Here is a 57,671-nt window from a genome sequence, read left to right as displayed (position 1 = left end):
ATGAATAACTTTTAAAAGTCCTTCCACATATGTTGACTGAATTTTCATAATTTGACGATAATCTAAAATTTCATCAATAATTGGAGATTCTGTTTTCAGTTGCTCTAAAACATCCACGGCTGTTGAATAACCTGTTTTTGTTTTCTTTATCACGGGTAATTTCATTTTTTCAAATAGAATAACTCCTAATTGTTTCGGTGAGTTTAAATTGAACTCTTCCCCCGCTATTTCAAATACACGTTGTTCAATCTCTTTTAGTCGTTCCGCAAATTCCACTTGCATAGTTTCTAAACGACTAGCATCTACTTTAATCCCCGCCATTTCCATTTTAGCTAAGACTAACGACAATGGTAACTCCATTTCATAGAATAACTCCGTCTGTTGATATTCTTCTAAGCGCTCTAACATGAGCGGATGAATCGCAGTCATTGCTGCCACTTTTCGTGCTAAATGCTCTGCGAATCTTTCTGTTTCTGGAACGGCGCGTTTCGCCCCTTTACCATATACTTGTTCGTCAGTTTCAATCTGATGATAATCATAATGACTCGCTATTTCTGCTAGATCTTCATTCTTATCATTAGTGTCTAATAAATAAGCAGCAATTAGTGTATCAAAGGAAACGCCTTGTAAATCGATGTCTCGTCGATTGAGTGCGACTTTATAGCTTTTAGCATTAAATACTTGCTTTTTATAATCATCACTTGCTAACCATTTTCTTAGTTTTGCGTTTTCAAAGACTTCTTCTCCTATCATGACGTAGGTCTTTTTCCCATTACTAAAGGCGATACCTTCAATAGGTGCGACATGATAGTTTTCCTCCAACATTTCCATATACATGACCATATCATCTGTTAGCATTTCATCTGTCACTTCCGTTACTAACTCGTATGTCACATCTGGTAATGGTTCTTCTAACGCTCCATATTCAGAGGTATCTAGTTTAGCTAAGAAACTATTAAAATCCATTTCTTTATAGAACTGAACTAGATGTTCCACATTTTTACCATTAAAGGCAAGGTCTTCTACTTTTAAAGGAAGTGGGACATCTGTATGGATAGTGGCGAGTTGTTTACTCATAAATGCTTGTTCCCGGTCGTTTATCAAGTTCTCTTTTCGTTTACTTTTTTTCATCTCATCAATGTGGTCGTATACGCCTTCAACAGTGCCATATTCTTTTAATAGCTTAATCGCTGTTTTCTCGCCTATCCCCGTAACGCCCGGTAGATTATCAGAATTATCTCCTGCTAATCCTTTCATGTCGATAATCTGAGCAGGTGTTAACTCATATTTTTCACGGATATGTTCTGGCGTGTAAGACTCTAATTCACTAACGCCTTTAACCGTCACATCTACTCGAATATGCTCATCAGCTAGTTGGGTTAAATCTTTATCGCCAGAGATAATCACGACATCAAATTGTTCGGCGGGTACTTGCTTCGCTAACGTTCCAATTATATCATCGGCTTCATAGTTCATTAATTCAAAATGTTTTACACCAAACGCTTCGACTAATTCACGAATATAGGGCATCTGTTCTTTAAACTCACTAGGTGTTTTAGAACGTCCCGCTTTATAATCAGTATATGTATCATGACGAAACGTCGTTTTTCCTGCATCAAATGCCACTAAAACATGCGTAGGCTTTTCTTTTTCTAACACATTATCAAACATATTATGAAACGCATAAATCGCATTGGTATGTAAACCGTTTCGATTTTTAAAATTATTTAACGCTTGATACAGAGCATAGAATGCGCGAAACGCGACACTATTTCCATCTATTAATAACAGCTTATTTTTTTTACTCATTGACTTATCTCCCATCTTTTCTCTCTTCTATATTTTAACAAACTTATCATCAGAATGCGAAATTAAAAAATGAAGCACAAAAAAACACTCTGTCTAAAAACAGAGTGTTTTGTGCTGATTAGTCGCGTCCAAATATGCGAATAAACGCTAGTAGTAAGTTGATAAAATCTAAGTATAATTGTAAGGCACAGAAGACGGCTAAACCTTTTAGTGTGGCTTCATCTCCTTGCACTTGGTCGTAGTAACGACGAATCATTTGATGATCGTAAGCTGTTAGACCAGCAAAAACTGCAACCATGACTATCGAAATAAACAAATCGGCCGCACTACTTTGAAGAATAAAACCATTAACTAAAATAACGACAATCAAACCAATCAACATACTGCGAAGGGCTTGGCCCATGGCACTTAAATCTTTCTTCGTAGTAGCACCGACAATTGCCATGCTACCGAAAGTTAACGCCGCAGCGATAAAGCCTTTCGTCACACTAGCTTGACTATATAAAGCTAAGGTAACGCTAATCGTAACCCCGTTTAATAGTGAGTAGGCAATAAAACCTGCTAAGGCCATAGTAGGATTGGTTGTCGCTTTACGACCTAAATAAATGACCAATGCTATTTCTGCTACCCATAACATTAAGAATGAGAAACGACTTTGTGTTAACATGCCAATAAACTGCTCATAGAAAACATTCATCATCAAGAACGAGGATAAGGCACTTAAAGCAATTCCGATTCCCAAATATCCATAGATTCTTGCATAGAATTGTGACAAACCATGCTCATTCGTTGAAGCTGTATTATTAAAAGATGGTTGATTCATACTATCACTCCTTATTATCTTACATCTATTATAACGTGTTCCACAATAAAGACCTAATTTTTACTACATAATATTAGGACGTGTTTGTGTTAAAAGACGCTCATACGCACGTTCAAATTTTTGAACATCGCCTGCTCCCATGAAAATCATAACAGCATCGTGATAGTCTAACAATGGCGACACATTATCTTCTGTAATCACGGCGCCACCTTTCTCAATCTTATCTCCTAAGTTTTCAATCTTGACACTTCCTTGTTCTTCACGTGCAGAACCGAAGATGTCACATAAATATACGTGATCTGCTAAGTCTAGTGCTTCAGCAAATTCGTCTAAAAGAGCCACAGTACGCGTAAAGGTATGAGGTTGAAAAACAGCAATCACTTCTTTTTCGGGATACTTTTGACGGGCTCCGTCAATAGTTGCTTTAATTTCTGCAGGGTGATGAGCGTAATCATCCACGATAATCATATCGGTCACTTTTTTCTCTGAAAAACGACGTTTTACCCCACCAAATGTTAATAGCTCTTCTGCCACTTCACGGTCGTCTAACCCTTCCAAGTGGGCAATCGCAATCACTGATAACGCATTATAGACATTATGCAACCCATATGCCGGTACTTGGTAGTGCCCAATCATCTCATTGTTGAAATAGACATCAAAAGCTGAACCTGATGTCGTACGGTTTATATTTTTAACGACAAAATCATTTTCATCACTCATGCCATAATAATAGACGGGAACTTCCACATTTAAACGACGTAATTGTTCATCTTCTCCAAATGCGACAATCCCTTTTTTAACTTGTGTTGAAAAACTTTGAAAAGCATCAAAAACATCCTCAATGCTTTGATAATAATCTGGATGGTCAAAATCAATATTGGTGATAATCGCATAGTCTGGAGCATACGCTAAAAAATGACGACGATATTCACACGCTTCAAACGCAAAAAAGTCTGCTTCAGAAATACCGTGACCCGTCCCATCTCCAATCAGATAACTAGTTGGTTTAATCCCACTGAGCACATGCGCTAACAAGCCCGTAGTACTGGTTTTACCATGGGATCCTGTCACCGCTATACTTGTAAAACTCTTAATCAATTCGCCTATAAAACGATGATATCGTACAACATTTAAACCTTTTTTTAATGCTTCTTGAATTTCAACATGACTATCTTTAAACGCATTTCCCGCCACAACTATCATATTAGACTTTATATTATGCTTATCAAACGGCAAAATCGTAATGCCCGCTTTTTCTAACTCTCTTTGTGTAAAAACATATTCGGTAATATCAGAACCTTGAACATTAAAGCCTTTTTCATGCAATATTAATGCTAATGCGCTCATCCCAGCGCCTTTAATTCCTACAAAATGATAGATTTTATTTTTATCCATTTTCATGAAGATCCTCTTTTCCATGCACATACATAAATGACTAAGTTAATTTACTATGTTTCTTAACCTATCTATTATCGTATATTTTTGTTCTTTTTTCAACCAAAAAACTTACCTATCACTTCTGATAGGTAAGTTTTAGGAATTAAAATATTTATTTGCTCGTAACTGTGACTGTTCTTCATCCATTATACCTGATAAAGATTTTTCTAAACGCATTTTCTTTTTAGGCATTGGCTGGTTAGTCACATCAGATTCTGAAGCCTTTCGATGATTTAAATCATTGTCAGTATTTGTTATTTTATCTTCTTCAAAATCAGGGTTAACCGTGTCAAATAGCAAGTAATCTTTCTTCTCTTCTTTAATTTGATTCGCTAATTCTGCGCTTTTCCACACATTCGTTTTAGACTCACTCATTAATGATTCAGGCAATTGCTTAGGACGAAAAGGGGCTTGATGCGACATTTTACGCACGGATGTCGTCTTTTCAAACGTTTGATTCTTTTTTTCATTATTCAGCGTCGTTTGATATATAGGTCGATGTGACCGACGATTTATCCTTGATTCTGTTTGCTTTATTTCAGGTCGCTTAGCACTAGACATTTCCCTACTACGACGCTCAGGTAATTGCTGAGCATGTTGCGATTTATTTTTTAATGCCTCTTTTTCTTGTGTATAATTTTCTTTTTTTAAACGTGTCTGAGTCGTCTCTTCTTTGACTGATTCAGTAGTTTTTGACACGTTTGCTTTTTTATTGACGTAAGTATCTACATTTCCAGACAATAACGTATCTGGTTCTCCTTCAAATAAAATACGCTTGGTTTCATTAGCAAGCCTAACAGGCTCATCGTCTGATACTAATGGAAAACGAAAATGCTTGCGTTCTGACATACTCTCCATTTTTTCCCCGCCTCATCTTTCTCACTATCTTCTCTATTGTAGCACACCTATCTCAAATAAAAAATATCCAAAAAAACAGTTCATTCAACAAAATCACTTGTTGAACGAACTGTTCTACATTAAAAATTTTTGATTAAAATAAATCACGATTATAACGTGTTTCCTTATGGCGTAAGAAAAATGCCTGTAAGCCAGAGGTTTTTTCTGTTAGCCAAGCATTTGTTGGCATAATCGTAATAACGAACAAGAAGATAACTAAAACAAAAGATATAATATTTAATAAACTATTTTCCTGAGCGACATTCACACGACCAAGGATAAAATTAGCAATCAGTAAGACCGCACTTCCTTTACCCGTAATCCCTGTGTCACGATTACGTCGAACAGTAAGCGACAGAAAGGGTAAAATAGTCGCTAATACGAACACTAAATAAAGAATCATGACGCCACCCATCGACATCAAAAGTGCCAAGACATCTGCCTCATTGTCAATGGCTACTAAAGCTGATGTTCCGATGATTTTCATAATAAAATAGGCGATAAACACTGTATGAACAATCCCATAAACTAATACTGGCCACCAGTAACCTGCACGTGTCGTTCTTCCTTTAAAATCAACATATCCTTTAAAAAAATCTTTCATTGCCTGTCCAAAGCTCACTTTACCTGGACGTTGTTCGATTCTAGCCATTTTCTCTCTCTCCTTCTATTCCCTTATTAAACTGACGCGACTTCACTAATCCATGCTGGCACTGCCGCAATGGCTTCTGACATACCTTCAGGCTTTTTACCACCTGCTTGAGCCATATCGGGACGGCCACCACCGCCACCATTAATCATTGGTGCAATAGCTTTAATAAGGTCTCCTGCTTTATAGCCTTTTTTAACCATGTCATCGCTCATTGCGACTAAGAGATTCGCTTTTCCTTCATTCACTAACCCTAATACTAAAATATCAGATACCGCTTTTTGTTTCCACTGATCAGCCAGTTGGCGTAATTGATTCATATCTTTTACCGCCACTTCTTTTGCTACATAAGTAATGCCTGATTCTGATGCCACGTCATTAAAAATAGCACCAGCTTCTTGATTTGCCATTTTAGCTAAAAGCTGTTCATTTTCTTTTTGAGCTTGTTTTAATTGTTCTTGAAGAGCTATCACTTTTTGTGGCACTTCTAAAATGCGTTTACTTTTCACTAATTCAGCCGTCGCCTTCAACGTATTCTCACGCTCTACTAAATATTGATACGCTTTTTCTCCTGTCACAGCCTCAATCCGGCGAACTCCTGCACCAATACCTGATTCAGAAATCAATTTGAAAACACCAATTTCTGATGTGTTTCCAACATGGACACCTCCGCATAATTCTAGAGAATAATCTGAAACATTTACGACGCGGACATTTTGACCATACTTTTCACCAAAGAGAGCCATGGCACCCATTTCCTTAGCCGTTTCAATATCTGTTTCGACTGTCATAACAGGTAGCTGTTGCCAGATTTTTTGATTCACGATACTTTCCATTTTTTCTAGTTCTTCTTTCGTCACTTGACCAAAATGCGTAAAATCAAAACGTAAATAATCTGGTGTAACGAGTGAACCAGCTTGATTAGCATGTTCACCTAAGACGTCTTTAAGTGCTTGATGAAGTAAGTGAGTCGCTGTATGATTTTTAATCACAGCACGACGTCGTGCGTGATCGACAACAAGACGATACGTTTGTCCTTCCATTAAAGACGTTTCTAAGCGTATATGATGAAGAGGTTGCCCATTTGGTGACTTTTGAACATCATCTACTGTACCGACTAAGCGACCTTCATTATCATAAATCCAACCCGTATCAAAAATCTGTCCACCCATTTCAGCATAGAAAGGTGTTTGGTTGAATATCGCTTCTACTTCTTCTACATCACTAACGACCGCTTCTGAGATACGTTCATCATTTGCGACTAACGCTACTAAAGTAGCTTCATTCTCTAAACAATCGTATCCTGTAAACGTACTTGCCTCTTTTATCGCAAGAAGTGTTTCAGATTGTAAAGACATAGACCCTACTTCTTGACGTGCTTGACGTGCTCGTTCTCTTTGTTGTTCCATTTCTTTTTCAAACCTTGCGTGGTCAACCGATAGGCCTGCATCTTCAGCAATTTCTTCTGTTAATTCAACAGGGAACCCATACGTATCATAAAGTTTAAAGATAACTTCACCACTCAACTCATTTACTGCTTTTTCCTTTAAGTCACGAATCACTTCTTCTAAAATAGAAAGCCCATCATTAATCGTTTCATGGAAACGTTCTTCTTCAGTTTTGATGACTTTTGAAATAAATTCCTTTTGCTCCAACACTTCAGGATAGTGCGCAGACATAATACTACCCACAACCGGAACGAGTTGATGCATAAACGGTTTATGAATGCCTAGTTTTTTACCATGCATAACAGCACGTCTTAGTAGACGACGTAAAACATAGCCACGACCTTCGTTTGAAGGTAACGCCCCATCGCCAATCGCGAAAGCAACAGCACGAGTATGGTCGGCAATTACCTTAAAGGAAACATCTACTTGCTCATCTTCTCCATAGATTTTATCCACCGCTAGTGCTTCTGTGGCTTTAATAATCGGCATAAATAAATCTGTTTCAAAGTTCGTTGGAGTATCTTGTAAAACGGAGACTAACCGTTCTAGTCCCATACCTGTATCAATGTTTTTATGAGGCAGTGGCTCGTAGGTATCCTCTTCAGTATGATTGAATTCAGAAAATACTAAATTCCAGATTTCAAGATAACGCTCGTTTTCCCCACCTGGATAGTTTTCTGGGTCGTCTTCTGCTACATCATTGTAGCTCTCACCACGATCATAAAAAATTTCTGAGTTAGGGCCACTAGGTCCCACTCCAATTTCCCAAAAGTTATCAGCTATATCAATCACACGATCCTCAGATAAGCCGATTTTTTCTTGCCATAATCGGCGAGCTTCACTATCTTCTGGATGAACAGTCACATACAACTTATCTGGGTCAAGCGCTAACCATTTTTCATCCGTTAAAAATTCCCATGCCCAAGTAATCGCTTCTTCTTTAAAATAATCACCAATTGAAAAATTCCCTAACATCTCAAACATGGTATGGTGACGAGCTGTTTTCCCGACATTTTCAATATCATTTGTTCTGATACTCTTTTGAGCATTGGTTAAACGAGGGCTCTCTGGTACGGCCGTGCCATCAAAATATTTTTTTAAAGTTGCCACACCTGAGTTAATCCAAAGTAACGTTGGATCTTCTACAGGAATCAATGACGCACTCGGCTCGACATGATGCCCTTTCTCTTTAAAAAAATCTAAAAATAGTTGACGTGTTTCACTACTACTTAATGCTTTCATCTCTATAATCTCCTTTTTCTTTCATAAAAAAACATCATTGCAAAACAAGGACGACGAGCGCGGTACCACCTTGTTTGCAATGATGTCGATCATTACCTCTCAAACATCGTAACGTGATGTAGCGTAATATTTTTCAATATTAACTCAAGCAAGGGAGCTTTTTAATCCTAACTTATTTTTCTCGCACCAAATGAAAAATTCTCTGAACAGTCTCACATTAAAAAATATCCTTGTAGTTAAATTATAATCAAGCCAGATTTAATTGTCAATTGCTTTATCGTTCTACTCGATACCGATTTCAGCACGCACTACATCGGCAATCTTATCAACATAATAGTTAACTTGTTCAACCGTTGGCGCTTCAGCCATGACCCGTAATAATGGTTCTGTTCCAGACGGACGTACTAATATACGACCATTTCCATCCATTTCACGCTCAGCTTCTTCGATGACAGTTTTAATCGCAGGATACGTCATCGCACCGGCTTTATCACTCACTCGAATGTTAACAAGTTTTTGCGGATACTCTTCTACTTCAGCTGCTAGCTCAGAAAGTTTTTTACCCGTTTGTTTCATGACATTCATTAACTGAATACCTGAAAGCATACCGTCTCCTGTCGTATTATAATCTAAGAAAACAATATGCCCTGACTGTTCACCGCCAAAGTTGTACCCATTTTTACGCATTTCTTCCACGACATAACGGTCACCAACTTGTGTTTGTAAGGCCACCATTCCTTGTGCCTCAACCGCTTTATGAAAACCTAAATTACTCATAACAGTTGAAACAATCGTATTGTGATTTAACAAATGATGCTCGTTTAAATATTTCCCACAAATATACATAATTTTATCGCCGTCGACAATATTTCCTTTTTCATCCACTGCGATGACGCGGTCGCCATCTCCATCAAAAGCTAAACCTAAATCTGCTTCTTTTTCAACCACAAATGCCGCCAACGCTTCTGGATGAGTCGAGCCAACTTGGTCATTAATATTTAAGCCGTTATATTGCGTTCCCATTGTATGAAAATCTGCTTCTAAATCTGCAAAAACACGATTTACCAATGGCGCTGTTGCACCATATGCGGCATCTAAACACACAACCATACCTTCAAAATCAGTATCGACTGTTTCTGTTAAAAATTGAGAATACTTCAGTAAGCCTTCTGGGTAGTCCTCTAAAATACCTAACCCTTTTGCAGACGGACGAGGTAGTGTGTCTTCTTCTGCATCAAGCAACGCCTCGATTTCTAATTCTTCATCATCAGCTAACTTAAATCCGTCCGGTCCAAAGAATTTTATTCCATTATCTTCTGCTGGATTATGTGAAGCAGAAATCATAACACCCGCATCTGCTTTTTGTACTCGTGTTAAATAAGCCACAGCAGGTGTAGAGATTACTCCTAATTGTAACACTTCGATACCAACTGACATTAAACCCGCTACTAACGCTTGTTCTAACATTTGTCCTGAGATACGTGTATCTCTACCAACTAAAACTTGAGGACGTGTTTCTTCATCTTGGTGATGTTGAACTAATACATGACCACCACATCTTCCTAGTTTAAATGCTAGTTCTGGTGTTAATTCTTGATTGGCAATGCCTCGTACACCATCAGTTCCAAAATATTTACCCATTCTCTATTCACCTATTTCATTAAAATTTACCAATTATTTGGTTTCATCTGTTTCTTTAACTTTTGATTCTTCTTTTTCTTTAGATGATGACTGATTTTTTTCAGATGTTTCTTTTGTCGGCTTCATTTCCGGAATGACGGTGACATCTGTCACAGTCGGTTCTAACGTCACGTTAGGAATAGCCTCAAAACGATACGATTGTGTTGTTTTACGATTAATAGACGAGGTGTCCACGATAATAACGGCTTCTTCAACCTGATCTAACGCTTCACGAGGTCCAGTAACTTTTACATGATCAATCGTAGGTTCAAATCGATAAGACGCAACGCCCTCAGGTATCGATCCTGACTGATTCACTTTAATTGGAACAGACTTCGTTGGTGCGGTAATAGTCAATCTTACCGTTACAACAGAAGGGACTGCAATCACCCCTAAAACGTTACCTTTATCATCGATTGGTAAAACTGTCACTTGCTTAGTAAAATCAGAGGATACTTCCTTGTCATCAATAGATACAATCACATCCGAAATTTTTTGTAGCGTTTGTTCTCCTGCTGTTATCGATACCGTTTCAGGTTCTACTGTAATATCAGTTAAATCGTATCCTTGTTTCAATAAACTATCATTTAAGCGCGGAGAAACTTTAAATGAACTCGTTTTCCGACGTTCGAGCGTCACAAAAATACTTTCTTTCTCTAACGTTGCACTGACAGCCCGATTTAATCCGTCTATTTTAAGTGGAACTTCATAGGTTCCTTCTTTAAAATCGGTTAAATCTGCAACCACAGAAAAATTACGCGTTTCTTCCGCCTTTTCTGTATCTAGCAATACTTTGTTCGCACTTTGTAAATAAACATTGGTTTCTTCTTCATAGCCAGATACAAAATATTTTTGGTCATCATAGATAAGTTTTATTTTAACATTTTCAGCAACATCTGATAACTCTTTCATCGTATTTCCAGCTTCATTTCGACTAACCAAACGACTTTCCGGATTGGCATTAAAGAACAATAACATCGCAAACATAAACGATAAAACAATCGTAAAGGCTTTCGTTGTCGTTAGTTTATTTATCATGATTAGCCCCCTTTGAGAACCCTTCAAAGAAAGAAGCGAGTAATTTGTCTTCTTTTGGCTCATGTTTTTCGACTAACTCATGTGTTAATATGTCTAAATATTCTTCTTTTGTTAGATGTGGTAATAGTTTGCCATCTTTCGTAATACTCACATCACCCGTTTCTTCTGAAACAATTATAGTTAATGCATCACTCACTTCGCTGATACCCAAAGCTGCCCGATGACGGGTACCAAATTCTTTAGGAATACTGTCATTTTCAGATAGCGGTAAATAAGCCGATGCAGCAGCAAGTTTCCCGTCTTTCACAATCACAGCACCGTCATGTAACGGTGTATTGGGAATGAATATATTGATTAACAATTCACCCGATATCGCTGCATTTAACGGAATTCCTGTTTCGATAAAATCTTCCAAACCTGTTTTTCTCCCGATTGTGATGAGCGCACCAATTTTTCGTTTTGACATATATTGAATAGCCTTGTCAAAACTTTGAACCATATACTCTTCTTTTCTCAAGTCGGTGTTACTCTTACGAGAAAAGAAGGAGCCACGACCTAAATGTTCAAGTCCCCGTCTCACTTCCGGTTGGAAAATAATGATAGTGGCAATGACGCCGTATGTGATGACTTGATTCATTAACCACGATACAGTGTTTAAACCGACCACACCACTGACAACACGAATAATTAAAATGACCGCGATTCCTTTCAACACTTGAATAGCTTTAGTCCCACGTAATAAGTCCATTAACTTATAAATGAGATACCAAACAACTAAAATATCCAAGATATTAACTAAGAAACCTCGCGTCATAATATTCTGCTGTAAAATATCATTCCAAGCTTGGAGATTAAATATTTCGCTAAGTTTTATCACATTCGCTTCTCCCCTTTGGTATGACTTGGTTATTTTTTTATTATAACATATAGAGTTAAATTGGTTTAGTAATTATTTCAATCTATTATCTATTAAAGATAATTGACCATGACAACGACAGCGATACTTTTTCGTGTCTATTTTCTTAAAACGATGTATTTTCTGTTCACACGATAAACATTGGTATAGATAGGGATACTCTTCATCGCGTCTGAGATTGGGCACATAACGTAAACCACCCGTTTGTTTTAATAAACGTTTAAAATCCTGATCACGATGTCGATATCCTTTTCCCATTAAATGAAGATGATAGTGACACAGTTCATGTAAAATCACTTGTACAAAGATCGTCGCCGATAAACGCTCTAAAACTAACCAATTGAATTCTAAGTGATGATTATCAAGACGATAACGACCACCCGTTGTTTTCAACCTATTATTATAGCTTGCACGATGCCGAAAAGGTTTATTAAAAAATGCCACTGAAATCTCACAAACTAAGTTGGTAAGCCAATGATTAGTGGCTTGAATTTTAACTGGTGTTTCTTCTATTAACTTTTGGTACCGTGCTATTTTTTCTTTATTGTGCACTGTCTTTTGGCTGTTTCATCGTCAATGATATACGCTGTTTATCTAACTCAACTTTTTCTACCCATACGGTCACAACATCTCCGACTGAAACAATATCTCGAGGATGTTTAACAAACTTGGTACTCATTTTTGATAAATGGACTAAACCGTCTTGCTTTACACCAATATCGACAAACGCACCAAAGTCTACAACATTACGAACAGTCCCCTCAAGTTCCATTCCAACCAGCAAATCTTTCATTTCTAAAACATCTTGTCGTAATAAAGGTGCTGGCATATCTTCGCGCAAATCGCGACCCGGCTGTTTTAACGCTTCGACAATATCTTCAAGGGTTTGCTCACCAACTTCAAGTTCTTTTGCCAATTTTTTAACAGAAATCGCCTCTAGTTTATCCGTCGCCTCTTTACTACCTAGTTCTTCAAGGTCAATCTCTAGACGTTGCAACAACGCTTTAGTCGTATCATATGACTCTGGATGAATACTTGTATTATCTAATGGTGACTTTCCGTCTAAAATTCGTAAGAAACCAACCGACTGCTCAAATGCTTTAGGCCCTAAGCGCGGTACTTTTTTAAACTCATTTCGACTATTGAACGCCCCATTTTCCTCACGATAAGCTACTAGATTTTTAGCTGTCGCTTTTGTTAAACCTGATACATGCTCTAACAGTTGAGGACTAGCTGTATTAACATTTACCCCGACTTGGTTGACGGCAGTTTCGACCACAAAGGACAGCTGCTCGTTCAGTTGTTTTTGTGAAACGTCATGTTGATACTGCCCGACTCCCACTGCTTTCGGGTCGATTTTCACTAATTCCGCTAAAGGATCTTGTAAACGGCGAGCAATACTAACCGCACTACGTTCTTCTACTTGAAGGTCTGGAAACTCCTCTCTCGCCACTTCGCTCGCAGAATAAACCGATGCTCCTGCTTCATTTACAATCACATAGTAAACCGTTTCTTCTAGCGCTTTTAAGTTTTCTGCTACAAATTTTTCAGATTCACGGCTCGCGGTACCATTACCAATTGCTACCATTTCGACGTGATATTTTTTAATCAATTCTTGGAATTTTGTTGCAGCTTCAGCACGTTTGGCATGACTAGCTGGTTTATGTGGATAAATCACATCGATTGCTTCCACTTTTCCAGTTTCATCGACAATTGCTAATTTACAACCGGTACGATACGCTGGGTCAAATCCCATCACTACTTTTTTCTTTAAAGGTGATTGTAATAATAGGTGACGCAAGTTTTCGCCAAAGATATCAATCGCTTGCTGATCCGCTTGTTCTGTTAAATTACTACGTATTTCTCGTTCAATCGCTGGTCCAATAAAACGTTTATAACTATCCTCGTAGGCATTTCTGACATAACTGACAGCTGGACTTGATGTTTTATTTCCAATAAGTTGTTCGTCAAAATAAGCCATAACTTTCTCTTCCTCAACACTCACTGAAACTTTTAATATGTCCTCTTTCTCACCACGATTCATAGCTAACACGCGGTGCGAAGCCACTTTAGCTACCGGTTCTTGATGATCATAGTACATTTCATATACTTTCTTCTCATCTTTTTCGACTTGTTTCCCCTCTGTTACCAAGACACCTGTCCGCTCAGCAAAGTTTCGTAGCCATTGACGATATTTAGGCTCATCGCTAATCGTTTCAGCCATGATTTCATGTGCACCGCTTAAAACGTCTTCTATGGTCGTCAATTCTTTTTCTTCGTTAAAATACTTCTGTGCTTCTGCTTCTACTTCTGCTTGATTTGGCAATGATAATAACCATTCTGCCAATGGCAATAGTCCTTTTTCTCTGGCAATCGTTGCTTTCGTACGACGTTTTTGTTTGTATGGACGATACAAATCTTCTAATTGTTGAAGTTTCGTCGCTTTTACTATCTCACGCTCTAACTCTTCGGTTAATTTACCTTGTTCATCGATTAAACGGAGAACTTCACTTCTTCTTGTTTCCAAGTTTTCAAGGAAACGATGACGTTCTAATATTTCTTGAATCGCTACTTCATCTAGACTACCTGTCATTTCTTTACGGTATCGTGCAATAAACGGAATTGTATTGCCTTCTTCAATTAGCGACAAGACCGTCTTCATTTGTTTCATTGCATAACGGTTATCTAACTCTTGCATCAGCAAGTTCATAATTTGTTGATTTTTATCTTTTGACATACTTTGTTTCTCCTTCTCAACCATGACATTTTCTGCTATTTTATGGTAACATACTTTCTCTTTAGACACACATCATTCCATTTAACCCTACAAAAAAACGTGACAACCGATGATTGTCACGTTGACTGTGCTCATAACTATTGGTTTTCATTTTGGAAATTTAATTGAATACCTGGTTGATCTAATGCAATCTCTGTTACTTCATATGTTAGACGCTCAATCATCGAGAATAACGGCTTCATTAATTCATCTAACTCTGCAGGTTCTAATTCATCTGCAGTTTTAATTGTACGATGTAAAACCGTTACTAATTGGTTAACTGCACCAGTTAAAGCAAATTGTTCAAAGACCACTTTGAAAACAACGCGAAGACCTAGTACGCTATCACGATCATGTTTAAAGTTTGGCTCTTCAGACATATCTATCGGTTTAATCTCTACACGAATTTCTGTTTCGCTATCTGTTTCTTGATGATAATCATAGTGAAAAGCTTCCACCATCTCTTTTTGTCTAATAATTTCCATGACTAATCTCCCTATCCATCACAAATTACTCTTAATTCTTAAGAGTTTTCACTTCTCTATTATATCATGAATTATTTAAAAATGCGTTTAAAATTCCTAGGATAACAAAAAAGACAGAAAGTTAAACTTTCTGTCTTACGTCCGAATAGATGTTGCGATATTTAAAATGGTTTTAAGCGTGAATAGGTAATCCTAACGCCATTTCAGCTGTATCCATAACAGATTCTGCTAATGATGGGTGAGAATGAATTGTTAAAGCAATATCTTCTGCATTCATACCAGCTTCAATTGCTAAACCTAATTCCGCAATAATGTCACTTGCGTTAATTCCTGCTACTTGTGCACCGATAATAACATTATCTTCTTTCGTTGTCACAAGACGTACAAATCCTTCAGTTTGGTTCAATGAAAGCGCACGACCGTTACCACCAAGTGGGAATTTCGTAGCTTTTACATCTAAGCCTTCTTCTTTAGCTTGTTTTTCAGTGTAACCCACTGTTGCTAATTCAGGATCTGTAAATGCCACTGCTGGCATACCAATATAGTCAACGGCTACAGGTTTTCCAGCAATTGCTTCTGCAGCAATTTTTGCTTCATAACTAGCTTTATGTGCTAAAGCAGCGCCTGGTACGATGTCTCCAATAGCAAAGATAGATTCAACGTTTGTACGTCCTTGTTCGTCTACCATTACTAGACCACGGTCGTTCATTTCAACGCCCGCTACTTCTAAACCAAGCTCGTCAGTGTTAGGACGACGACCAACTGTTACCATCACGTAATCAGCTTCGATTGATTGCTCTTTACCGTCTGCTTCATAAGTTACTGTGACGCTGTCGCCATTGTCTACAGCACCTTTAGCCATAGCATTTGTTACGACTGTCATACCTTTTTCTTTGAATGATTTTTCGACTAAACGAACCATATCTTTTTCAAAGTTAGGAATAATTTGTGGTGAACCTTCTAAAATAGTCACTTCTGAACCTAAGTTAGCATAAGCGCCACCTAATTCAGCACCGATGACACCGCCACCGACAATCACTAATTTTTTAGGTACTTCTGTTAAGTTTAATCCGCCTGTTGAGTCGATAATGCGACCACCGAATTTAAATCCTTTAATTTCGATTGGACGACTACCAGTTGCAACAATCGCATTGTTAAATGAGTAAGTTTGTGCTTCGTCACCGTGAATCACACGTAAGTTATGTCCATCGATGAAGAATGCTTCCCCATTTAAAATTTCAACTTTATTTTTCTTTAATAGGAATTCAACACCTGATGTTAATTTGTTAACAACAGTATTGTTTTTCCAGTTTTGTGTTTGTTCAAAGTCTAGAGAGACTTTTTCAGTTTTTACACCAAAAATTTCTGAATCTAAGGCTTCTTGATATTTGTGTCCGGCACTAATAAGTGCTTTTGAAGGAATACATCCTACGTTTAAACAAACGCCTCCGATATATTCACGTTCAATGATCGCAACTTTCTGTCCCATTTGTGCTGCACGAATTGCTGCAACGTATCCTCCTGGGCCAGCTCCAATTACGACTGTATCTAGTTCAATTGCGAAATCTCCAACTACCATTCAAGAATCATCCTTCCATTAATAATAATTCTGGATCTGCCAACAATCTCTTAATATTGTTCATTGCACTTTGAGCTGTGGCACCATCAACGATTCGATGATCGAAGCTTAGAGATAATTTCATAACGCGGCCTACTGCTAATTCTCCATCTTCGTTTACGATTGGCTGTTGTTTGATAGTTCCGACACCTAAAATAGCAACTTCAGGGTAGTTGATAACTGGAGTAAACCAAGCACCGCCTACAGACCCTATGTTACTAATTGTAACCGTTCCATTGCGCATGTCAATAGCTGAAAGTTTTCCTTCATGAGCTAAAGCTGCTTTTTCGTTAATTTCATCAGCAATATCAAACATACTCTTCATGTCGGCATGTTTTACGTTTGGTACGTATAAGCCGTGATCTGTATCAGTTGCGATACCGATATTGTAGTAATGTTTGTAAACCACTTCATCTGTTGCATCGTCAATTGAAGCATTTAAGATTGGGTATTTTTTCATTGTTGCAACAAGTGCTTTAACAACATATGGTAAGAAAGTTAATTTTGTATCGCGACTTGCAGCGACATCTTTAAATTTCTTACGGTGATCCCATAATTGTGACACTTCAACTTCATCATGCAATGTGACATGTGGGGCTGTGTGTTTGCTATTTACCATTGCTTTAGAAATAGCCTTACGAGTCATTGTCATTTTCTCGCGTGTTTCTTGTTCAGCAATGCCAACAAATGGTGTTGCTGGTTGTGCTGCTTCTTTAGTTGCTGCTGGTTTTTCTTCAGTTGCTGCTGTTGCTTCTGGAGCTGCTACTGATGATCCGCCTGCTGCAAATGTATCGATATCTTCACGTGTCACACGACCTTTTTTACCAGTCGGTGTCACTAAAGTAATATCCACACCTTTTTCACGTGCATATTGACGCACTGAAGGCATCGCTAAAACGCGTGTTGAAGGTTTACCTGTAGGCTCAGATGAAGCTGCTGCTTTTGGTTGAGCTTCTGCTGCAACTGGCGCTTCAGGTGTTGCTCCGCCTGCACTTGGAACGCTGTCGTTGTGACCAGGTGCATCAATTTCGATTAGCACGTCACCAACATTCGCGACTGTCCCTTCTGGTACAACAACATTTACAACCGTCCCTGTTACAGGTGATGGGATTTCTTCTACTGATTTATCGTTTTGAACTTCAAGCATTGTGTCGTCTTCGTTAATAGTATCGCCAGCTTTGACAAACCATTTAACGATTTCGCCTTCTGCAATCCCTTCACCGATATCTGGAAGTTTGAATTGGAAAACAGCTTTCGCTGCACCTGTTTCTGCAGGAGCAGCTGCTTCTACAGCAGGAGCTTCTTCTTCATCAGATTCATGTCCCGGTGCATCGATTTCGATTAACACGTCACCCACGTTAGCAACTGTTCCTTCTGGTACAACGACCTTCAAGACTTTACCAGTCACAGGTGATGGGATTTCTTCTACTGATTTATCATTTTGGACTTCTAACATTGTGTCGTCTTCGTTGATAGTGTCGCCTTCTTTAACGAACCATTTAACGATTTCGCCTTCTGCGATTCCTTCACCAATGTCAGGTAGTTTAAATTTAAACGCCATTATTTAACTCTCCTCTTCTATTCAAATTAGAATTCGTAAATTTCACGGACTTTTTCTTCGATGTCGTTAGCATTTGGTAACCATGAGTTTTCTGCTTGACCAAATGGATAAACTGTATCAGGCGCTGAAACACGTCCGATAGGCGCTTCAAGAGATAAGATAGCACGTTCAGAAATTTCTGATGCAACTTGTGCTCCTACACCTGCTTGTTTTTGAGCTTCTTGTACAACTACTACACGACCTGTTTTTTCAACAGAGGCAATAATTGTTTCAACATCTAAAGGAGCGACTGTACGTAAATCAACAATTTCTACTGAGATGTTTTCTTTTTCTAATTTATCAGCGACTTTAATCGCTTCACGAACCATAGCACCGTATGTAATAACAGTGATGTCTGATCCTTCGCGTGTAATAGCTGCTTTATCTAAAGGAACTGTGTACTCTCCTTCAGGAACTTCTTCACGGAATGAACGATATAGTTTCATATGTTCTAAGAATACAACAGGGTCATTGTCGCGAATAGCTGAAATTAAAAGACCTTTTGCATCATATGGGTTACTTGGAATCACTACGCGGATACCAGGTGATTGTGCAATTAAACCTTCTAAGTTGTCTGCGTGCATTTCTGGTGTATGTACACCACCACCAAAAGGCGCGCGGATAGTAATAGGTAAGTTACGAGTACCACCCATACGGTAACGTGTACGTGCCATTTGACCAACAATTTCGTCAAATACTTCAAACACGAAGCCAAAGAATTGAATTTCTGGAACTGGACGGAAGCCTTCTAAAGCTAAACCAAACGCCAATCCACCAATACCTGATTCTGCTAACGGTGTATCAAACACACGCTCTTTACCATGTTTTTCTTGTAAGCCTTCAGTTGCACGGAAAACCCCACCGTTTTTACCAACGTCTTCACCGAAGATTAGGACGTTTTCGTCTTTACCAAGTTCTAAATCGAGTGCATCTGTAATGGCTTGGATCATTGTTTTTTGTGCCATGCTTATTTCGACTCCTTCGCTTTGTAGATTTCAATTTGTTCTGCAACGTTTTGAGGTGAATTTTCAAACATATGCTCTAAGAATTCAGACACTGTTTGTTTTGGTGCAGCGTCAGCTTCTTTAATAGCTGCTGCGATTTCCTCTTTTGTTTTTTCGATAATTTCTTCTTCTTTTTCTTCAGACCATAAACCTTTTTCAGTTAAGAAAATACGGAAACGGTTTAATGGATCACGTTTTTCCCAATAGTCTTCGATATCTTGTGTACGGTAACGTGTTGGATCATCACCTGAAAGTGTATGTGGTCCGTAACGATATGTTAATGTTTCAATTAAAACAGGACCATTACCTGCAACTGACCATTCTCTTGCATGTTTTGTTACAGCATAAACTGCTAACGGGTCCATACCGTCTACTTGAACACCTGGGATACCAGCTGCTACTGCTTTTTGTGCTAATGTTTCAGCGGCTGTTTGAACTTCACGTGGTGTTGAAATAGCGTAACCGTTGTTTTGAATGAAGAATACAGCGTTAGCTTTATAAGCACCTGCAAAGTTAATTCCTTCGTAGAAATCCCCTTGTGAAGAACCACCGTCACCAGTGTAAGTGAACGCGACAGCGTCTTTTCCACGTTTTTTAAGTCCTAGCGCTACTCCAGCTGCTTGAACGATTTGTGCTCCGATAATAATTTGTGGAGGTAATGCTTTTAAGTCCTCAGCGAATTTACTTCCATCTATATGTCCACGTGACCATAAGAAAGCTTCTTTTAGTGGTAAGCCGTGTTGTACAAGTTGTGGAACATCACGGTAACCTGGTAATAAGTAATCTTCTTTTGTCATTGCAAAATGACTTGCTAATTGACTTGCTTCTTGACCAGCTGTTGGTGCATAGAAACCTAAACGACCTTGACGGTTTAAAGCTGTTGAACGTTGGTCTAATACACGTGACCATACCATTCTTGACATTAACTCTACTAATTCGTCGTCAGATAAATCTGGCATCAAATCAGGATTTGTCACTTTCCCGTTTTCGTCTAATACTTGTAGTGTCGAAAATTCTTTGTTGATGTTTTTCAACTGTGCTTCGAAATCAAGCTGTTTAATCTTTTTCTTCGCCATTACTACACATTCCTCTCTTATTTCACATATTAGTTGTCTTAAACAGAAAAGTTATCTGTATTACTTTTCCGCTTTCACATTCTCAATTTAACACGAGTAATTGGTAATTGCAAGTAATAAGTTTACATCTTGTGTAAATCATGTATATCTCAACAAAGTCCATCAAATCAAAGTTTGTGAAGAATTAGATAAACTGTGTAAGTGTTTTAAAAAATACAAGATTGTGTTTCTAAGCTGTTACACCACGACTATAACAAGATTAGTTTTCTGTTACACTTTCTGTTCTATTTATTATTTAATAATCGTTTTAAAAGAAAAAACTCTCAGAAAATTTCTGAGAGTTTCAATCTTATAACCATTCTTTATTCACTTTGATATAAATACGTTTTGCTATTTCAGTAGTCACGATATACGCTGCAACAATTCCAATCAACCATGGCCAATAATTGCTTGGTAGCGGCATAAAATCAAACCCGGTACGCAGTGGGGTAATAACAATTACTAAGCCCACGACAATAGCGAATAAACTAGAGATGAGCAGTGACGGACTTGCAATACTTTCGATAAATGGTAGTTTCTTCGTACGTAAGACATGAACGACTACAGTCTGTGTAATAAGCCCTACTAAGAACCAACCAGCTTGGAACAATCCTTGTTCAGCAACAGTATTAGCACCAAATATATGCCACATGATAAAGAAAGTTAAGATATCAAAAATACTACTTACAGGTCCTAAAATAACCGTAAATCTCAAAAGACTTCCCGTTTTCCAATGAACGGGTTTAATAATATCTTCTTCATCGACGTTGTCCCACGGTGTCGTTAACTGTGCAAAGTCATAAACAAGGTTTTGAACTAACAATTGAATGGACAACATAGGCAAGAACGGTAGAAACGCACTTGCGACTAACACAGAGAAAACATTCCCGAAGTTAGAACTGATGGTAATCTTGATATATTTCATCATATTACTAAAAACTTTACGACCTTCTAAAATACCGTCAGCCAAAACGTTCAGACTCTTTTCTAATAAAATAATTGAACTAGCATCTTTCGTAATATCCGCTGCCGTATCCACAGAGATACCAACATCGGCTTTTCTTAAAGCGGGAGCATCATTAATTCCATCTCCCATAAAACCAACAGTATGGCCTTTATTTTGTAAAACTTGGATGATACGTGACTTTTGCATTGGAGATAGTTTTGCAAATAAATTAATGCCTTCTGCTTTTTCTTGTAATTCTAAATCAGACATTTCTTCTAATTCATGCCCATTTAAAACTTTGTCAACTTCAATTCCGACGTCCGCACAGACTTTACGTGCGACTATCTCATTATCACCTGTTAGCACTTTTACATTGACACCATGTTCATGTAAAGATGAAATAGCGGATATCGCAGATTTTTTCGCTGGATCTAAAAATCCTACGTAGCCAACTAGAATCATTTTTTCTTCGTCTTCAATCGTATAGACAGGCTCTTGATGAACATCTTCTCTGTAAGCTACCGCAATAACACGCATACCTCGTTCATTCATTTCAACGTTGACTGCACGCATGGATTTTTCTAATTCTGGCGTGATTTCTACGACTTCACCATCTAATTCAACATGCGTGATGATTTCAGACATCTCTTCAACCGCACCTTTTGTTACCATTAATTGACGTCCATCTACTTCAGCCGCCACTGTTAAGCGACGTCGTGTGAAGTCAAATGGTAATTCGTCAATTTTGATAACTTCTTTAAACTCATGCTTTTCTGGGAACTTATCATAGTAATTAATGACAGCATGGTCTATTAAGTTTTTCCAACCTGTTTGATACTTTGAATTAAGATAAGCCATACTAAGAACGTGATTATCCATTTCACCTTTTGGATTCACATGCTCCACTAAAACAACTTTATCTTCCGTAATTGTACCGGTTTTATCTGTACAAAGAATATCCATAGCCCCTAAGTTTTGAATGGAGCTTAACTCTTTTACGATCACATTCTTTTTTGAAAGACTAATAGCACCTTTAGCAAGGTTACTTGTCACAATCATCGGTAGCATCTCAGGTGTTAAACCGACTGCTACTGCAATAGCAAAGAAGAAAGCTTGGTTCCAATCTCCTTTTGAAACACCATTTAAAAACAATACAACTGGGAAGAACACCGCTACCATGCGTAGCAACATTTTACTGACACGTGTAATTCCAATGTCGAAGGCGGTATCTCCTCGTTTTTCACTCGCGTTCTTAGCAATGTCACCGAAGAATGTATCTTCTCCTGTTTTTAAAATCAAGGCTTTCCCTTGACCACTAAGCACGTCCGTCCCCATAAACACTAAGTCTTGTAAGTCAAGCGCTGTTAAATCATCTTCTTGAATTTCTTCTTCACTGACACCTGAATAGACAAACTTTTCAACCGGCATTGATTCACCCGTCATGGATGACTGATTGACGAATAGGTCATTTGCCCAAATTAATTTAGCATCGGCTGGAATCATGTCACCTGTTGCTAAACTGACAATATCTCCTGGAACGACTTCGTCCATCGGAATCTCGATAACTTCGCCATCACGTGTTACCGCACAGGTGTTTTCAATCATTTCTTTCAATTCAAAACTTGCTTTCTGTGACCGATAATCTTGAATAAATTGAATCATGACACTTGCCGTAATCATAATTCCCATAATAATAGCAGCATCATGGTCGCCTGTTAAAGCTGAAACAACTAATAACAATGCGAGAACATAGACAAATGGATCTTGAAACGCGTGTAGCAATAATTTCCATGCTGGACGAGGCTTTTGAGCTGCCACCTCATTTGGACCAAATTCTTCCAACCTAAGTTTAGCATCCTCACTGGTCAGACCTTCTGGCGTCGTACGTAACTCCATCATCAATTCTCGATCAGAAAGTTTAACAAGTTTTTTTAACTCATTATCTTTTGATGATGCGCCAGAAAATGTTGGTTGTTTTCCTGCTTGTTTTTTTTCCATTTCCTCATCCCTTTCTTCGTTAGAACGTTTCTGTTAAATAAAACAAAAAATGCACTCTCGACACGAGAGTGCATTATAAATAACAACGTTATTCTATATAATACGCCAAATCTCAACGTCGAGTTTTAGCACTGAATGGCTTAGATAGTCAATAATCACTATCAGCTACATTAGAAAAAGCCTTGTTCGACAATTTCAGTTGACCCTAAAAAAACTCATCACAATATTCTCTCGATTATTGGAGGGCAGTAGCGTATTTCCAGACAGGAGCCTCACCTAACAGATTGTTCTATTTTTATCACACTTACTAGACTACATATAAAGATTCCTTTTGTCAAATATTCTATACAGCATGAATATGAATTTTTTAATTTTAAAAAATTAACCGACCATCACGTGCTCTTCAGGATAGCGTATCAATCCCTCATTGTTGCGTTGACGACCCGCGATTGATAATAAGAACGTGTACACTCCCACACGACCGATAAACATAAGTAACATAATGACAAACTTGCCTATCATCGTTAAATGGGGTGTTAAACCTAACGTGACGCCTACTGTACCAAACGCCGAAAAGACTTCAAAGGCTACATATTCGATACCAAATTCACGCGGTATTACTTCTGTTACAGATAGTAACGCAGTAGCGGTAATCGTAATGGTAACACATATAAAGAAGAGCGCAAAAGCACGCATGACAATTTCTTGCTTAATCGTACGATAGTGAAAAACTGTCCGATTCTTCCCTTTAATTGTCGCCCATGCATGAAGTAGTAGCACACCTAATGTTGATACTTTTAACCCACCTGCTGTCGAGCCAGAATTTCCGCCGACGAACATTAACATCATCGTTAGTAATAAACTAGCATGTGATAAATCCGCATATGGAATACTATTAAAACCTGCTGTTCTTGGTGTAACCGCAAGGAAAAATGTATTCACAATACGTTGAAACGGAGTTAATTGATCACTATATGCTTGTAAATTATTTTCGAATAGTAAAAACAATATAAAACTGCTGATTAAAATAATAATAGTCATACGCAATGTTAACTGAGTATGCAGAGTCATTTTACGGCGTTTGTACCAAGTTAACAAATCTCGCCAAACAACAAATCCCAGACCTCCGGCAATAATCAGACCACTAACCACTAACATAAAGTAGCTGTTAGTCCGCACTCCTTCTAAACTATTTCCAAACAAATCAAAACCAGCATTACAATAAGCTGAAATCGCATGAAAAACACTATATCCCAAACCATTAATTACACCATGCTTAGGGATAAAATAAAAAGAAAATAAAATCGTTCCAATCATTTGTGTCACAAATGAAAATTTTAAGACATACAATCCTAACTTCAAGACCCCTGAGTATTCACCTAAGTTTAAAGACTCTTTAAAAATTAATCGTGCTTGGAAGTTCACTTTTTTTCGCATAAACATGACCACGATTAGCGTCATTAACATGAAACTCATTCCGCCAATTTCTATCAAACACATAATCACAATACGGCCAAACAAACTCCAGTGAGCTGCCGTATTCACGGTGGTAAGACCCGTCACGCAAACCGATGAAGTCGCTACAAAGGCGGCATCTGACAAGTTCGTATGTCCTGAATTTGACGAAATCGGTAACGACAGTAAAAACGTACCGATGACAATTACCATTAAAAAACTTGCTGTTATAGCTTGAACAGGCGTAAAGCGATAATTAGCTTTAGGCTGTTTATTTTTCTTTATCACAAATATTCCCTCACCTTACTTACATTGTCTTACTATCGTTTAGTAGTGACTTCATAGTATACTGTATTTAAGAAAGATTCAATTCTTTCTTATAAATTACCCAATATCTGGAAAGGAGTGCCACGATGAACGTTATTGTTTTAGGCGGTAGTGGTTTTATTGGTCAGTCCGTCTGTGTCAAGCTAGCCGAACACGGTTTTCGTGTCACCAGTCTATCACGTTCTGGTGGTAAAAATGTTAAAGAAGAATGGAAACATCACCCTTCTATAACGTGGCAAAAAACAGATGTCTTTGATTTTTCTTCTTGGCAATCACTACTCTCTGCACAACCCGTCGTCATTAACTTGATTGGGTTATTAAAAGAAAATAAAAAAACAAATCAAACTTTCCAACGCTATCACGTTGACTTGCAGCGAGGTTTATTGCCTGTTTTAATCGAAAACGAGATACCTCACTATCTCTACTTGTCTGCTGCTGGAAAAAGTCCTTGGATGTCGCCTACGTACTTAACAACTAAGAAGAAAGCGGAAGCACTGATTACACAGGCTCCACTTCCATCTCTAATTATTCAATCAGGGCTAGTAGTTGACAAAGACCGACCATCGTCCTTGTTCTTTGGCTATTCTCTCGCAATCCTCAAATATATTCCATTTATTAGTCAAAAAGTCCAAAACGTCCTACCCATTACACGAGACGATTTGAGCTCACTTATCGTTAACAGTCTCATAAAAAAAGAAACAGGTATCATTCAAACCTTTAATAAAAAAGACCTTTCGCTTAAATGAAAGGTCTTTTTTTATGGTAAAACATGGCCTGAAGCCTGATACAACGCGTACCAATCTGCACGGGATAAAACAATGTGACTGCTATTAGCAATTTCTGTCAGACGTTCTTTAGTCATCGTACCAGCTAATGTTTGAATATTAGCTGGGTGTCGCTGATTCCAAGCCGTTACAATACCCGTCTTAGTAGTTTGGTATTTATCAGCTAATTCACTTAACAACGCATTTATTTCAGGAAACTCTGGTTGGTCGATAAACAATCCTTCCGTCATGTGTTGATAAGGCGACCAAGCCTGTACCGTCATCTGATGAAGTCGAGCATAATCTAATGCGTAACCATCTCGATTAATCGCTTCGGCTTCATGACGATTAACATGAATCCCTTCAGCCACCATATGATTAGCCATTAAACCAAATTGTAACTGATTGACTACTAACGGCATATCACTAGGTAAAGCTTGCTTTAACAACTCGATTTGAAGCGGATGATAATTACTCACACCAAAAAATTTAACTTTACCACTTTCTCGAAGAAGTTCAAATGCTTCGGCTACTTCTTCTGGTTCAATCAGAGCATCGGGACGATGTAAAGCCAAAATGTCTAAATAATCGACACCTAAACGATGCAAAATCTGATCAACACTGGCTAGAATATGAGCTTTCGACGAATCGTAAAATCCCGGTTGAATGCCACATTTCGATTGAATAATCAGCTGTTCACGCTCGATAGACGTTTGCTTTAACGCTCTTCCAAAAAGCGTTTCACAACTCCCTTTTCCATAAATATCAGCGTGGTCAAAAAAGTTAATACCTAACTGTTGTGTATGATTCAAATAATCAACCGCCTCTGTCATCGTCAAGCGATTAAACCGCATACATCCTACACCTATTTGTGAAGCACGAAGGGCTGCTTCGCCACCAATTTCAATATAGTTCATTTAGTCTTGCTCCTTTCGATATTTATCCCAGTCTCCCAAATCCTGTTGGTCAACAATTTCTAACTTTAAGTTATTTATCCATAATCGAACTTCTCTTCTGGCTAACGGAAAATTATTTTCTGAGACGTGCTTTATGAAAACTTCATAATGATATAAAAAGAGCTGCCCAAACGGTCTTGTTTTCTGTGTGAGTTGTTTAAAGTCTGCACGAATTAAATCTGAAGCGGTTTGTAGTAAAACTTCTTGATAATATTTATTAGGATAGTCTCTCGTCAACAACTCAAAAAACTTTAACATTTCTTCTTCGATTAAAGTACGCTGTTTTCGATAATCATCAATTTTTTTTAGTATTTCTGACAATGCTCGCTCGTTTAAAAGTTCACTTCTTTTTTCTTGATAGAATAAAAACTGAATTAACAATAACTCTAAAAACTCTAAACGCTCAACATATTCTTTTGGTGTCAACGATTTAGCAGCGACATACGCTCCTTTATTAGGAACCATTTCCACTAAACCCATGTCAGCCAATTCCTTAAACGCTGAGCGTACTGGCGAGCGACTGACTGCTAATTTTTCTGCAATCTCCGTCTCTATTAATTTTTTTTCTGGTGGCAATTGACCGGCCACAATGGCACGCTGCAAATAGTCGACCACTTGTTTTTTTACTTTTTGAGATACCATACAATGCCCCTTCTAATCATTCCAAATATGAGAACTAATCATTTTCGCTATAGCTTCGTTTCGGTCTTCGGCCGGAATTAGCACATGACCTAACAAACTATTTTCATCAAATTCTGCACGTTTCTGTCCGTAAAATAAAAATCGCCAATCCGCTTGAAAAGGCAGTTGCGTGACGGCTAACGAGTATTGCGCTTGTCTAATTGGAACAGTTAACCACTCACCTAAGACCGTTACAAGAGGCAATGGCCACCCGCAAAGCCCACGTATATGCGCTTCAAACTGTGACATGCTACACGCCACTTCAGAATAGATGCCGTCATCTAAGGTCGTAGGCTCAAAACCTGTGACATAAATAATGCCAAATTCATTAATCTTCATTTTAATAGTTAAAATACCTTGTACAGCTAAGCTATCACTCAAGATTTCTGCAATACGATAAACTTCATCCTGTTCCTCACGCAAAAGATTCGCGTTTGAATAATACCCTTCTAACCGTCCAATAAGAATTTTTTTTTCTACAATTGGGAAAAATACGGGCGCCTCTTCTCCATTACTAACGACTGAAACACGTATTTCTTTACTATACGGAATTTCAGATTCTAATAAACAGGGTCCTTCTTTAAAGAGGTGCTGTGCATTTTTAACATCTGATAATTCTTTAATTTCAAAATAGTCATCTTGCGTATGTGTCCGTCTAACCGTTTTTAACACACAAGGAAATCCAATACTTTCCAACGCTTCATAGACTTCAACAAGATTGTGAACAATCTCAAACGGTGGAATGTTTACTGCACTTTCATTTAAAAAACGACGTTCATCTAACCGATGATGTGCTAACTCTAAGACTGCCAACCCCTGAGGTAAGCTTTTTAATAGAGGTAGTGTTTGACTTTCTACATAACTCGTATATTCAAAAATAATAAAATCACTCATCTGGTTTAATTGCATTAAATATACTTCATTATGATACTCTCCTTGAATATGCCAGTCCGCAACAGCAGACGCTTGACAGTGTTCGAGGGGATCTAATATCGCTACTTTTAATCCTAGTTTATGAGCGGTAAGCGTTAGCATCCGTGCTAAATGCCCGCCCCCTACAATTCCTATAGTTTGACCTTGTATATATAACTTTGACATCACTTTTCCTACTTTACTATTTGATAATTTATCTACTATCATATTGTGCTAATTGATAGTTTTCAATAACAGATACAATTTTTTCTTGATAATTAGGATCCGTGGCATAGCCAGCTGATTGCAGTGCAGCAGCGGCATCACGATAATTGGTCGCTTGTAAAACAGCATGATATAGTTGGGGATTCCAGTCTACACCGTTTACGAATAACAAACTGTGGTCACGCATGGATTCTTCCCAGTTCGCATATACTTTAAAAGGGGCTTGGATTGTTTTCCACTTACCATCAACAAACTCTTTGGTTTCCAACATCACACTGGTATCGTCATATCCTTTTATGCCGTACAAATTATAATAACTTGCGGCTAATTGACTAGTCCCCCAGTCTGACTCAAGAATAGCCTGTCCCAGAATGATACTGGGTAACACACCAAACTCATCTTGTAACTGCTGAGCAGTCGGAGCGAGTTGTTCGATAAACGCCTCATGCGAAGGAGATGATTCTACCAAAACATGATTAGAACTGCTACTTGCCAATGAATTGGGTATATCTCCTATCATCATCTTCATTACAGTAAAAAAACCATATAAGGCTAATAAGCTAATGACAATACTACTTAGATGATCTACCTTCTTTTTCCACTTTTTTCGTGTCACTTTTCTTCGTGCCATTTTTCTCCTTCTCTTCAAATCGTTCTATATACTGTTCCAACGTCAAATCATATTTTTTCATATACGCTGCATGTTCTTTTCCTACATATCGAATGTGCCAAGGTTCATATTGAATCCCTGTGATTTCTTCTTTTTCTTTTGGATAGCGAATAATAAAGCCATAATCGGTTACGTTATTAGCTAACCATTTGCCAGCTTTCGTCTGTCCAAATTCTGGTTCGAGTCCTTTTTCATCAGCGTACCAATCTTGGTCGACGACATCCAAGGCTAAACCCGTATGATGTTCGCTTGTACCAGGAATGGCGATATAATCATCTGTCAGTTTTCTAGCGCGTTCTTCAGACTTTCCTTGTGCCATATATTCTTGAATGGAATTATCATAGACGTTTTGCTGGTTTTCTACCGAACGATACGCGGAAACAACCGTTAAGTCAATACCTGCTTCCTTGGCTGCTTGCTCCAATGCATAATAGGCATCAAAGGCCATTTCAGCGATTTCGTAGCCATTTTTCATAATCGTAATGGGTAGAACCGTATTTTCCTTCATCGGCTGATTATGATTGACTAATATCAAGGCTGGATCTTCTTTGCTGCCTACCGGTAAATCATCATAGACTTCGCTCGCTTCAGTAGAAGCATCCGATGAAGACTGACGCCTTTCAGTCGCCAGTGTTTCAGTGGTGGAAGGTGCTGGTTGACTTTCTCTATTAAACAAGCGAATACTTGTAACAATGATTAGCACCATTACGAATCCCGCCAATATTTTTTTTGCCATGAACTTCTTACACGTCCTTTTTCTCTTGAATATATGTTTCTGTTAAATTCTCATTCACCCATTCTAATAAATCCACGGGCGCATCTTCAATTTGTCTTTGGACAACTGCTGGTAAATGAAAGTATAAAATATCATCATAGCCCCAAGAGTCATACTGTAAGGATACTTTTAAATTAATCATTCCTTGCGCTGCTGACCACGCTTTTTCACGACGAGTAGCCGACTCCTGTTGTGAAATCAATTCAACCATTGCCTCACCACTATTTATCCATTTTTTAGCAATCAGCGTTTTAAGACGCTTATATTCCATTACAATATAATTTCGTTTCTCAGGGAAGAGAATAGCTTGACGGATTAATTTTTGAATAAGCATCCATTCATAGTCTGAAAATAAATTTTTAACTAATTGCATGGCTTCGGTATTTAAGGTTCCTGTTCCATTTTTCCACGACTCCCACTCACTCACATCTACTTTTAAATAGGTTTCACAAAATTCTTGCGCGGTTAAAAATTGATGTTGAACCCGGTCTTCAATAATTGCTACTAATGCTTCATGCATCATTTATTCTCCTTTCTAAAATAACATATTACGTCACTCGTTTCACACGTCTTTAGACTGATTTTATATCAGTTTGTTGTTGCATAAAAATCGCCTTTGCTTCTAAAAGGTGGTGAAACTCCGTCATAAATTGATACAACTTTGCTCGACTTTCAAATTCTGAACGTGTCTTAGGTAGCGGACTCTGTTCGTAAAAATCAAATGTAACTTCTAAGTCATTTAACAGCTCACTCACAGGATTATGCGCATCAAATTCTCGAGAAGTTTTCTCAAGAATCGTGACAATCGGAGTGGCAGCAATATCAGCCACTTCTATTTCATTGATTAAATAGCACATACTCTCAATCGCTTCGACTTGTTTATGGCGCATAGTAAAATATTCTATATAATAGCGCGTGTCTTGTAGTAAGTGATTATCCGCATGATGTAACGCCATCTTCTGTGCTGTAATAAGTTGGGCATTTAATTCAGCCAATAAACTCGCTGACTGCTTCTGACTATCATCTCCTTGCAGTCTCTCTGCAAAGGAAGCAAGTAAACCGCTAATCGCCGTATCAATTTCCAACTGAAGAGTTTGCAGTCGATTGTCCGTACTAGGCATATATAAATTAAACAGTAACGCCCACCCGACACCAATTAACATCAAGGAGTAACTATTAATAATCATCGACCTATCTACAGTTTGAGCTAATAAATAATGCGTCACTAAAACGGAACTAATCGGAATGGCATCGGCGAGATTAAATGAGAGCGCAATTGGTACAAAACAAATCAAATACGCACCAAACGCTAACGCACGGTAACCTATCAAATGAAAAAAGACTCCTGCAATCAAGGTCGCAATACCTAGTGCTAGCAATCGTCCTAGTCCAATTTTAACTGTTGATTTCTTTGTATCAGTTAAACTAAGAATGGCAATAATACCCGCAGAAGCTGGATTTAGCAATCCAAACCACTGAGCTGTTACTATCGCAAGCGTTGCACTGATTGCCATTTTGACTGACTTAACCACCATCTACCACTCGTCACATCCTTTCTCTTTCTATTTTACCATGTTTTATTCGACTTCGATAATAAACAACATTTTTTAAAAATCCTTTAAATTTTATGGTATAGTAAAAGAAATGTGAAACGGAGGGATTCGATGCGAATAGGACCTTTTCGCCTTGGCTATCGTACATTCAAAACCGGGATTGCTGTCTTATTATCTATCATTGTTATGCGCTTATTTGGTCAGGATAATCCGATGATTGCGTGTTTAACGGCCGTCTTTACACTACGTGAAGATTTATCTAGCACTTACGAATTTGGACGTAAAAGAGTGTTGGGTGTCGCTTTAGGAGGCGTATCAGCCATTCTTTTTTACCTCAGCGAAGAAGTGATTGGCAATACCCGTTTAGCTGAACTCATTCTCATACCACTATTTGTCATATTTCTAATCGTTATGGCAGATTCACTTGGTGCTCACAAAGGAATTATCGGGGGGACTGCGACTTTCTTAATCATTGCGTTCAACACCCCTGAAAATCAAACACTCGGCTTCGTCATTCACCGCGTGCTAGGGTCGTTCGTTGGTATGTTTATTGCTTTCGTAGTCAATCGCACTATTAAAGCACCACCCCGTCAATTAGTAACTGTTACCCCTAAAGACTTACATATCGCGAAATTAAAAAATGAAGTCGCTCGACAGCAAAAAGAAATTCAACAATTACAAAACGTGTTGGAAAATGCACAAAAAAAGGATTGACCAGCTAGCTGGCCAATCCTTTTTCTATTCATCATTCATGTTCTCTTTGTTCTGTGGCTGATTTCCTACAAAATTCTCTAATAAATTTTTTAAATCTAAGCCTGTCGTTTCTTTTAATGTTTCTTGCGAAGAAGCAAGCAAGTTAGTAGCGTAGTTCGTCACGCGGTTCGCTCCTCCATTTTTACTCTCTCCATTACCGGTATCAACAACGGAAATTTTCTCAATATTGCCAAGAGGTTGAGCCGCTTCTTTCACGATACTTGGTAATATTTCAATGACCATACTTAGAACCGCTGCCTCCCCATATTGTTTGAACGCTTCCGCAATTTTAGCTTTTGCTTCTGCTTCTGCTTGCCCTTTCGCTAAGATAGCTTCTGCCGCTGCTTGACCAGCTAAACGAACTTCTGAGGCATTTGCTTTAGCCATTGCTTCCACACGGAATTGTTCAGCTTCTGCTTCAGCAACTTCGCGTGCTTTACTAGCTAAGGCTTCTTGTTCACGCGCATAACGATCGGCATCTGCTTTCTTTTTCACTTCAGAATCATATTGTTTTTCTCTTCTGATAATTTCTTTTTCTTCTAATTCAATTTGCTTTTGTCTTTCAATTACTTTAACTTCCATTTCTTGAGCAACTACTTCTTGTTGTGCTTTCGCGCTTTCAAGATTGTATGCTTGGTCAGCTTTCGCTTTTGCAATATCTTGCTCTTGTTTATAAGCTGCTAATTTTAATTCCTTTTCTTTAGCGGCTTCGGCAATTTCTGTTTGTCGTTCTAACTCGGATTTTTGGGATTCTTTTTCAGCTTGTGCTCGCTTAATCCGTGTTTCTTTATCCGCTTCTGCTTCAGCAATATTAGCATCACGTTTTACTTGAGCAATTCTTGGTTTACCAAGTGAATCAAGATAGCCATTTTTATCTTTCACTTCCTTAATTGTAAACGATACAATGACCAAGCCCATTTTGGCTAAATCCACGCTCGCCACTTCTTGAACACTTTGACTAAATTTATCACGGTTTTGATAAATCTCTTCAACAGTCATCGAACCTAAAATCGAACGTAAATGTCCTTCCAATACTTCACGTGCTTCATTTTCAAGTTCTTCACGTGTTTTACTTAGAAACTGTTCAGCCGCTGTAGCAATTTCTTCAACAGAAGAACCGATTTTAATAATAGACGTTCCATCTGCCATAACAGGTACACCTTGTTCTGTATAAACTTCCGGAGTGGACACATCTAACTTACTTGATAACAGGCTTAAACGATTGGAGCGTTGGAAAACTGGTAAAACAAAAGCACCACCACCACGTACAATCTTAACTTTATTACCTGATTCATCTCGATGCACATTTTTCGTGCCTAAGTATGAACCACTAATAATTAATGCCTCATCTGGCTTGGCTGTTTGATATTTTGATATAAATACAACCAACAACATTAATAAAATAAAAACAAAAATCCCTACTGCTACTAATACTCCTACTGCCATCACTTCATCTCCTTATGATATAAAATTTTCTTTATAAGGCACCACATAACATACGTGATTTCTTACTTCAATAATTAATACTTGACTACCATTTTTAATTGACTCTGTTTGTTCTTCGTAAAAACTTGCTGGACGGGTTGTCGATCCTGTAACGCTACTAATCTTAATTTCTCCCATTCCCGTTACCGGAATCGGTGTCACAACGGTGGCGACACGCCCTTCAAAACTTTTTTCAGTAGTTGAGAGTGTAGATTCTGAATTTTTCAGTGGTACAAGTACATAAAAGTTTAATAGGAAAACCAAAATCGTTGCAAGCGCTACCCCTATTAATAAAATAAAAAGACTCGACAAAGTAGTTAAACGCTCTCCTAAAAAACCAACTAGTGAAACAAATGCTAACCACGGAACAATTAACATTGGATCTAACGGACCGTCAAACTCAAAAATATCACCAAACAAGAAAAGTAAAATGGCAATCCCCGCACAGACTAGCAATCCATAAAAATAAATTGTTTCTAATGATAATGACCCCATTTAGATAACCACCTCCCAACAATTGGTGCGTCCCATTGCTTAATTTAAGTATACACTATTTCAATATCCGCCAAAAGAAAAATCGAAAAAGCCTTGAGATTTTTCTCAAGGCTTTTCTTAACTTATTCAGAAGATTTTAATGCTTCAATCATATCAACTTTTTTTAATTTACGATGCATGATTAACATGACGATGAGAGAAAAGAATAAGGTTAACACTCCTGCATAAGCATAACTTTGCCAATGTATCGTGGGTGAAAACATTAATTGATTCACTTCAGCTGTTTCTAATACAAAACGATGAAGTGCCTTTCCTAAAAAGCCACCTACAATTATTCCCAAGACTGTCAAAATATTATTTTCTCGATAAACATACATCGTCACCTCGCGATGATAAAAACCAAGAACTTTAATTGTCGATAGCTCACGAATACGCTCTTCAACGTTAATATTCGTCAAATTATATAATACGATTAGGGCTAGAGTACCCGCACAAATTATTAAAACCCATACAACAACAGTCAAGCTATCAATCGTATCCGTCATCGCATCACTCGTTTCACTTAAAAAAGTCACATTTAAGATATTATCAGATTTCATCCACTTTTCTGCGACTTGTGCCTCTTCTTTTTCCGTCATCGCATCTGTCTGAACTAAATCAACATTATAAGTTGGTACTTTTCCGAATACTTCTTCATAGTACTTAGGAGATAAGTATAAATAGTGCATGGCGTAATTCTCAATAACTCGAGCAATTTTCACTTCGTAACTTCGATTTTTGCTGTCATAAAGTTTTAACGTATCTCCCGGCGATAGTTGCCATAGTTTCGCTAATTTTTCACTCACAAATGCCCCTTCATCACCCAATTGGAAAACGTCCCCTGATTTTCGTTGATTAAACAATACAAAATTCGGTAGCTTATCCATCTCTTCTGGTACTGTAACGTAAACTTCTTGATTGGTTAAGCCTTTCTTTTTCACTGTCATCATTTCTTGTGAAATAGCTAAGTCATCACGATAATGCGTGCTTTCTTTTAATAAATCGGTCACTTTTTCCTCACTGTCACGTACTACAATACTCTGATAATCCCAAAGTTTGTCAAACTGAATCGCGACAACATCCGTAATGGAGTCACGCAACCCAAAGCCTGTTACCATAAGCGCCATGCCACCCGCTACACCAAAAACAGTCATAAACATCCGCTGTTTATAACGAAAAAGATTTCGGGCGGTCACTTTTTGATTAAAGCTTAAACGACGCCAAATAAATGGAATACGCTCAAGTAAAATACGCTTACCTGCTTTTGGAGCTTTCGGTCGCATTAAAATAGCTGGCTGACTTAATAAGTCAACTCGCAAGACAACGTACGTCGCAAGCAGCGTACCGACAATTGCCACGACAAACGACTGAATAATGTAACGTGAATAATATACAATCGTAATTTTCGGTAAATTATAAAGTGCCCCGTACGCATCAAAAATCACATTTGGAAACAAGTTAAACCCTATTAAAAGTCCTAAGGTTGTCCCTATCGTTGCCGCTAAGGCAGCATATAACATAAATTTCAAAGCAATTTCATGATTCTTATAGCCTAACGCTTTCATCGTTCCGATTTCTCCACGTTTATCATCAACCATACGCGTCATCGTTGTTAGCGAGACGAGCGCTGCGATTAAGAAAAAGAAAACTGGGAAAACCGTTGCGATAGAAGAAATGCGGTCAGCATTTTCTTTAAACTCTGAAAAACCCGGATAATCATCACGCGTCAAATAAAGGTACGCTGGTTTTTTTAGCTCAGATAGTTTTTCTTTTTGTTTTGTTAATTCTACCTGTCCTTTTTCCCACTCTTGTTGTCCTTCAGCTAACTTGTTGCGTGCTTCTGCTAACTGAGCATTAGCCTCTTGCCACTCCTTTTCCTTGATATCAAGTTCCTCGGTAGCGGCTTGTTTTTTCTGCTCTAGTTGTTGATAGCCTTGAGAAAGTTGTTCGTCTGCTTGGTAAAGCTGATCGGCTCCCGCCATAATGGCTCCTTTAGCACTTGTTAATTGTGCCATACCATTTGAAAAAGCTTCATATTGATTGCGAAATTCATCAATTCCTGACTCTAAACTAGCTAATTCAGGTATGCCACCTTTTAGTTGCTGAAATTCTTGTCGTAAATCATTAGACAAAGGTAAAACATAGTCCGCTTGCTCTAATCTGTCCAGAAATAAAACAACTTGTTTTAACAATAAATACTCTGGAGAGTCAGGTGTTGGCAATGGTGGTTGGCTTGGTTCCGTTTCCGGCTGATTTTCTTCAATTTCTTCAGAACTTGCTGTTTCATCTTCCGTTGTTTTTAGCTCTGGATTTGGAAGTTCCGGAGCTGTTTCTAACTGAGCAAGTTGTTGTTCAAATACGCTTTTCAACTGTGTCACTTGTTGATGAAGTTGCTGCTCACCAGCTATTAATTGCTGACGTCCTTGTTCTAATTGAGCTGATTGCGCTTCTACCGTCTGCTTTTGTTTTTCAAATTCTTGTTTCTTTTGTTCTAGTTCTTTTACTTTGGCATCTAATTGTTGGCGTGCTTCTGCTAACTGTTGCGACAAAGCCGCACGTCCGTCCGCTAACTGCACGCGTCCATCTTCAAGCTTCCTCTCATTTTCTTCAATGGTTCGTTGAGCCTCATCTAGTTCAGCTTTACTATTTGTAAGCTCTGCCTCTGCTTCTTTTAATGGTTTTTCATATTCTGTTTTCCATTCATCTAACGTTTGTTGCGGGCGCTTTGCTAAGTATTTTTTTAATTTTTTTTGTGACGCCTTAAATGTCCGTTCGTATTCTTGGCTATATGTTACTTTGTCATTTAGACCTTGATAGCTAATCGCAATCTCGGTATAAACAGGCAAATCAAAATCTTTTTCATTAATAAGCATAAAAAAGTCTAAAGACCCTTTACCGACTTGAGTCGTCCCACGACTCATATTTTCTATATAAAGAGGTGAATTAACAAAGCCGACTACGCGAAATTCATTTTGTTTAAGTCCCTCTACGTCACTATCGGATAAAGTAATAGTATCCCCGATTTTGATGTCTTGTAAATAACTTGCGCGATAATCGACTGCCGTCTCTCCAGAACTTTTCGGCATTTTCCCTTCTACTAGCACAGGACGATTAAGCTTTATTTTTTCATGCCAAGAGTACAGTCGTATCGTCCGATTATCTTTTTCAAGATTATAATCTAATGAGTAACCTGGTTCTGCTGTTTCTATAAATGCGGCTTTCTTAACAAAATCAACGTCCTCTTTAGAAAAACCAGCCGTACTGATTAATTGGTTATCCATCAAATGTTGTCGTTTCACATAACTATCAGCCGTTTTTAGCATATTAGGACCGGTTGCTTTTACCCCCGCATACAGTGAGACCCCTAATAAGATAATCCCTAATATTGATAAGAAACGAGCTTTTGATTGACGTATTTCACGCCATGTTGTTTTCCACAATGCTGTTTTTTTCATCACACGTCCCCTACCATTCTATTGACTCTACTGGGACAGGCGTTTCATTTAATTCAACACTACGAACGCGCGCATCATTAATACGTATGACACGGTCGGCCATTGGTGCTATCGCGGAGTTATGTGTAATAACTACAACAGTCGTACCCATTTCTCGACAACTAGTTTGAAGTAACCCCAGTATTTGTTTTCCCGTTTCATAGTCAAGAGCACCGGTTGGTTCATCGCATAATAATAATTTAGGATTTTTCGCTAACGCTCGCGCAATCGCTACGCGCTGCTGTTCTCCACCTGATAGTTGTGCAGGAAAATTATCTTGACGATGAGTCAATCCCACTTGCGCAAGTACCTCGTCAATATCTAGTGCATGAGGTACTATTTGCGAAGCTAATTCCACATTTTCCTTTGCTGTCAAATTAGGCACTAAATTATAAAATTGAAAAACAAATCCTATATCATAGCGTCTAAATGTTGTCAGTTCTTTCTCGTTTAACCCGACTAAATCAACGCCATCAACCAAAACTTGGCCTTCATCAGCCGTGTCCATTCCACCTAAAATATTTAATACTGTCGATTTTCCGGCGCCACTTGGCCCCAGTATGACAACAAATTCGCCTTCTTCTATTTCAAAAGATATTGCATCGTTAGCAACTATCATTGACTCGCCCATTTGATACCGCTTATACACATCTCGCAATGCCACATAGCTCATACTATTCCTCCTCTGATTGCTCTTCTTGTTTATTATACCTGTCTTTATTCTCGATTTCTAACATTTACTTTATAAAAAATCAGGTTTCAACTTTGATTTGAATACGGTATACTAGCGTTAAGTACGTTTTGAAAGGATTATTATAACCATGTCAAAAAAAAATAAAAAAACAATTCGCAATCGTTTAAGCCCTACACTCGTTTCATTTATCACCATTGTTATTCTTATTTTAGCTGCTTTAGGCTTCCAAGTACCTGACTTTTTATATGAGTGGTTTCCAGAAAGTCAAATTGGAACGGTCTCGACTGACCGCAAAACATATAATGAATTCGAGCCAGTCGAACATGGAGCAGCTACTTTTACAAAAGAAGAGCTAAAAGATAGTCAAACGGGGTGGATTAAACTCTTCCCACTCGACCATCTTGAACGCGCGACAGGGGCTGAAGCGCTTATTACACCCGACATGATAGGTACTGGTACTAAAGCTAATCAATCAATACGTCCACCCGGCTTTATCTCTGGTTTAGAGCCACATAATCACGCTCGCGGCCATTTAATTGGCAATCAACTCGGTGGTACGGGTGATGACCCGAAAAATCTCGTTACATTATACCAGTTCCCAGTGAATAGTCCTTATATGACAAAATACGAAAACGCTATTCGCAGTGCAGCGGATAATGGAGATCATATTCGCTATCGCGTCATTCCTATCTACGATGAAAAAGAGTTAATGCCGGTGGAAATACATATGGAAGGACAGAGCACGCTACCTACAGGAACGATAAATTTTAATGTCACCATTCCAAATAAACCTAAGGAGGCAAAAAAATGAGTACACTGTTTAACACCGTTCAATACCGACTCCCTGACAAAGACATCCAAACATTTCTTTCATATATTGAAGAACGCAAATTGTTTCAATACTTAGATTACTTTTTACTCGATCGTCAACGCTTCTTACCTCAATTCCAAGAAGAAATGACGTATCTAGCTTCTGATACAACCATTTCTCAAGCATTTTTAGATGCGCATCACTATCATGTCGTGTCACGAACCATCGATGGTGATTATCTTGCAGCCAATAACCAGCAAGTCGTTGTCATTCCTAAAAGTTTTCACCTTAACGATTTAGAATATTTCAACATGTCTATGATTGATTTCTGGGTTGCCTTAGAGAAAGGGGAAATTGATAGTCAGTTTTTACCCGACTTTAGTTCAGATATGATGGAAGATATTGAAGAACCTATCGAGGAATCTAGCACATCGCCTGACGAACCACCTCAAAAAAGTAACTGGTTTCGTCGACTTTTCCATTAAAATAAAAAAGAACGCGAAAGAAAATTCTTTCGCGTTCTTTTTATTCTTCCTCTTCGTCGTCTTCAAAGTCTAAGTCAGCATCGATATCATCTTCATCAATAATCGTTAGTTCATTTTCAACTTCATCTGGAATATCTTCGTCGTCATCGGTCATATCATCCGCACCGATTTCTGATAAGTCTTTTCCATAAGCAGCGATTTCTTCGTCTTCGTCGACTTCTTCGTCATCTACGATGTAATCGTCATCTTCTTCGTCAATATCACTATCTTCAGGATCATCGTCATTGTAATCAATTGCATCTTCATCATCCATATCAAGAAAAGCATTTACTTTTTTACGTTTGCGTCGTTTTGGACGATCTTCATCATCTTCATCCGCAAAGGTAGATACTTCTTCGTCTATCGAATCAACTGGATACCATGAACGTAATCCCCAACGATTTTCACCCAACGATATAAAACTTCCATCGATATTTAAATCTGTATAAAACTGAGATAAATTTTCTCGAATCTCACTATCGGCTTTTTCTAAATAGTTTTGGATTTGGTTGACTAAGTCAGAAAATTCCATGATGTCGCCGCGCTCTTCTAAAATAGCATGTGCGACTTCAATCATTGATAATTCATGTTTGTTAACACCTTCAAAAATTTTCATTTCCAAACAGTACACGTCCTTTCGCAGTCTACTCTTTATCATACCGTATTTACTACTAAAAATGCAATCTCTTTTTGCTTTATGCTGTGAATTTCAAGCGCAAATGATAAACACCTAGTTTTTCTTCTCCAGCCATCAAATCGTAGTCAATCGCTACCGTCCCCGAGAGCGGTCTGTCTTTCAACGTCACTCGTAAGTTATGTGTCATGGTACTAATCGTTAACATACCGTAAGGGGTTAAATAATCTGTATCATTTTTGTCTTGGTAGCTAAATCTTAAACGCATACGATTCTCTCCGTCATGAATAAGTTGAACACTTCCGTCAGGGTTCAATTTAATAGTAACATTCGTAGCTGCTTGATTTTTATCTTCAGGCTCTTGATAGCGCAAATATAAGGTGCCACCAATTTCGACTAGTTGGCCTTCCACTTCATAAAAAAATTCTTCTAATTCATCATGCTGATAAATTTCTGTACGAAGCGTCAGCATGATTGGCGTCGTTTTGCGTGATTGTGACATCGTTTCACCTACTTTTTATGTTCTCTTCTTTATTTTACCAAACTATCACTCATTTGTCTGTTTTAGTGAAAGGGAATGTTTGATACAAATATATCTCTTTTATTAGCTATTTCAGTTATAATAAACACATATACTAATTAAAGGATGGACTGACATAATGAAATTACAACCACTTGACCTCTATCAGAACTACTACTTTTACGATCAAGGTGTTTTGCCAAATGAGCAACGTTTCGTACCATTTGCTTTATCCGATGCTTTTACGTTAAACGTTGGGGAACACCAGCGACCTTATCTTCATTTTTGGCAACTACCCAATACGGTGATTTTAGGAATGAAAGATTCACGCTTACCAGAATTGGCTCATGCCTTAAACTTTTTACAAGAAGAAAACTATCACGTCATGTTCCGTAGCTCAGGCGGACTGGGCATTGTCGCCGATGCTGGTGTGCTTAATTTTTCTTTGATTATTCCGCAACCAAAAGACCACAATCTCGAGATTAATCCCGCATATGAAATCATGACTGCTATTATACAAGAAGCCTTTCATGATTATAAGGTCACGATAGAAGCTAAAGAGATTGTGAATTCTTACTGTCCGGGCGACTTTGATTTAAGTATCAATGATCAAAAGTTTGCAGGTATTGCACAGCGTCGAATTAAAAATGGGATTAGTGTGATGATTTACCTGAGCGTTAACGGAAATCAACACCATCGAAGTCAGCTTATGCATGATTTTTATGCTAAAGGAGCCGCCGAACGGTCCAAACACGTCTATCCTTTAGTCGAGCCGACAGCGATGGCGAACTTATCCGACCTGTTGGGCGACGAGTTAAGCGTGGCAGATGTTAAACGACGTATAAAAGACGTGTTCATTAAAACGCTTAATGCCTCTTTAGAGACGTTAAGTGCAGAGAAACTAGTGTCAGAAGAGTTCCAGACGACTTTAGCTCCTCATCTTAAAAAAATGGCAAAACGAAATGAAAGTATTTTTACAGAAATAGGTGAGCAATTTGACGCAAAATAATCATAACGAGTACCTACCTATTGAGAAAGTTTTTCGCGACCCTGTTCATAACTATATACACGTTCAGCATGCGGTCATTTTAGACTTAATCAATACACGCGAGTTTCAACGTTTAAGAAGAATTAAACAACTAGGAACCACTTCTTTTACCTTTCACGGAGGTGAGCACACACGCTTTTCACATTCGTTGGGTGTCTATGAAATCACTCGCCGAATTTGTGACATATTTGAACGAAATTACTCAATAGCAGTCGATCCCGTTCATGGGTGGGATGACAGCGAACGACTAGTCGCCTTATGTGCGGCCCTTCTTCATGATATTGGACATGGCCCGTACTCTCATACTTTTGAAACGATTTTTCAAACAAATCATGAAGAAATTACGATTGCTATCATTACTTCACCGGAAACAGAAGTTTTCCAAGTGTTAAATCAAGTGGCAGAAGGATTCCCTGAGAAAGTGGCCAGTGTTATTCGTAAAGACTATCCTAATCCACAAGTCGTCCAACTTATATCTAGTCAGATTGACGCCGACCGGATGGATTATTTGTTACGAGATGCATATTTTACAGGCACGGAATACGGGACGTTTGACTTAACACGTATCTTACGTGTGATACGTCCTCATCGTGATGGCATTACCTTTACAACCAATGGAATGCATGCTGTCGAGGACTATGTCGTCAGCCGTTATCAAATGTATATGCAGGTTTACTTTCATCCTGTTTCTCGGGGTATGGAAGTCATTCTCGATCACTTATTAAAACAGGGTGCAATATGTTATCAAAAAAATCCCAAACCTTTTGAAGAACATTCGCGTTTACTTGTCCCTTTTTTCAAAAATGAGTATACACTTGAAGATTATCTCAATTTAGATGATAATGTACTCAATAGTTGTTTTGTTTTGTGGCGTCAGTCATCAAATTCGTTACTAAGCGATTTATCCAATCGCTTTTTAAATAGGCATCCTTTAAAGTCCGTGACTTTTTCATTAGAAAACGACACGGACTTAATAAAGGAAATGACCGCTCTAATTGAGAAAATCGGCTATAATGCTGCAGCCTACACGGCGATTAATACAAGTTTTGATTTGCCTTACGACTTTTATCGTCCCGATCAAAAATACCCACGGACGCAAATCGAAATGATGGAAAAAGATGGCACATTAATTGAGCTTTCACAACTCAGTGCTTTGGTTGCCGCTTTAGCCGGACAAACCTATGGAGATGAACGTTTTTATTTCCCTAAAGAAATGCTTGCCGACCCCAAAGAGAGCTTATTTGCAACTGACTTCGAAACATTTCAATCTTATATACACAATGGACGCGTACGCGCTCCAGAATTAAAGGAGAGACCATAATTTGACTATAAAACTTGTCACCATTGATATTGATGGAACACTATTAAACAATAATCACGAAATTTTACCAGAAGTAAAAGAAACTATTCAGCAAAAAAGAGCCGAAGGCGTTCAAATTGTTTTAGCATCTGGCAGGCCACTTATCGGTATGCTTGACTATGTTAAAGAGTTAGACTTAACGAGTGATACCGATTATATTATTAGCTACAATGGCTCACTTGTCTTAACTGCTGGTTCTCATAAAGTCCTGGTTAAACACGTTTTAACGCATGACGAATATATTGAAATAGAAGCACTTAGTCGCCAAATCGGCAGTCACTTACATGTTGAAGATATGGAAGCCATCTATACAGCAAATCGTAATATCAGTCCTTACACTGTTTTGGAATCCCATTTAACAAATATGCCTATTCGTTACCGCACGGTGGAAGAAATGGACCCTAACATGATGATTAGCAAAATGATGTTGATTGATGAACCAGACGTTTTAGATGCTGCTGAGAAAAAAATACCAGCATCACTCTATGACAAGTATACCTTTGTCAAAAGTATGCCATACTTTTTAGAAGTCTTAAACAAAGAAGCAAGTAAAGGCAATGCCCTTCACGACTTAGCTCAACGTTTAGGCATTAAACAGGAAGAAACTATGGCGATAGGTGACAATGAAAATGATATTTCCATGTTACAATATGCGGGTATCGGAGTTGCTATGGGAAATGCAACAGACAAAACGAAACAATATGCAGATAAAATTTCTCTTACAAATGAAGAAGCTGGCGTCGCCTATGCCTTAAAAACATGGGCTTAAGCAAGATAATTCACATTGAATGGTGTTTTTGTTACACTTAATGGAGAGTTAAAAAAGAAAGGATGATACGCAAAATGAAAATGGCACATACATGTGTACGCGTAAAAGATTTAGAAGCATCGCTTGATTTTTATCAAAAAGCTTTTGGTTTTGAAGAATCAAGAAGAAGAGATTTCCCAGAAAATAAATTTACTTTAGTATATTTAACCTTACCTGGCGATGATTATGAGTTAGAATTAACTTATAACTACGATCATGAAGCTTACGACTTAGGTAACGGTTACGGTCATATTGCCATATCCTCTGATGATTTAGAAGGCTTACATGCTAAACAAAAAGAAGCAGGCTTTGATGTCACTGATTTAAAAGCTTTGCCAGGTGTTCCACCTTCTTATTATTTCATTATGGATCCAGATGGCTACAAAATTGAAGTAATTCGTGAAAAATAACGATAACGTAAAAGAATGAGCATTTCTCGCTCATTCTTTTTTTATGTCTATCTTAGCGGTAAATAATTTACTTTTAAATGAATTCTGATACAATGAAATGGTATCATCAGTTGAAAGGATGTCATCACGTGCAAAAGTTTGAATCAAAAGAGCAGGAAAAACACTATTACGAAACACAAGCAACTGAGAAAGACTTCTTAAGTTGGTATGCCAAACAGGCACAACCTAAATATGAGAAACCGTCTGTCACAGTTGATAATGTTTTGATGAGTTATAATCGTCAAGAAGACGCACTTAAACTATTGCTTATTCAACGTAATACGCACCCTTTTCGTTTTGCATGGGCCTTACCTGGTGGTTTTGTTAATCCTCATGAATCAACGGCAGATAGTTGTATCAGAGAAACTAAAGAAGAAACTAACGTGACCATTAGTAAGCAAAATATCGAACAGCTTCACACATTTAGCACACCTCATCGAGATCCACGTGGCTGGGTGATTACAGTGAGTTATCTTGCGTTTATCGGTGAAGAGCCACTAACAGCTGGCGATGATGCGAAAGAAGCTAAGTGGTTTCATATTGAAAGAGAGGGTGACCTCTTACATCTCACTCATCCAGAACACGACAGCATCATTTTAAACTTAAAAACAAACTCTTCGGTCGGCCCTTCTACTTTGGCCTTTGACCATGAACAAATTATCATCAAAGCCTTTAACCGAGTTAAAAATAAAATGTATCATGAACCTAAAGTCTTACATGTCTTAGGAGCAGACTTTTCGATTACAGAGGCACGAAAAGTGTTTGCTAAATTTTTAGGTATTCCTTACCGTGATATCGATCACTCAAACTTTAAAAAAGCCTTACTTCCGTACTTAGAAGAAATCGGGGAAAGACCTATTGGAATTGGTCGCCCTTCTAAAATCTACCGTTTGAAACAGTTAAATCAAGACTAAAAAAAAGCTGACCTATATAGGTCAGCTTTTTATGATAGTAACGATTTAACGATTTGATTGACTTGATTGCCATCCGCTTTACCTTTGACTTTAGGCATTAGAATTCCCATCAATTTTCCAAATTCTTTCATTGATGTGATATTCGCTTCCTTCATCGTTTTCTCAATCATCTCAGTTAATTCTTCCTCAGATAATTGTTCCGGTAAGTAACGTTCGACAATGGAAAGCTCATGATGACCTTTTTCTACTAAATCATCTCTCCCCGCTGCTTCAAATTCTTTTAAAGAATCGCGACGTTGTTTCGCTTCTTTAATGACAATTGCAAGTTCTTCCTCTTCCGTTAATTCACGTCCAGATTCAATCCCTGCATTTTGAATAGCAGCTTTCATTAAGCGTAACACGCCTAATGTCTCTTTATCTTTCTCACGCATCGCTTGTTTAATATCATTATTTAAAATGGCTAATAAAGTCATCTTAATCAGCTCCGTTTTGGAAAATTAGAATTTCTTACGTTTTCTAGCTGCTTCTGATTTCTTTTTACGCTTTACGCTTGGCTTTTCGTAATATTCACGTTTACGGTATTCTTGCAATGTACCAGTTTTTGAAACGGAACGTTTGAAGCGACGAAGAGCGTCATCAAGAGATTCATTTTTCTTAACTACTGTTTTTGACATGTAAATTCCCTCCCCCCGAGCTTAAAAAGTAACCGTTTTTCAATAACATCCAAAAGACACTAAAAAACTGTCCTTCTGATATTATAACGAATGACAATTTTTTCGTCAACTTTTTCTCTAAATTTTCTCTTTTTTCATACAATTCGCACATTTCCCAAATATCTCAAAACGATGTCCTTCAATTTCAACATCTTTTAATTGCTCTTCGAAAAAAGTCATGGGACACATCTCGAGCGCTTGTGTGGCACCGCAATAAGTACAGATGAAATGATGATGATGAACGTGACCGTGTCCGCAGTGAAAACGATATTTTTTCTCACCATCAAACTCTGTTTCTTCTAAAATATTCAATTCACTAAAATCGCTTAAATTGCGATAAATGGTATCATAACTAATTCCTGCATACTTCGCAGACATAAAATCATAGACTTCTTTTGGTGCAATATACTTATCTTCTTTTTCTAAAAAAGATAAAATTTCTTCTCGTCTTTTCGTATATTTATAGCCAGATTCTTTTAAAATCTCTAACGCTTGATTAATTCTTTTTTCACTCATTTTTATCAGTCCTTTACTTTTCAAATATATGCTATAATAATCTATAAGGAAAATCAAGAAGGGACGTCCTATATGACAGATAAATGTTATTATATTTATATTATTTCAGACTCTGCCGGTGAAACGGCCTCTAAACTCGCTCAAGCTGCCATGTCACAATATGCTACTGTCAATGTCGCATTAGTAAGAAAAACCTTTGTATCTGAAAAGAAAGATTTAGTCGAGGCATTAGAGCGAGCAAAAGCTTGCAACGCGATTATCATTCATACGATGATTTCCCCTGAGTTTGTGCAATTTGCCAATCGGTATTGTCAAGAAAATGACTTGTTTTGTATGGATATTTTATCGCCCGTCGTTAACGAACTTTCTAAGCGTTCTGGTATCGACCCAACTCGCTTACCAGGGGCCATGCACTCACTGAATCAAGAATATTTTAATCGTATTGCTGCAATGGAATTTGCGGTAAAATATGATGACGGAAAAGACCCGAAAGGCTTTTTGGAAGCGGACATTGTTTTACTCGGAGTCTCACGCACGTCAAAAACACCGCTCAGTTTATTTTTAGCAAATAAAAACCTTAAAGTGGCGAACTTACCTTTAATTCCTCAAGCTCATATCCCAAAAGAGCTTTGGGAAGTCAACCCTAAAAAAATCGTTGGACTAACCAACAATCCGGAAATTTTAAATAAAATTAGACAGGAACGCATGAAAGCATACGGTTTAAATCCCAATACTGCCTACTCTGATATTAATAAGATTAATGAAGAACTTGCTTTCGCCAACAAACTTTATGAAAAACTAGGCTGTTTAGTGATTAATGTCGCAGATTTATCTATTGAAGAAACAGCTTCTATTATTTTACAAGAGCTAAACTTAGAAGAATATACTTATCATGGTTAAAAATCAAAACGGTGCTGACACTTCTTTCCGATAGACGTCAGCACCGCTTTTTTTATTTTTTAAAAGAAATTCAATAAATCTATTTTTGTTAAAGCAGCTTTTTCACTTTCATTAAAAAAGTGTTTAATTCTTCCTTGCTCTAACACTAACAATTTATTACCGTAAGTTAACGCGTCTTCCATTTTGTGCGTAATCATTAAAGCTGTTAAGTTTTTTTCTTTTACTTTTTCTGCCGTTAAATGCATCAGACGGTCTGCTGTTTTAGGGTCTAGCGCCGCTGTATGCTCATCTAGTAGCAATAAAGACGGATTGCCTAATGTCGCCATAAGTAAGCTCAGTGACTGTCTTTGACCGCCTGACAAGGCTCCTGTTGGCTGTAAAAGATGCTTTTCTAGTCCATTACCCAACTCTTTCGTTAAGTCTTCAAAATAAGGAAGAGAGGCCTCTAATCGACGAGGTAATAATCGTCGTTTCTCGCCCCGTTTCATTGCTAGTAATAGATTTTCAGCGACGGTCATTCTTGGGGCTGTTCCTAACTTTGGATCTTGAAACACTCGTGCAATCACACGTGCACGTCGTTCTTCTTTCATCATAGTGACATCGGTTCCGTTCACTTCTATATAACCAGATGAAGGAAGCATCGTCCCTGATATAAGATTAAATAACGTCGACTTACCCGCGCCATTCCCTCCGAGTACGGTCACAAAATCGCCTTGATTAAGTGATAAATCTAACTGTTTGATTAACTCTCGCTCTTCTTGATTGCCTGTGATTATTTTTTTTGTTAATTGTTCAATACACAGTACTTCCTTCATGATACTCGCTCCTTTTTAGGCATTTTCATTTGACCTTTTAATCTCGGTAAAATTAGACATCCTGCTAAAATGAGAGATGAAAATATTTTCAAGTAACTGGTGTCGACACCCAACTTTATGACAACTAAAATTAATAATTGATAGACCACACTTCCGACGACGATCGCAATTAATCGCTCGAGTAGTAACAATTCACCAAAAAGAACTTCCCCTATAATAATCGAGGATAATCCTATAACAATAATACCTATCCCTTTGTTAATATCTGCATTGCCGTCATTTTGAGCAACTAGAGAACCGGACAAGGCGATAATCCCATTTGATACCGACAGCCCTAATAACTTCATACGGTCAGTCGAAATCCCTAGCGAACGTGCCATGACCTCATTATCACCTGTCGCAATATAACTCTGTCCTAACGACGTATGTAAAAAATAAATTAAACCCACAACTAACAACACACATGTTACGATTCCGATAATTAACGTATCGTAATGCGCTGGCAACCAAGAAAACGTCACATAATCATTCAAGCGCTTTTGATTTAATAACGTTAAATTCGACCGCTTCATCACATATAACATAACTGAATTCAATCCCGTCATCACTAAAATTCCCGATAAAACAACAGGTATTTTTCCTTTTGTATAAAGTAGACCTGTCACTAACCCTGCCAGCATACCAGCTAACATCCCCGCGATGGTTGCCAATATAGGGGAAATTTGATGAGTTAAAAGCGTCACTGTGACCGCTCCGCCTAATGGAAAAGAACCTTCCGCCGTCATATCGGGGAAATTTAAAATTCGATATGTCATAAAAATACCTAAACCTAGAATTCCTAGCAAAAATCCTTGTCCTAATGTGACTGTTAACATCATTTCATCATCATCTCCACTTCTTTTGGTACTGTGATTCCTAAACTGTCCAGTTGTTCTTCATTCACAATTAAATCGCCTTCTGAAAAGACATAGATTGGCATATCACCTGGGTTTTTGTTTTTCAAGACGATATCAGCCGCCATGCGTCCCGTTTGTACGCCTAAATCTGTTTGATTAATACCAATTGTCGCAACGCCACCTTCTTCTACCATCGAAGCAACAGAAGGGATAATCGGAACGTGCGCTTGGGTCGCAATTTGAGCGACCGCTGACATGTTATTAGCGATAGTATTATCTGTAGGAATATACAATGTATCGATTTCTCGCACCATATTTGAAACAATGCTATTGATTTCATTACTAGAAGGCACGACATAGCGTTTCGTTGTCAACCCTCGCTCTTTAGCAGCTGCTTCCGCACGCTCTGCTTGGACGATGGCATTGTCTTCTGCCGACGAAATCAGTATCCCTACGCGTCGAGTCGCGGGTAATAATAGCTTTAACAAATCAAACTGTGCTTCTACGGGAGACTGATCACTTACACCTGTAATATTGCCGCCAGGATGTTCATTACTTGAGACTAAACCTGCATTTTCAGGGTCGGTAATCGCTCCAAGTACAATAGGAATTTCTTGCGTTGCATTCGCCAACGCTTGAGCAGCAGGTGTCGCAATACCTATTAAAACATCTGGTTTTTCACTAATTAATTGTTGTGACATCATATTTAACTTGCTTTGATCTCCTTGACCATTTTGGAAAACAACCTTTAAATTTTTTCCTTCCTCTAATCCCTGTTCTTTTAAACCAGTTAAAATCCCTTGATAGATTTCATCTAGTGAAGGATGGCTAATATATTGCAAAACCCCGACTGTCATGCTGTTGCTACGATTTTCTTGTTGCTTCTCAACCGTCATCGTTATGATGGGATAAAGAATCATTAAACCAATTATCATTAAGCTTATTTTAAGTTTACGTGAATACATTATCTTACGTCCTCTCTTGGATTATGTTTTTTTGAATAAAAAAAGACAACTCCCCTATACAGGAAGTTGTCAAAAAGTGCGACAAAAAATCCTGCATAAACACTATGGTCTATGCAGGACTGCTTTTTTAAAACCCGCATAGATACAAATTAGAGAGCTCTCTAAAGTTGTATCTATGCTCCTATTTGGAAACATACATACAACTATCTACGCCAGTTTTGCCACGCCATATTCAATTCTGGTAACGCACGTGTCTTCGTTTGATAGTCTTTCATGTTGTCTCCTCCGTTCTTCTTATTTCATTAAGTGTATCACTATCTGATTATTTGTCAATATCCTTAAGGTCGATTGGTCAAACTTTCAAGATAATCTACAAAATACATCTCGATTTCTGTCTTATCCTTAAATTTAACTCGCTTTGTTTCTTTGTGATTCGTATATTGAATCAACGTAATATCCGCTTGTAACTGGTAATCTGTTTTTACTTCTTTTTTATCATAAAATATAGGATAAACATATAAAACCGTTGGAAAGAGCTTTAATTGATCTGGGTCAGTTAAAACAGATTCTAGCTCAGGAGCAAACGGCGAGGCTGGATCATAAATGAGAACTGTCACCTCATTTTTCTCTTGAATGAGTGTGGCTAGACCATCTTGGGGGACTCGTTTTATCTCATCACCATTGTAGAAACTATTAGCGACAACCGAAGCGATTTGCTTTTCACGAATACGATGATTAATCTTCGGCAGGGTTAGTACACTTATTAGTAATAGTACAACTAGTGTCAACCCAGATAATATCATTAGTTTATGTGTTTTTGTTAAGCGACTTAATTGATGTTCGAGTTGCTCGATTCCAAACTTTTTTTGTTGTTTTTCTTCTTCCATAAATAGACTCCTTAATGTTTCTAATAATAGTATATCATTCTTAATCTAAAAAGAAATAGCTTTTACTCCCATTGGACATTTTAAGCTTTTCACGGTATATTAGACACAGTTTATAGCCCAAAAGGAGGGATTGTATGTCATTTGACGGTTATTTTACACATGCTATGGTTATGGAACTTAACCAAGCTTTAAGTGGTGGTCGTTTATCTAAAATTCACCAACCATATGATAATGAAGTCGTTTTAGTCATCCGACATCAAGGTAAAAATCATCGTCTACTATTATCTTCTCACCCCTCATACGGACGGATTCAGCTAACTGAGATACCTTACGAAAATCCGGCAACACCGCCTAACTTTTGTATGACATTACGTAAGCATTTAGAAAATGGGATTATTGAAAAAATAGAACAAATTCAAAATGACCGCATTGTCCAAATTAGCTTTACCAAACGTAATGAGTTAGGAGATTTAGAAGACTTACGACTCATAATAGAAATAATGGGTCGTCATAGTAATATTATTTTAATCAATCAAGAAAGTCAAAAAATTATCGATTGCATTAAGCATGTTGGCTCTTCTCAAAATAGCTATCGTTTGTTGTTGCCTGGGGCTCTTTATCGCCAACCGCCACAACAAGCGAAAAAAAATCCATGGGAAATTGACGATGTCTCTTTATTTCACCTGTTAAATGCTGAAGAACTTTCCGCTGATTACTTGCAAGAAACGTTTCAAGGACTTAGTTTCTTAACAGCTCAAGAGCTCACCTATCGTTTGTCTTCAATGCCAAATGATAAGATGAAAGCATGGCATGACTTTTTTATCACGTCATTAGACGCTTACCAACCAGCTCACTATCTCATAGACAGTAAAGAATACTTTACTGCCATTCGCTATTATTTTTTACAGAAAGAACCGACTATTTATGACACTTTAAGTGCTTTGTTAGACGTTTATTATCAGGATAAAGCAAACCGCGACCGCGTCAAACAACAATCACAAGCGTTAGAAAAAAGATTGACGAATGATATCAAACGCTTACGTAAAAAGCTAAAAAGTCTAAATAAAGACATGCAAGCGACGCATAAAAAAGAAGAGATGCAGCGAAAAGGCGAGCTGTTGACCACTTATCTACACCTTGTTCAACCTGGAATGAGTGAACTTGAAGTCACTGACTACTACACAAACGAGCCACTCGTTATTTCACTCAATCCACAACGTACGCCGGCTGAAAATGCCCAGTCTTACTTTAAACGTTATAATAAGTATAAAACAGGGGCCGTCGAGATTGCTAAACAACTTGAAACTACTCAACAAGAAATCGATTATATCGAAAGCGTTCTTTCTCAATTAGAACTCGCACAGCCGCAAGATGTCCCATTGATTAAAGAAGAGTTAATCGAAAGTGGCTATCTCAAACGCAAAAAAGAAAAAGGCAAGCCGAAAAAATTGCCACGTTTTATCGAACTAACTGCTACCGATGGCACGCCTATTTTAATCGGACGAAACAATCTACAAAATGATGAACTGACAACTAAGGTCGCTCATAAAAATCATATTTGGCTTCATGCTAAGGATATTCCCGGTTCGCATGTCATTATTAAAGATGCCGACCCAACTGAACAAACGTTACTCGAAGCAGCATCACTTGCCGCATATCACTCTAAATATCGGCTTTCCAATAACGTTCCCGTCGACTATGTTCAGGTAAAACATGTCAAGAAACCCAAAGGCGCTAAACCCGGTTTTGTCATATATGAAAATCAAAAAACACTTTATGTCACACCGAAAAGTCATATTTAAATAAAAAAGCTCTTGCAAATGCAAGAGCTTTTTAAAAATACTTTTCAACTTTTTTATTGACAAAAATCGCATTGACCAATGACATAATTAAAGCGATCAAGAAAGCAGCACCAAAACTTGAAAAAGCAAAATGCTGTTTTCCTATCAAGGCGGATGTCATAGTTAGCATCATCCCATTTATAACTAAGCTAAATAATCCAAATGTTAAAATCGTAATTGGTAGGCTGAAAAAATGTAGCACAGGCTTCACTAATGTATTCAAAATAGATAGAACGAAACTAGCCATTAGTGCCACAAAAACACTGTCAACATACATCATATTTGGAAACATATAAGCTAATGCTACTAGCGTTAATGTATTAATCAATAAACGCTGCCAATAAGTCATTAAAAATCACTCCACTCATCTTCGTCATCATCTACTTTTGTTGCTTGCTTACGCTCATTACCCGGTCTGCGATTCATCCCGTCACCGTAGTAATTACCATAATAATTTTTTCTTGTTTGATGTTGGGCAGGTTGAGATGGAACAATAATCGCCAATAAGATGTATAAAAAGAAACCAGGAAATCCTGCAGTGAAAAAGCTTAGTGCGAGATACACAATACGGACAATCGTTGGATCAATTCCGAAAAACTCACCAATTCCCCCTAAAACACCACTCACAACAATATTTGAATTTGACTTTGTTAATTTTTTCTTCATACGACTCTCCTCCTATATTAACGTATATCCGCTACGCTTGTCTACTCTTTACTAGTCGGCATCCTTTAGTAAAACATTACCTGTCGTTGTTGATAATTTGATGTAGACCGTATCTTCCGGATGATATCTTCTAAATTGTAACATACGATTCGTTTTTTCAGTTTTTTCACGAATCACTTCAAACTCTGATAAACGATTTTTAATGGCACCTAGACTTGTTTTAGCTAAACCTTCTATGCCTTGCATTTGGGGTAACGCCACTTTGATATCACCGTTGACCACTTTTGCATCTAAGTTTTTCATTGAATCATCCACCGCCGTCACGCGAATATCGCCGTTAACATTTCCAACAGAAATATTTTGTAACGCGGCTTTTAGAATAAAATCCCCATTCACTGATGTGCCAATAAAATCTAACACAGAGGCATTTTTAACAGTAACATCGCCATTGACACCTTCTGCTTCTAACATCGTAGCCGTAAACCCATCAATCATCAAATCACCGTTTGTACTCTTTAGGTACGTGTCTTTAGCCTCTAAATCAAACACATTAATATCGCCATTTAAGATTTTAGCTGACACATGGTCGTAACTACGTGCTGGTAAATAAAAGATTAACTCCGCTTTAATCCGCTTATTAGGAATTTGAAAAGAAATACGCTCTTCATCTACTTCAATTTCACTTCTTTCAAGAAATGCTTCAAATGGCGTATCTGCTTCCATTTTACCATATAGTTTAATCTGACTGACAACTTTTATATCCTCTGAATCCCATTGACGAAACTCAATAAGACCGTTAGCAACTTTTACATCAATAATACTTGCAGAACATGCTGGATAATAAAACTCATGCTCAAATGTACTCATCGCCATGCCGGGCACTTTAATATTAACATCTTTCCAGTCAACATGATCATTAACCGTATTCGTTACCGTCTTCATTGTTTCTTTCATTAATTTGCTAAATTGATTGCCTGCTTGGTTCATTTTCTTACCGAACTTTTCGCCTGCTTTCTCCATTTTATCACCTAAATCGGTCAGCGTTTGTTCCCAGTCGTCTGGTAATTGAAAACGCATGTCCTCTTCTTCGTTTAGTTCACGTTTAGATGTTTTGACTTCTTTTAGACGCGCCTCTAACTCTAAGACTTCTTCTTCCATAGCGACACGTTGTTTCTTCAACTCGCCTAGTTTCGTTTCATAATGAACGCGCTCTTCTCTTTTTTCAGGCGCTAACTCATCTAATTCTTCTAAAGTGTTGATAATCATTATTTGTTCTTCCAACATATTGATTTCACTTGTCACATCTTCTATCTCAGCATTTACCACATCAAGCTTTGAAGAGGTTTGATTTAACTCCGTTGCTAAATCGTCTAACAATTGCTCTAGCTTTGCTTGCTCTTCATTTTCTTCTTTGCTAACTTCATCAGACTCTTCTGCTTGCTTATTTAAATGATGTTGTTTGACTTCTGACGCTTCTTGTTGAATGATACTTTCATCTTTTGCAATAGCCATATTTTCAAGTAATACTAATGCTTCATCTGTTGTAATGACTCCTTTTTTGACTAATTCTAATACGCGATCTCGTTCTTTCATCTTGATAGCCTCCTTAGCTAAACTTTCCTTCGATCAGCTTGTATCTCTATTATGCCTTTTTTTATCACACCTGTCATAGGTCTTGAGATGGATTTCTCTATCAATGCCAAGTCGCAATTCTAATTAAAAAAGCGAACCGTAATATACGGCTCGCTTTTTTTACTATTTTTCTAAATTGATTCACGATTAGAGTTTAATTCATATATTTTTCCAGTTTTTAAGTAAACAATCCATTCACAGATATTGGTTACATAGTCACCAATACGCTCTAGATAACCTGCTACTTGCAAATAGTCGGTGCCTCCAATAACTGTTTGAGGGTTCTCTTGCATTTCCTTAATTGACATGTCATAAATCTCATGGAAGTAGCGATTAACAACGTTATCTCGATTCGCAATTTCTTTCGCTTTTTCAGCATCTTCTTCTATATAAGCCTTCAAGACATCATCCATCATCTCTTTGACAGCGTCACTCATCTCAGATATTTTTTCCTCTACTTCTAAAATACGTGCATTTCCTTTTACCCTAATAGTAGATTTAGAAATCGAAACCGCATGGTCGCCAATACGTTCTAAATCAGAGATAGCTTTCATTACCGTGACGATAATTCGTAAGTCAGTGGTAACAGGTTGTTGTAAAGCAATCATTTCTAAGCTTTTCTTTTCTAGTTTTAATTCTAATTCATTAATATCGCTATCTTCTTCAATCACAGATACAGCCATTTCTTTATCATGCTTGATAAAAGCCTTCACTGACTTATAGACAGCGGCACTGACCATTTTCCCCATTTCATGAAACTGTAAATGCAGCTTGTGTAAATCCTCTTCAAATTGTGAACGTAACATCGCATTCAACCCTTTCTAATCTTTGTTAACCAAACTTTCCACTAATATAATCTTCTGTTTCTTGACGATCTGGCGTTAAGAATATCTTTTTCGTTTTGTTATATTCAATTAAATCGCCATTTAAGAAAAATGCTGTTTTATCTGATATTCTGGAAGCCTGTTGCATATTATGAGTGACCATAATCATCGTGTATTTATTTTTTAACTCAAAAAGCATGTTTTCAATTTTACCACTTGATACTGGGTCTAGCGCACTGGTTGGCTCATCTAGTAATATCACTTCTGGTTTTACCGCTAGAACGCGCGCGATACAGACACGCTGTTGTTGTCCACCAGAAAGCGCCAAAGCACTTTTATCCAGTTTATCTTTTACATCATCCCAGACTGCCGCCGCTCGTAAACTTTCCTCGACAATTTGGTCTAGTTCTTGTTTCGGTGGTGTGTTTTCTAAACGTAAACCATAAACGACATTCTCATAGACGGAAAAAGGAAAAGGATTAGGTTGTTGAAAAACCATTCCGATTTTTTTTCTCAAGTTAACAGTATCCGTCTTGGGACTGTATATGTTTTCTCCTTTAAACATGACGTTTCCAGTAATCGTGACATCTGGAATCAAGTCATTCATGCGGTTAAGCGTCCGCAAAAAAGTGGACTTGCCACAACCAGAAGGACCAATTAACGCCGTGATTTCACCTTGCGTAAAGGACATATTGATTCCTTTTAGTGCTTCCTTTTCACCATAATACAAATGCAAATCTTTCGACTCTAACATGTCTTTCCTCCTTAACCGAAGTGTCCTGATACATAATCTTCTGTCGCTTTAATCTTCGGACGGGTAAAGATTTTCTTCGTCCGATCATATTCAATAACATTTCCTAAATAGAAGAAAGCCGTATAATCACTAATACGTGCCGCCTGTTGCATGTTATGGGTCACAATAATAATCGTATAATCTTCTTTTAAGTTAATCAATGTTTCTTCCACTTTACTTGTCGAAATGGGGTCTAATGCACTTGCCGGTTCATCTAGTAATAGAATATCTGGTTTCATTGCGATCGCACGCGCGATACATAGACGTTGCTGTTGCCCACCTGATAAGGCATGCGCACTTTTATTTAAGTTATCTTTTACTTGGTCCCACAAAGCTGCTTGTTTTAGACTTGTTTCAACAATTTCATCGAGATAGTGTTTATCTTTTTCACCATGT

General features: G+C 37.9%; 55 protein-coding genes and 1 riboswitch (2 of these 56 cut by a window edge). Of the genes, 11 read left to right on the top strand and 44 right to left on the bottom strand.

Annotation, left to right across the window (positions count from 1 at the left end; translation table 11 throughout):
- From polA to M2919_RS00500, 18 genes are all read right to left on the bottom strand, one after another.
- Nucleotides 1–1,809, bottom strand: partial view of a DNA polymerase I gene (polA, locus tag M2919_RS00585; protein ID WP_248848883.1) — the 5' portion only. It extends 846 nt beyond the left edge of the window; the window shows 1,809 of its 2,655 coding nt (coding positions 1–1,809); it begins with the start codon at nucleotides 1,807–1,809; the stop codon falls past the left edge of the window.
- Nucleotides 1,810–1,927: 118 nt separating this feature from the next.
- Nucleotides 1,928–2,632 carry a Bax inhibitor-1/YccA family protein gene (locus M2919_RS00580; RefSeq protein WP_023605623.1) on the bottom strand — a complete coding sequence of 235 codons (705 nt, stop codon included), beginning with the start codon at nucleotides 2,630–2,632 and terminating at the stop codon, nucleotides 1,928–1,930.
- A 63-nt stretch (nucleotides 2,633–2,695) separates the two neighbouring features.
- Entirely contained in the window at nucleotides 2,696–4,027 is a 1,332-nt protein-coding gene (murC, locus tag M2919_RS00575) for a UDP-N-acetylmuramate--L-alanine ligase (protein WP_420857194.1), read from the bottom strand.
- Between the two features lie 138 nt (nucleotides 4,028–4,165).
- Entirely contained in the window at nucleotides 4,166–4,927 is a 762-nt protein-coding gene (locus tag M2919_RS00570; protein WP_248848881.1) for a hypothetical protein, read from the bottom strand.
- Between the two features lie 133 nt (nucleotides 4,928–5,060).
- Entirely contained in the window at nucleotides 5,061–5,618 is a 558-nt protein-coding gene (locus tag M2919_RS00565) for a DUF805 domain-containing protein (RefSeq protein WP_126761427.1), read from the bottom strand.
- A 26-nt stretch (nucleotides 5,619–5,644) separates the two neighbouring features.
- Complete coding sequence (gene alaS / locus M2919_RS00560; protein ID WP_248848879.1) at nucleotides 5,645–8,305, bottom strand: alanine--tRNA ligase; 2,661 nt, start codon at nucleotides 8,303–8,305, stop codon at nucleotides 5,645–5,647.
- Between the two features lie 282 nt (nucleotides 8,306–8,587).
- On the bottom strand, nucleotides 8,588–9,946 hold the full coding sequence (glmM, locus tag M2919_RS00555; RefSeq protein WP_023605628.1) for a phosphoglucosamine mutase: 1,359 nt from the start codon (nucleotides 9,944–9,946) through the stop codon (nucleotides 8,588–8,590).
- Nucleotides 9,947–9,979: 33 nt separating this feature from the next.
- The gene (locus M2919_RS00550) at nucleotides 9,980–11,023 is read right to left on the bottom strand and encodes a CdaR family protein (RefSeq protein WP_202584772.1); all 1,044 of its coding nucleotides are present in this window, start codon (nucleotides 11,021–11,023) and stop codon (nucleotides 9,980–9,982) included.
- Entirely contained in the window at nucleotides 11,013–11,900 is an 888-nt protein-coding gene (gene cdaA / locus M2919_RS00545) for a diadenylate cyclase CdaA (RefSeq protein WP_272163232.1), read from the bottom strand. Before cdaA ends, M2919_RS00550 begins: the two co-directional genes overlap by 11 nt.
- A gap of 72 nt (nucleotides 11,901–11,972) precedes the next feature.
- Nucleotides 11,973–12,431 carry a SprT family protein gene (locus M2919_RS00540; protein ID WP_248849451.1) on the bottom strand — a complete coding sequence of 153 codons (459 nt, stop codon included), beginning with the start codon at nucleotides 12,429–12,431 and terminating at the stop codon, nucleotides 11,973–11,975.
- Between the two features lie 49 nt (nucleotides 12,432–12,480).
- The gene (locus M2919_RS00535) at nucleotides 12,481–14,676 is read right to left on the bottom strand and encodes a Tex family protein (RefSeq protein WP_248848878.1); all 2,196 of its coding nucleotides are present in this window, start codon (nucleotides 14,674–14,676) and stop codon (nucleotides 12,481–12,483) included.
- 137 nt (nucleotides 14,677–14,813) lie between these two features.
- Nucleotides 14,814–15,200, bottom strand: coding sequence for a DUF1149 family protein (locus tag M2919_RS00530; protein WP_023605633.1), 387 nt, complete (start codon nucleotides 15,198–15,200; stop codon nucleotides 14,814–14,816).
- Between the two features lie 172 nt (nucleotides 15,201–15,372).
- Nucleotides 15,373–16,779: a dihydrolipoyl dehydrogenase gene (gene lpdA / locus M2919_RS00525; RefSeq protein ID WP_023605634.1), complete on the bottom strand. Its 1,407-nt coding sequence runs from the start codon at nucleotides 16,777–16,779 to the stop codon at nucleotides 15,373–15,375.
- Between the two features lie 7 nt (nucleotides 16,780–16,786).
- On the bottom strand, nucleotides 16,787–18,379 hold the full coding sequence (locus M2919_RS00520; protein ID WP_248848877.1) for a dihydrolipoyllysine-residue acetyltransferase: 1,593 nt from the start codon (nucleotides 18,377–18,379) through the stop codon (nucleotides 16,787–16,789).
- A gap of 26 nt (nucleotides 18,380–18,405) precedes the next feature.
- Nucleotides 18,406–19,383: an alpha-ketoacid dehydrogenase subunit beta gene (locus tag M2919_RS00515; RefSeq protein ID WP_126763709.1), complete on the bottom strand. Its 978-nt coding sequence runs from the start codon at nucleotides 19,381–19,383 to the stop codon at nucleotides 18,406–18,408.
- Between the two features lie 2 nt (nucleotides 19,384–19,385).
- Nucleotides 19,386–20,498: a pyruvate dehydrogenase (acetyl-transferring) E1 component subunit alpha gene (gene pdhA / locus M2919_RS00510; RefSeq protein WP_248848876.1), complete on the bottom strand. Its 1,113-nt coding sequence runs from the start codon at nucleotides 20,496–20,498 to the stop codon at nucleotides 19,386–19,388.
- A gap of 349 nt (nucleotides 20,499–20,847) precedes the next feature.
- The gene (gene mgtA / locus M2919_RS00505; RefSeq protein ID WP_248848874.1) at nucleotides 20,848–23,481 is read right to left on the bottom strand and encodes a magnesium-translocating P-type ATPase; all 2,634 of its coding nucleotides are present in this window, start codon (nucleotides 23,479–23,481) and stop codon (nucleotides 20,848–20,850) included.
- Nucleotides 23,482–23,584: 103 nt separating this feature from the next.
- A riboswitch (M-box (ykoK) riboswitch) is annotated at nucleotides 23,585–23,772 on the bottom strand.
- 90 nt (nucleotides 23,773–23,862) lie between these two features.
- Entirely contained in the window at nucleotides 23,863–25,224 is a 1,362-nt protein-coding gene (locus M2919_RS00500; protein ID WP_248848873.1) for a TrkH family potassium uptake protein, read from the bottom strand.
- 125 nt (nucleotides 25,225–25,349) lie between these two features.
- Here M2919_RS00500 and M2919_RS00495 point away from each other — a divergent pair, with 125 nt between their 5' ends.
- The gene (locus M2919_RS00495) at nucleotides 25,350–26,009 is read left to right on the top strand and encodes an NAD-dependent epimerase/dehydratase family protein (RefSeq protein WP_248848872.1); all 660 of its coding nucleotides are present in this window, start codon (nucleotides 25,350–25,352) and stop codon (nucleotides 26,007–26,009) included.
- A gap of 11 nt (nucleotides 26,010–26,020) precedes the next feature.
- Here the strand turns inward: M2919_RS00495 and M2919_RS00490 are convergent, their stop codons facing one another.
- Genes M2919_RS00490 through M2919_RS00460 form a run of 7 tightly spaced genes read right to left on the bottom strand, consistent with a single transcriptional unit; the run spans nucleotide 26,021 to nucleotide 31,781 of the window.
- Entirely contained in the window at nucleotides 26,021–26,944 is a 924-nt protein-coding gene (locus tag M2919_RS00490) for an aldo/keto reductase (protein WP_248848867.1), read from the bottom strand.
- Entirely contained in the window at nucleotides 26,945–27,625 is a 681-nt protein-coding gene (locus tag M2919_RS00485) for a GntR family transcriptional regulator (protein ID WP_248848865.1), read from the bottom strand.
- Between the two features lie 12 nt (nucleotides 27,626–27,637).
- Nucleotides 27,638–28,762 (bottom strand): ATP-grasp domain-containing protein, encoded by a 1,125-nt coding sequence (locus tag M2919_RS00480; protein ID WP_248848863.1) that lies wholly within the window; start codon nucleotides 28,760–28,762, stop codon nucleotides 27,638–27,640.
- 28 nt (nucleotides 28,763–28,790) lie between these two features.
- Nucleotides 28,791–29,432: a glycoside hydrolase family 73 protein gene (locus tag M2919_RS00475; protein WP_248848861.1), complete on the bottom strand. Its 642-nt coding sequence runs from the start codon at nucleotides 29,430–29,432 to the stop codon at nucleotides 28,791–28,793.
- Complete coding sequence (locus M2919_RS00470; RefSeq protein ID WP_248848859.1) at nucleotides 29,374–30,207, bottom strand: M15 family metallopeptidase; 834 nt, start codon at nucleotides 30,205–30,207, stop codon at nucleotides 29,374–29,376. The genes M2919_RS00475 and M2919_RS00470 overlap by 59 nt, the downstream gene beginning before the upstream one ends.
- Before the next feature lie 7 nt (nucleotides 30,208–30,214).
- Nucleotides 30,215–30,766, bottom strand: a complete 552-nt coding sequence (locus M2919_RS00465) for a hypothetical protein (protein ID WP_023605646.1) — start codon at nucleotides 30,764–30,766, stop codon at nucleotides 30,215–30,217.
- Nucleotides 30,767–30,818: 52 nt separating this feature from the next.
- On the bottom strand, nucleotides 30,819–31,781 hold the full coding sequence (locus tag M2919_RS00460) for an aromatic acid exporter family protein (RefSeq protein WP_248848857.1): 963 nt from the start codon (nucleotides 31,779–31,781) through the stop codon (nucleotides 30,819–30,821).
- Between the two features lie 129 nt (nucleotides 31,782–31,910).
- Between M2919_RS00460 and M2919_RS00455 the strand changes: the two genes are divergently transcribed.
- A complete protein-coding gene (locus tag M2919_RS00455; protein WP_248848856.1) occupies nucleotides 31,911–32,513 on the top strand; it encodes an FUSC family protein in 603 nt (200 codons plus the stop codon).
- A gap of 24 nt (nucleotides 32,514–32,537) precedes the next feature.
- On the opposite strand, the gene M2919_RS00450 is transcribed toward M2919_RS00455, so the two are convergent.
- The 4 genes from M2919_RS00450 to M2919_RS00435 form a co-directional block, all read right to left on the bottom strand.
- Nucleotides 32,538–33,998: a flotillin family protein gene (locus M2919_RS00450; RefSeq protein WP_126763684.1), complete on the bottom strand. Its 1,461-nt coding sequence runs from the start codon at nucleotides 33,996–33,998 to the stop codon at nucleotides 32,538–32,540.
- Nucleotides 33,999–34,010: 12 nt separating this feature from the next.
- Nucleotides 34,011–34,532: an NfeD family protein gene (locus tag M2919_RS00445; protein ID WP_222318363.1), complete on the bottom strand. Its 522-nt coding sequence runs from the start codon at nucleotides 34,530–34,532 to the stop codon at nucleotides 34,011–34,013.
- Nucleotides 34,533–34,654: 122 nt separating this feature from the next.
- On the bottom strand, nucleotides 34,655–38,026 hold the full coding sequence (locus M2919_RS00440; protein WP_248848853.1) for an ABC transporter permease: 3,372 nt from the start codon (nucleotides 38,024–38,026) through the stop codon (nucleotides 34,655–34,657).
- Between the two features lie 10 nt (nucleotides 38,027–38,036).
- On the bottom strand, nucleotides 38,037–38,738 hold the full coding sequence (locus M2919_RS00435) for an ABC transporter ATP-binding protein (protein WP_023605652.1): 702 nt from the start codon (nucleotides 38,736–38,738) through the stop codon (nucleotides 38,037–38,039).
- Nucleotides 38,739–38,886: 148 nt separating this feature from the next.
- Here M2919_RS00435 and M2919_RS00430 point away from each other — a divergent pair, with 148 nt between their 5' ends.
- Both M2919_RS00430 and M2919_RS00425 read left to right on the top strand, forming a co-directional pair.
- Complete coding sequence (locus M2919_RS00430) at nucleotides 38,887–39,570, top strand: DNA/RNA non-specific endonuclease (RefSeq protein WP_248848852.1); 684 nt, start codon at nucleotides 38,887–38,889, stop codon at nucleotides 39,568–39,570.
- On the top strand, nucleotides 39,567–40,055 hold the full coding sequence (locus M2919_RS00425; protein WP_248848850.1) for a hypothetical protein: 489 nt from the start codon (nucleotides 39,567–39,569) through the stop codon (nucleotides 40,053–40,055). The genes M2919_RS00430 and M2919_RS00425 overlap by 4 nt, the downstream gene beginning before the upstream one ends.
- Nucleotides 40,056–40,095: 40 nt before the next feature.
- On the opposite strand, the gene rpoE is transcribed toward M2919_RS00425, so the two are convergent.
- Both rpoE and M2919_RS00415 read right to left on the bottom strand, forming a co-directional pair.
- Nucleotides 40,096–40,716 carry a DNA-directed RNA polymerase subunit delta gene (gene rpoE, locus M2919_RS00420; RefSeq protein ID WP_126763667.1) on the bottom strand — a complete coding sequence of 207 codons (621 nt, stop codon included), beginning with the start codon at nucleotides 40,714–40,716 and terminating at the stop codon, nucleotides 40,096–40,098.
- 73 nt (nucleotides 40,717–40,789) lie between these two features.
- Nucleotides 40,790–41,230: a YwiB family protein gene (locus M2919_RS00415; RefSeq protein ID WP_248848844.1), complete on the bottom strand. Its 441-nt coding sequence runs from the start codon at nucleotides 41,228–41,230 to the stop codon at nucleotides 40,790–40,792.
- Nucleotides 41,231–41,387: 157 nt separating this feature from the next.
- Here M2919_RS00415 and M2919_RS00410 point away from each other — a divergent pair, with 157 nt between their 5' ends.
- The 5 genes from M2919_RS00410 to M2919_RS00390 all read left to right on the top strand — a co-directional run bounded on the left by M2919_RS00410 (nucleotide 41,388) and on the right by M2919_RS00390 (nucleotide 45,827).
- Nucleotides 41,388–42,257, top strand: a complete 870-nt coding sequence (locus tag M2919_RS00410) for a lipoate--protein ligase family protein (protein ID WP_248848843.1) — start codon at nucleotides 41,388–41,390, stop codon at nucleotides 42,255–42,257.
- On the top strand, nucleotides 42,244–43,617 hold the full coding sequence (locus M2919_RS00405) for an HD domain-containing protein (protein ID WP_338065023.1): 1,374 nt from the start codon (nucleotides 42,244–42,246) through the stop codon (nucleotides 43,615–43,617). The genes M2919_RS00410 and M2919_RS00405 overlap by 14 nt, the downstream gene beginning before the upstream one ends.
- Before the next feature lies 1 nt (nucleotide 43,618).
- Nucleotides 43,619–44,425: a sugar-phosphatase gene (gene yidA, locus M2919_RS00400; protein ID WP_248848842.1), complete on the top strand. Its 807-nt coding sequence runs from the start codon at nucleotides 43,619–43,621 to the stop codon at nucleotides 44,423–44,425.
- A gap of 74 nt (nucleotides 44,426–44,499) precedes the next feature.
- On the top strand, nucleotides 44,500–44,874 hold the full coding sequence (gene gloA / locus M2919_RS00395; RefSeq protein ID WP_023605660.1) for a lactoylglutathione lyase: 375 nt from the start codon (nucleotides 44,500–44,502) through the stop codon (nucleotides 44,872–44,874).
- A gap of 128 nt (nucleotides 44,875–45,002) precedes the next feature.
- Entirely contained in the window at nucleotides 45,003–45,827 is an 825-nt protein-coding gene (locus M2919_RS00390) for an NUDIX domain-containing protein (protein WP_126763654.1), read from the top strand.
- Nucleotides 45,828–45,856: 29 nt separating this feature from the next.
- Here M2919_RS00390 and M2919_RS00385 read toward each other — a convergent pair whose 3' ends face one another.
- The 3 genes from M2919_RS00385 to M2919_RS00375 all read right to left on the bottom strand — a co-directional run bounded on the left by M2919_RS00385 (nucleotide 45,857) and on the right by M2919_RS00375 (nucleotide 47,056).
- Nucleotides 45,857–46,300 carry a GatB/YqeY domain-containing protein gene (locus M2919_RS00385; protein WP_126763264.1) on the bottom strand — a complete coding sequence of 148 codons (444 nt, stop codon included), beginning with the start codon at nucleotides 46,298–46,300 and terminating at the stop codon, nucleotides 45,857–45,859.
- A gap of 24 nt (nucleotides 46,301–46,324) precedes the next feature.
- Entirely contained in the window at nucleotides 46,325–46,501 is a 177-nt protein-coding gene (gene rpsU, locus M2919_RS00380) for a 30S ribosomal protein S21 (RefSeq protein WP_023605663.1), read from the bottom strand.
- A 117-nt stretch (nucleotides 46,502–46,618) separates the two neighbouring features.
- Nucleotides 46,619–47,056: a Fur family transcriptional regulator gene (locus M2919_RS00375; protein ID WP_126763266.1), complete on the bottom strand. Its 438-nt coding sequence runs from the start codon at nucleotides 47,054–47,056 to the stop codon at nucleotides 46,619–46,621.
- 72 nt (nucleotides 47,057–47,128) lie between these two features.
- Here M2919_RS00375 and M2919_RS00370 point away from each other — a divergent pair, with 72 nt between their 5' ends.
- Nucleotides 47,129–47,956 carry a pyruvate, water dikinase regulatory protein gene (locus tag M2919_RS00370; RefSeq protein ID WP_248848840.1) on the top strand — a complete coding sequence of 276 codons (828 nt, stop codon included), beginning with the start codon at nucleotides 47,129–47,131 and terminating at the stop codon, nucleotides 47,954–47,956.
- Nucleotides 47,957–48,015: 59 nt separating this feature from the next.
- On the opposite strand, the gene M2919_RS00365 is transcribed toward M2919_RS00370, so the two are convergent.
- From M2919_RS00365 to M2919_RS00350, 4 genes are all read right to left on the bottom strand, one after another.
- Entirely contained in the window at nucleotides 48,016–48,771 is a 756-nt protein-coding gene (locus tag M2919_RS00365; protein WP_248848838.1) for an ABC transporter ATP-binding protein, read from the bottom strand.
- Nucleotides 48,768–49,646: an ABC transporter permease gene (locus tag M2919_RS00360; protein ID WP_248849519.1), complete on the bottom strand. Its 879-nt coding sequence runs from the start codon at nucleotides 49,644–49,646 to the stop codon at nucleotides 48,768–48,770. Before M2919_RS00360 ends, M2919_RS00365 begins: the two co-directional genes overlap by 4 nt.
- On the bottom strand, nucleotides 49,646–50,632 hold the full coding sequence (gene trpX / locus M2919_RS00355; protein WP_276520509.1) for a tryptophan ABC transporter substrate-binding protein: 987 nt from the start codon (nucleotides 50,630–50,632) through the stop codon (nucleotides 49,646–49,648). The genes M2919_RS00360 and trpX overlap by 1 nt, the downstream gene beginning before the upstream one ends.
- 338 nt (nucleotides 50,633–50,970) lie before the next feature.
- Nucleotides 50,971–51,519 carry a hypothetical protein gene (locus tag M2919_RS00350; protein WP_248848836.1) on the bottom strand — a complete coding sequence of 183 codons (549 nt, stop codon included), beginning with the start codon at nucleotides 51,517–51,519 and terminating at the stop codon, nucleotides 50,971–50,973.
- A gap of 134 nt (nucleotides 51,520–51,653) precedes the next feature.
- Between M2919_RS00350 and M2919_RS00345 the strand changes: the two genes are divergently transcribed.
- The gene (locus M2919_RS00345) at nucleotides 51,654–53,321 is read left to right on the top strand and encodes an NFACT RNA binding domain-containing protein (RefSeq protein ID WP_248848835.1); all 1,668 of its coding nucleotides are present in this window, start codon (nucleotides 51,654–51,656) and stop codon (nucleotides 53,319–53,321) included.
- 31 nt (nucleotides 53,322–53,352) lie between these two features.
- Here M2919_RS00345 and M2919_RS00340 read toward each other — a convergent pair whose 3' ends face one another.
- The 6 genes from M2919_RS00340 to pstB (M2919_RS00315) form a co-directional block, all read right to left on the bottom strand.
- Nucleotides 53,353–53,709: a phage holin family protein gene (locus M2919_RS00340; protein WP_222318391.1), complete on the bottom strand. Its 357-nt coding sequence runs from the start codon at nucleotides 53,707–53,709 to the stop codon at nucleotides 53,353–53,355.
- Entirely contained in the window at nucleotides 53,709–54,026 is a 318-nt protein-coding gene (locus tag M2919_RS00335; RefSeq protein ID WP_023605672.1) for a PspC domain-containing protein, read from the bottom strand. Before M2919_RS00335 ends, M2919_RS00340 begins: the two co-directional genes overlap by 1 nt.
- A 51-nt stretch (nucleotides 54,027–54,077) precedes the next feature.
- Nucleotides 54,078–55,619: a daptomycin-sensing surface protein LiaX gene (gene liaX / locus M2919_RS00330; RefSeq protein ID WP_248848833.1), complete on the bottom strand. Its 1,542-nt coding sequence runs from the start codon at nucleotides 55,617–55,619 to the stop codon at nucleotides 54,078–54,080.
- A gap of 170 nt (nucleotides 55,620–55,789) precedes the next feature.
- Entirely contained in the window at nucleotides 55,790–56,464 is a 675-nt protein-coding gene (gene phoU / locus M2919_RS00325) for a phosphate signaling complex protein PhoU (protein ID WP_126763281.1), read from the bottom strand.
- Between the two features lie 25 nt (nucleotides 56,465–56,489).
- Entirely contained in the window at nucleotides 56,490–57,236 is a 747-nt protein-coding gene (gene pstB, locus M2919_RS00320; protein WP_023605675.1) for a phosphate ABC transporter ATP-binding protein PstB, read from the bottom strand.
- A gap of 11 nt (nucleotides 57,237–57,247) precedes the next feature.
- Nucleotides 57,248–57,671 carry the 3' portion of a phosphate ABC transporter ATP-binding protein PstB gene (gene pstB, locus M2919_RS00315; RefSeq protein WP_023605676.1) on the bottom strand. 380 nt of this gene lie beyond the right edge of the window, so the window shows 424 of its 804 coding nt (coding positions 381–804); its start codon lies beyond the right edge, outside the window; it ends in the stop codon at nucleotides 57,248–57,250.

The sequence above is a fragment of the Vagococcus lutrae genome (assembly GCF_023299185.1).
Classification (GTDB): Bacteria; Bacillota; Bacilli; order Lactobacillales; family Vagococcaceae; genus Vagococcus_A; species Vagococcus_A lutrae.
This window is presented reverse-complemented; position numbering and strand designations above follow the sequence as displayed.

What these genes read in the sequence shown, in the direction of transcription:
- M2919_RS00425 (WP_248848850.1), top strand. Translation starts at nt 39,567, where the DNA reads ATGAGTACACTGTTTAACACCGTTCAATACCGACTCCCTGACAAAGAC.
- M2919_RS00455 (WP_248848856.1), top strand. Translation starts at nt 31,911, where the DNA reads ATGCGAATAGGACCTTTTCGCCTTGGCTATCGTACATTCAAAACCGGG.
- M2919_RS00365 (WP_248848838.1), bottom strand. Translation starts at nt 48,771, where the DNA reads ATGAAGGAAGTACTGTGTATTGAACAATTAACAAAAAAAATAATCACA.
- M2919_RS00340 (WP_222318391.1), bottom strand. Translation starts at nt 53,709, where the DNA reads ATGACTTATTGGCAGCGTTTATTGATTAATACATTAACGCTAGTAGCA.
- M2919_RS00550 (WP_202584772.1), bottom strand. Translation starts at nt 11,023, where the DNA reads ATGATAAATAAACTAACGACAACGAAAGCCTTTACGATTGTTTTATCG.
- pdhA (WP_248848876.1), bottom strand. Translation starts at nt 20,498, where the DNA reads ATGGCGAAGAAAAAGATTAAACAGCTTGATTTCGAAGCACAGTTGAAA.
- rpsU (WP_023605663.1), bottom strand. Translation starts at nt 46,501, where the DNA reads ATGTCAAAAACAGTAGTTAAGAAAAATGAATCTCTTGATGACGCTCTT.
- phoU (WP_126763281.1), bottom strand. Translation starts at nt 56,464, where the DNA reads ATGTTACGTTCACAATTTGAAGAGGATTTACACAAGCTGCATTTACAG.
- M2919_RS00515 (WP_126763709.1), bottom strand. Translation starts at nt 19,383, where the DNA reads ATGGCACAAAAAACAATGATCCAAGCCATTACAGATGCACTCGATTTA.
- trpX (WP_276520509.1), bottom strand. Translation starts at nt 50,632, where the DNA reads ATGTATTCACGTAAACTTAAAATAAGCTTAATGATAATTGGTTTAATG.
- M2919_RS00335 (WP_023605672.1), bottom strand. Translation starts at nt 54,026, where the DNA reads ATGAAGAAAAAATTAACAAAGTCAAATTCAAATATTGTTGTGAGTGGT.
- M2919_RS00565 (WP_126761427.1), bottom strand. Translation starts at nt 5,618, where the DNA reads ATGGCTAGAATCGAACAACGTCCAGGTAAAGTGAGCTTTGGACAGGCA.
- murC (WP_420857194.1), bottom strand. Translation starts at nt 4,027, where the DNA reads ATGGATAAAAATAAAATCTATCATTTTGTAGGAATTAAAGGCGCTGGG.
- M2919_RS00485 (WP_248848865.1), bottom strand. Translation starts at nt 27,625, where the DNA reads ATGGTATCTCAAAAAGTAAAAAAACAAGTGGTCGACTATTTGCAGCGT.
- M2919_RS00460 (WP_248848857.1), bottom strand. Translation starts at nt 31,781, where the DNA reads ATGGTGGTTAAGTCAGTCAAAATGGCAATCAGTGCAACGCTTGCGATA.
- M2919_RS00495 (WP_248848872.1), top strand. Translation starts at nt 25,350, where the DNA reads ATGAACGTTATTGTTTTAGGCGGTAGTGGTTTTATTGGTCAGTCCGTC.
- gloA (WP_023605660.1), top strand. Translation starts at nt 44,500, where the DNA reads ATGAAAATGGCACATACATGTGTACGCGTAAAAGATTTAGAAGCATCG.
- M2919_RS00440 (WP_248848853.1), bottom strand. Translation starts at nt 38,026, where the DNA reads ATGAAAAAAACAGCATTGTGGAAAACAACATGGCGTGAAATACGTCAA.
- alaS (WP_248848879.1), bottom strand. Translation starts at nt 8,305, where the DNA reads ATGAAAGCATTAAGTAGTAGTGAAACACGTCAACTATTTTTAGATTTT.
- M2919_RS00435 (WP_023605652.1), bottom strand. Translation starts at nt 38,738, where the DNA reads ATGAGCTATGTGGCATTGCGAGATGTGTATAAGCGGTATCAAATGGGC.
- M2919_RS00360 (WP_248849519.1), bottom strand. Translation starts at nt 49,646, where the DNA reads ATGTTAACAGTCACATTAGGACAAGGATTTTTGCTAGGAATTCTAGGT.
- M2919_RS00580 (WP_023605623.1), bottom strand. Translation starts at nt 2,632, where the DNA reads ATGAATCAACCATCTTTTAATAATACAGCTTCAACGAATGAGCATGGT.
- glmM (WP_023605628.1), bottom strand. Translation starts at nt 9,946, where the DNA reads ATGGGTAAATATTTTGGAACTGATGGTGTACGAGGCATTGCCAATCAA.
- M2919_RS00345 (WP_248848835.1), top strand. Translation starts at nt 51,654, where the DNA reads ATGTCATTTGACGGTTATTTTACACATGCTATGGTTATGGAACTTAAC.
- pstB (WP_023605675.1), bottom strand. Translation starts at nt 57,236, where the DNA reads ATGTTAGAGTCGAAAGATTTGCATTTGTATTATGGTGAAAAGGAAGCA.
- mgtA (WP_248848874.1), bottom strand. Translation starts at nt 23,481, where the DNA reads ATGGAAAAAAAACAAGCAGGAAAACAACCAACATTTTCTGGCGCATCA.
- lpdA (WP_023605634.1), bottom strand. Translation starts at nt 16,779, where the DNA reads ATGGTAGTTGGAGATTTCGCAATTGAACTAGATACAGTCGTAATTGGA.
- M2919_RS00410 (WP_248848843.1), top strand. Translation starts at nt 41,388, where the DNA reads ATGAAATTACAACCACTTGACCTCTATCAGAACTACTACTTTTACGAT.
- M2919_RS00520 (WP_248848877.1), bottom strand. Translation starts at nt 18,379, where the DNA reads ATGGCGTTTAAATTTAAACTACCTGACATTGGTGAAGGAATCGCAGAA.
- M2919_RS00370 (WP_248848840.1), top strand. Translation starts at nt 47,129, where the DNA reads ATGACAGATAAATGTTATTATATTTATATTATTTCAGACTCTGCCGGT.
- M2919_RS00430 (WP_248848852.1), top strand. Translation starts at nt 38,887, where the DNA reads ATGTCAAAAAAAAATAAAAAAACAATTCGCAATCGTTTAAGCCCTACA.
- M2919_RS00385 (WP_126763264.1), bottom strand. Translation starts at nt 46,300, where the DNA reads ATGACTTTATTAGCCATTTTAAATAATGATATTAAACAAGCGATGCGT.
- M2919_RS00350 (WP_248848836.1), bottom strand. Translation starts at nt 51,519, where the DNA reads ATGGAAGAAGAAAAACAACAAAAAAAGTTTGGAATCGAGCAACTCGAA.
- M2919_RS00475 (WP_248848861.1), bottom strand. Translation starts at nt 29,432, where the DNA reads ATGGCACGAAGAAAAGTGACACGAAAAAAGTGGAAAAAGAAGGTAGAT.
- M2919_RS00490 (WP_248848867.1), bottom strand. Translation starts at nt 26,944, where the DNA reads ATGAACTATATTGAAATTGGTGGCGAAGCAGCCCTTCGTGCTTCACAA.
- M2919_RS00415 (WP_248848844.1), bottom strand. Translation starts at nt 41,230, where the DNA reads ATGTCACAATCACGCAAAACGACGCCAATCATGCTGACGCTTCGTACA.
- M2919_RS00450 (WP_126763684.1), bottom strand. Translation starts at nt 33,998, where the DNA reads ATGGCAGTAGGAGTATTAGTAGCAGTAGGGATTTTTGTTTTTATTTTA.
- M2919_RS00480 (WP_248848863.1), bottom strand. Translation starts at nt 28,762, where the DNA reads ATGTCAAAGTTATATATACAAGGTCAAACTATAGGAATTGTAGGGGGC.
- M2919_RS00530 (WP_023605633.1), bottom strand. Translation starts at nt 15,200, where the DNA reads ATGGAAATTATTAGACAAAAAGAGATGGTGGAAGCTTTTCACTATGAT.
- M2919_RS00570 (WP_248848881.1), bottom strand. Translation starts at nt 4,927, where the DNA reads ATGGAGAGTATGTCAGAACGCAAGCATTTTCGTTTTCCATTAGTATCA.
- M2919_RS00445 (WP_222318363.1), bottom strand. Translation starts at nt 34,532, where the DNA reads ATGGGGTCATTATCATTAGAAACAATTTATTTTTATGGATTGCTAGTC.
- M2919_RS00465 (WP_023605646.1), bottom strand. Translation starts at nt 30,766, where the DNA reads ATGCATGAAGCATTAGTAGCAATTATTGAAGACCGGGTTCAACATCAA.
- liaX (WP_248848833.1), bottom strand. Translation starts at nt 55,619, where the DNA reads ATGAAAGAACGAGATCGCGTATTAGAATTAGTCAAAAAAGGAGTCATT.
- M2919_RS00470 (WP_248848859.1), bottom strand. Translation starts at nt 30,207, where the DNA reads ATGGCAAAAAAAATATTGGCGGGATTCGTAATGGTGCTAATCATTGTT.
- M2919_RS00375 (WP_126763266.1), bottom strand. Translation starts at nt 47,056, where the DNA reads ATGAGTGAAAAAAGAATTAATCAAGCGTTAGAGATTTTAAAAGAATCT.
- M2919_RS00535 (WP_248848878.1), bottom strand. Translation starts at nt 14,676, where the DNA reads ATGTCAAAAGATAAAAATCAACAAATTATGAACTTGCTGATGCAAGAG.